This window comes from Neptunicoccus sediminis, assembly GCF_001719615.1.
In the GTDB taxonomy this organism is placed as follows: domain Bacteria; phylum Pseudomonadota; class Alphaproteobacteria; order Rhodobacterales; family Rhodobacteraceae; genus Amylibacter; species Amylibacter sediminis.
The window spans coordinates 173,015-230,107 of the sequence record NZ_MDVX01000002.1; the positions used below are offsets into that span (position 1 = coordinate 173,015).

The 57,093-nt window shown below is 57.6% G+C and carries 53 protein-coding genes and 1 tRNA gene (2 of these 54 only partly in view); 35 read left to right on the plus strand and 19 right to left on the minus strand.

All coding sequences use genetic code 11. The features are described 5' to 3' along the window. The 6 genes from BFV97_RS04800 to aroQ form a co-directional block, all read left to right on the plus strand. On the plus strand, window positions 1-573 hold the end of the coding sequence (locus BFV97_RS04800; protein WP_069299213.1) for a caspase family protein. It extends 1,035 nt beyond the left edge of the window; 573 of the gene's 1,608 nt are visible here — the last part of the coding sequence; the start codon falls outside the window, past its left edge; the stop codon is at window positions 571-573. After that, complete coding sequence (locus BFV97_RS04805) at window positions 543-1,253, plus strand: hypothetical protein (protein WP_069299214.1); 711 nt, start codon at window positions 543-545, stop codon at window positions 1,251-1,253. The genes BFV97_RS04800 and BFV97_RS04805 overlap by 31 nt, the downstream gene beginning before the upstream one ends. A 1-nt stretch (window position 1,254) precedes the next feature. After that, window positions 1,255-1,734, plus strand: coding sequence for a hypothetical protein (locus BFV97_RS04810; protein WP_069299215.1), 480 nt, complete (start codon window positions 1,255-1,257; stop codon window positions 1,732-1,734). A gap of 72 nt (window positions 1,735-1,806) precedes the next feature. After that, window positions 1,807-4,152: a serine/threonine-protein kinase gene (locus tag BFV97_RS04815; protein WP_069299216.1), complete on the plus strand. Its 2,346-nt coding sequence runs from the start codon at window positions 1,807-1,809 to the stop codon at window positions 4,150-4,152. A gap of 132 nt (window positions 4,153-4,284) precedes the next feature. After that, a complete protein-coding gene (locus BFV97_RS04820) occupies window positions 4,285-5,037 on the plus strand; it encodes an OmpA family protein (RefSeq protein WP_083225516.1) in 753 nt (250 codons plus the stop codon). Window positions 5,038-5,215: 178 nt separating this feature from the next. After that, the gene (gene aroQ / locus BFV97_RS04825; RefSeq protein WP_069299217.1) at window positions 5,216-5,656 is read left to right on the plus strand and encodes a type II 3-dehydroquinate dehydratase; all 441 of its coding nucleotides are present in this window, start codon (window positions 5,216-5,218) and stop codon (window positions 5,654-5,656) included. A 92-nt stretch (window positions 5,657-5,748) separates the two neighbouring features. On the opposite strand, the gene BFV97_RS04830 is transcribed toward aroQ, so the two are convergent. Then, window positions 5,749-5,835: transfer RNA gene (locus BFV97_RS04830), tRNA-Leu, on the minus strand. A 155-nt stretch (window positions 5,836-5,990) separates the two neighbouring features. Between BFV97_RS04830 and lipB the strand changes: the two genes are divergently transcribed. The 4 genes from lipB to BFV97_RS04850 all read left to right on the plus strand — a co-directional run bounded on the left by lipB (window position 5,991) and on the right by BFV97_RS04850 (window position 10,178). After that, window positions 5,991-6,641, plus strand: a complete 651-nt coding sequence (lipB, locus tag BFV97_RS04835; protein ID WP_069299218.1) for a lipoyl(octanoyl) transferase LipB — start codon at window positions 5,991-5,993, stop codon at window positions 6,639-6,641. A gap of 222 nt (window positions 6,642-6,863) precedes the next feature. Continuing rightward, on the plus strand, window positions 6,864-8,534 hold the full coding sequence (locus BFV97_RS04840; protein WP_069299219.1) for a cytochrome c oxidase subunit I: 1,671 nt from the start codon (window positions 6,864-6,866) through the stop codon (window positions 8,532-8,534). A 140-nt stretch (window positions 8,535-8,674) separates the two neighbouring features. After that, window positions 8,675-9,580: a bestrophin family protein gene (locus tag BFV97_RS04845; protein WP_069299220.1), complete on the plus strand. Its 906-nt coding sequence runs from the start codon at window positions 8,675-8,677 to the stop codon at window positions 9,578-9,580. An 82-nt stretch (window positions 9,581-9,662) separates the two neighbouring features. Beyond that, complete coding sequence (locus BFV97_RS04850; RefSeq protein WP_069299221.1) at window positions 9,663-10,178, plus strand: DUF2244 domain-containing protein; 516 nt, start codon at window positions 9,663-9,665, stop codon at window positions 10,176-10,178. A gap of 127 nt (window positions 10,179-10,305) precedes the next feature. Here BFV97_RS04850 and BFV97_RS04855 read toward each other — a convergent pair whose 3' ends face one another. Then, on the minus strand, window positions 10,306-10,761 hold the full coding sequence (locus BFV97_RS04855; RefSeq protein WP_425412260.1) for a GatB/YqeY domain-containing protein: 456 nt from the start codon (window positions 10,759-10,761) through the stop codon (window positions 10,306-10,308). Window positions 10,762-10,943: 182 nt separating this feature from the next. Here BFV97_RS04855 and carA point away from each other — a divergent pair, with 182 nt between their 5' ends. Together carA and BFV97_RS04865 are read left to right on the plus strand one after the other, a co-directional pair. Further along, window positions 10,944-12,113 (plus strand): glutamine-hydrolyzing carbamoyl-phosphate synthase small subunit, encoded by a 1,170-nt coding sequence (gene carA, locus BFV97_RS04860; protein WP_425412261.1) that lies wholly within the window; start codon window positions 10,944-10,946, stop codon window positions 12,111-12,113. Between the two features lie 128 nt (window positions 12,114-12,241). Beyond that, a complete protein-coding gene (locus BFV97_RS04865) occupies window positions 12,242-14,173 on the plus strand; it encodes a glycosyltransferase family 2 protein (RefSeq protein WP_083225517.1) in 1,932 nt (643 codons plus the stop codon). A 5-nt stretch (window positions 14,174-14,178) separates the two neighbouring features. On the opposite strand, the gene BFV97_RS04870 is transcribed toward BFV97_RS04865, so the two are convergent. Then, window positions 14,179-14,835, minus strand: coding sequence for a GntR family transcriptional regulator (locus BFV97_RS04870; protein WP_069299223.1), 657 nt, complete (start codon window positions 14,833-14,835; stop codon window positions 14,179-14,181). Next, window positions 14,832-15,617 carry an FkbM family methyltransferase gene (locus BFV97_RS04875; RefSeq protein WP_069299224.1) on the minus strand — a complete coding sequence of 262 codons (786 nt, stop codon included), beginning with the start codon at window positions 15,615-15,617 and terminating at the stop codon, window positions 14,832-14,834. The genes BFV97_RS04870 and BFV97_RS04875 overlap by 4 nt, the downstream gene beginning before the upstream one ends. A 150-nt stretch (window positions 15,618-15,767) precedes the next feature. Between BFV97_RS04875 and BFV97_RS04880 the strand changes: the two genes are divergently transcribed. Continuing rightward, window positions 15,768-16,409: a pyrimidine 5'-nucleotidase gene (locus BFV97_RS04880; RefSeq protein ID WP_069299225.1), complete on the plus strand. Its 642-nt coding sequence runs from the start codon at window positions 15,768-15,770 to the stop codon at window positions 16,407-16,409. 38 nt (window positions 16,410-16,447) lie between these two features. Then, entirely contained in the window at window positions 16,448-17,641 is a 1,194-nt protein-coding gene (locus tag BFV97_RS04885; RefSeq protein WP_069299226.1) for a UbiH/UbiF family hydroxylase, read from the plus strand. Between the two features lie 9 nt (window positions 17,642-17,650). On the opposite strand, the gene BFV97_RS04890 is transcribed toward BFV97_RS04885, so the two are convergent. After that, window positions 17,651-21,070, minus strand: a complete 3,420-nt coding sequence (locus BFV97_RS04890; protein ID WP_069299227.1) for an indolepyruvate ferredoxin oxidoreductase family protein — start codon at window positions 21,068-21,070, stop codon at window positions 17,651-17,653. 145 nt (window positions 21,071-21,215) lie between these two features. Between BFV97_RS04890 and BFV97_RS04895 the strand changes: the two genes are divergently transcribed. The 4 genes from BFV97_RS04895 (at window position 21,216) to grxD (ending at window position 25,386) form a co-directional block, all read left to right on the plus strand. Continuing rightward, window positions 21,216-22,109 carry a LysR family transcriptional regulator gene (locus tag BFV97_RS04895; protein ID WP_069299228.1) on the plus strand — a complete coding sequence of 298 codons (894 nt, stop codon included), beginning with the start codon at window positions 21,216-21,218 and terminating at the stop codon, window positions 22,107-22,109. Between the two features lie 349 nt (window positions 22,110-22,458). Beyond that, entirely contained in the window at window positions 22,459-24,618 is a 2,160-nt protein-coding gene (gene purL / locus BFV97_RS04900) for a phosphoribosylformylglycinamidine synthase subunit PurL (protein WP_069299229.1), read from the plus strand. Window positions 24,619-24,673: 55 nt separating this feature from the next. Beyond that, window positions 24,674-24,910, plus strand: a complete 237-nt coding sequence (locus BFV97_RS04905; protein ID WP_069299230.1) for a BolA/IbaG family iron-sulfur metabolism protein — start codon at window positions 24,674-24,676, stop codon at window positions 24,908-24,910. 113 nt (window positions 24,911-25,023) lie between these two features. Next, entirely contained in the window at window positions 25,024-25,386 is a 363-nt protein-coding gene (gene grxD, locus BFV97_RS04910; RefSeq protein ID WP_069299231.1) for a Grx4 family monothiol glutaredoxin, read from the plus strand. 104 nt (window positions 25,387-25,490) lie between these two features. Here the strand turns inward: grxD and BFV97_RS19200 are convergent, their stop codons facing one another. Beyond that, the gene (locus tag BFV97_RS19200; protein WP_069299232.1) at window positions 25,491-26,135 is read right to left on the minus strand and encodes a cell division protein ZapA; all 645 of its coding nucleotides are present in this window, start codon (window positions 26,133-26,135) and stop codon (window positions 25,491-25,493) included. 1 nt (window position 26,136) lies between these two features. Next, a complete protein-coding gene (locus BFV97_RS04920) occupies window positions 26,137-26,634 on the minus strand; it encodes a hypothetical protein (protein WP_157888265.1) in 498 nt (165 codons plus the stop codon). A gap of 208 nt (window positions 26,635-26,842) precedes the next feature. On the opposite strand from BFV97_RS04920, the gene tkt reads away from it, so the two are divergent. The 9 genes from tkt (at window position 26,843) to BFV97_RS04960 (ending at window position 36,724) form a co-directional block, all read left to right on the plus strand. Then, window positions 26,843-28,861 carry a transketolase gene (tkt, locus tag BFV97_RS04925; RefSeq protein ID WP_069299234.1) on the plus strand — a complete coding sequence of 673 codons (2,019 nt, stop codon included), beginning with the start codon at window positions 26,843-26,845 and terminating at the stop codon, window positions 28,859-28,861. A 144-nt stretch (window positions 28,862-29,005) separates the two neighbouring features. Then, on the plus strand, window positions 29,006-30,007 hold the full coding sequence (gap, locus tag BFV97_RS04930; RefSeq protein WP_069299235.1) for a type I glyceraldehyde-3-phosphate dehydrogenase: 1,002 nt from the start codon (window positions 29,006-29,008) through the stop codon (window positions 30,005-30,007). A 40-nt stretch (window positions 30,008-30,047) separates the two neighbouring features. Beyond that, entirely contained in the window at window positions 30,048-30,191 is a 144-nt protein-coding gene (locus BFV97_RS18695) for a hypothetical protein (protein WP_157888266.1), read from the plus strand. Window positions 30,192-30,199: 8 nt separating this feature from the next. Beyond that, on the plus strand, window positions 30,200-31,399 hold the full coding sequence (locus tag BFV97_RS04935) for a phosphoglycerate kinase (RefSeq protein WP_069299236.1): 1,200 nt from the start codon (window positions 30,200-30,202) through the stop codon (window positions 31,397-31,399). A 38-nt stretch (window positions 31,400-31,437) separates the two neighbouring features. Next, the gene (locus BFV97_RS04940; protein ID WP_069299237.1) at window positions 31,438-32,331 is read left to right on the plus strand and encodes a fructose bisphosphate aldolase; all 894 of its coding nucleotides are present in this window, start codon (window positions 31,438-31,440) and stop codon (window positions 32,329-32,331) included. 203 nt (window positions 32,332-32,534) lie between these two features. Next, window positions 32,535-32,798, plus strand: coding sequence for an FtsB family cell division protein (locus tag BFV97_RS04945; RefSeq protein WP_069299238.1), 264 nt, complete (start codon window positions 32,535-32,537; stop codon window positions 32,796-32,798). Between the two features lie 189 nt (window positions 32,799-32,987). Continuing rightward, window positions 32,988-33,977 (plus strand): pyruvate dehydrogenase (acetyl-transferring) E1 component subunit alpha, encoded by a 990-nt coding sequence (gene pdhA, locus BFV97_RS04950; protein WP_069299239.1) that lies wholly within the window; start codon window positions 32,988-32,990, stop codon window positions 33,975-33,977. Between the two features lie 11 nt (window positions 33,978-33,988). Continuing rightward, the gene (locus BFV97_RS04955) at window positions 33,989-35,401 is read left to right on the plus strand and encodes a pyruvate dehydrogenase complex E1 component subunit beta (RefSeq protein ID WP_069299240.1); all 1,413 of its coding nucleotides are present in this window, start codon (window positions 33,989-33,991) and stop codon (window positions 35,399-35,401) included. 12 nt (window positions 35,402-35,413) lie between these two features. Further along, window positions 35,414-36,724, plus strand: coding sequence for a pyruvate dehydrogenase complex dihydrolipoamide acetyltransferase (locus tag BFV97_RS04960; RefSeq protein ID WP_069299241.1), 1,311 nt, complete (start codon window positions 35,414-35,416; stop codon window positions 36,722-36,724). A 93-nt stretch (window positions 36,725-36,817) separates the two neighbouring features. On the opposite strand, the gene BFV97_RS04965 is transcribed toward BFV97_RS04960, so the two are convergent. The 6 genes from BFV97_RS04965 to rpiA form a co-directional block, all read right to left on the minus strand. Beyond that, entirely contained in the window at window positions 36,818-38,254 is a 1,437-nt protein-coding gene (locus BFV97_RS04965; RefSeq protein WP_069299514.1) for a DegQ family serine endoprotease, read from the minus strand. A gap of 298 nt (window positions 38,255-38,552) precedes the next feature. Next, window positions 38,553-38,741 (minus strand): DUF2065 domain-containing protein, encoded by a 189-nt coding sequence (locus tag BFV97_RS04970; RefSeq protein WP_069299242.1) that lies wholly within the window; start codon window positions 38,739-38,741, stop codon window positions 38,553-38,555. Next, the gene (hflC, locus tag BFV97_RS04975; RefSeq protein WP_069299243.1) at window positions 38,741-39,757 is read right to left on the minus strand and encodes a protease modulator HflC; all 1,017 of its coding nucleotides are present in this window, start codon (window positions 39,755-39,757) and stop codon (window positions 38,741-38,743) included. Before hflC ends, BFV97_RS04970 begins: the two co-directional genes overlap by 1 nt. Further along, window positions 39,754-40,923, minus strand: a complete 1,170-nt coding sequence (hflK, locus tag BFV97_RS04980; protein WP_069299244.1) for an FtsH protease activity modulator HflK — start codon at window positions 40,921-40,923, stop codon at window positions 39,754-39,756. Before hflK ends, hflC begins: the two co-directional genes overlap by 4 nt. Before the next feature lie 88 nt (window positions 40,924-41,011). Then, complete coding sequence (gor, locus tag BFV97_RS04985; RefSeq protein ID WP_069299245.1) at window positions 41,012-42,361, minus strand: glutathione-disulfide reductase; 1,350 nt, start codon at window positions 42,359-42,361, stop codon at window positions 41,012-41,014. Between the two features lie 10 nt (window positions 42,362-42,371). Next, window positions 42,372-43,160, minus strand: coding sequence for a ribose-5-phosphate isomerase RpiA (gene rpiA / locus BFV97_RS04990; RefSeq protein WP_069299246.1), 789 nt, complete (start codon window positions 43,158-43,160; stop codon window positions 42,372-42,374). Between the two features lie 204 nt (window positions 43,161-43,364). On the opposite strand from rpiA, the gene BFV97_RS04995 reads away from it, so the two are divergent. After that, window positions 43,365-44,744: an L-serine ammonia-lyase gene (locus BFV97_RS04995; protein WP_069299247.1), complete on the plus strand. Its 1,380-nt coding sequence runs from the start codon at window positions 43,365-43,367 to the stop codon at window positions 44,742-44,744. A gap of 10 nt (window positions 44,745-44,754) precedes the next feature. Here BFV97_RS04995 and BFV97_RS05000 read toward each other — a convergent pair whose 3' ends face one another. Further along, the gene (locus tag BFV97_RS05000) at window positions 44,755-45,441 is read right to left on the minus strand and encodes a thiamine diphosphokinase (protein WP_069299248.1); all 687 of its coding nucleotides are present in this window, start codon (window positions 45,439-45,441) and stop codon (window positions 44,755-44,757) included. 138 nt (window positions 45,442-45,579) lie between these two features. On the opposite strand from BFV97_RS05000, the gene BFV97_RS05005 reads away from it, so the two are divergent. Together BFV97_RS05005 and BFV97_RS05010 are read left to right on the plus strand one after the other, a co-directional pair. Continuing rightward, window positions 45,580-47,271 (plus strand): hypothetical protein, encoded by a 1,692-nt coding sequence (locus tag BFV97_RS05005; protein ID WP_069299249.1) that lies wholly within the window; start codon window positions 45,580-45,582, stop codon window positions 47,269-47,271. Window positions 47,272-47,370: 99 nt separating this feature from the next. Beyond that, window positions 47,371-48,999: a choline dehydrogenase gene (locus tag BFV97_RS05010; protein ID WP_069299250.1), complete on the plus strand. Its 1,629-nt coding sequence runs from the start codon at window positions 47,371-47,373 to the stop codon at window positions 48,997-48,999. Between the two features lie 13 nt (window positions 49,000-49,012). Here the strand turns inward: BFV97_RS05010 and prfB are convergent, their stop codons facing one another. Beyond that, window positions 49,013-50,140, minus strand: coding sequence for a peptide chain release factor 2 (prfB, locus tag BFV97_RS05015; RefSeq protein ID WP_069299251.1), 1,128 nt, complete (start codon window positions 50,138-50,140; stop codon window positions 49,013-49,015). 64 nt (window positions 50,141-50,204) lie between these two features. After that, the gene (locus BFV97_RS05020) at window positions 50,205-51,356 is read right to left on the minus strand and encodes a pyridoxal phosphate-dependent aminotransferase (protein ID WP_069299252.1); all 1,152 of its coding nucleotides are present in this window, start codon (window positions 51,354-51,356) and stop codon (window positions 50,205-50,207) included. A gap of 242 nt (window positions 51,357-51,598) precedes the next feature. Here BFV97_RS05020 and BFV97_RS05025 point away from each other — a divergent pair, with 242 nt between their 5' ends. The 4 genes from BFV97_RS05025 to aat all read left to right on the plus strand — a co-directional run bounded on the left by BFV97_RS05025 (window position 51,599) and on the right by aat (window position 54,976). Continuing rightward, entirely contained in the window at window positions 51,599-52,339 is a 741-nt protein-coding gene (locus BFV97_RS05025; protein ID WP_069299515.1) for a DsbA family protein, read from the plus strand. Between the two features lie 118 nt (window positions 52,340-52,457). Then, window positions 52,458-52,976 (plus strand): acetyl-CoA carboxylase biotin carboxyl carrier protein, encoded by a 519-nt coding sequence (accB, locus tag BFV97_RS05030; protein ID WP_069299253.1) that lies wholly within the window; start codon window positions 52,458-52,460, stop codon window positions 52,974-52,976. 16 nt (window positions 52,977-52,992) lie between these two features. After that, window positions 52,993-54,342 (plus strand): acetyl-CoA carboxylase biotin carboxylase subunit, encoded by a 1,350-nt coding sequence (gene accC / locus BFV97_RS05035; protein WP_069299254.1) that lies wholly within the window; start codon window positions 52,993-52,995, stop codon window positions 54,340-54,342. A 4-nt stretch (window positions 54,343-54,346) separates the two neighbouring features. Beyond that, on the plus strand, window positions 54,347-54,976 hold the full coding sequence (gene aat, locus BFV97_RS05040; RefSeq protein ID WP_069299255.1) for a leucyl/phenylalanyl-tRNA--protein transferase: 630 nt from the start codon (window positions 54,347-54,349) through the stop codon (window positions 54,974-54,976). Window positions 54,977-54,995: 19 nt separating this feature from the next. Here aat and BFV97_RS05045 read toward each other — a convergent pair whose 3' ends face one another. From BFV97_RS05045 to BFV97_RS05055, 3 genes are read right to left on the minus strand one after another with little or no spacing between them, the layout of a single operon-like run. Next, window positions 54,996-55,388 carry a DUF2155 domain-containing protein gene (locus BFV97_RS05045; RefSeq protein ID WP_069299256.1) on the minus strand — a complete coding sequence of 131 codons (393 nt, stop codon included), beginning with the start codon at window positions 55,386-55,388 and terminating at the stop codon, window positions 54,996-54,998. Then, window positions 55,385-55,831: an outer membrane lipid asymmetry maintenance protein MlaD gene (gene mlaD, locus BFV97_RS05050; protein ID WP_069299257.1), complete on the minus strand. Its 447-nt coding sequence runs from the start codon at window positions 55,829-55,831 to the stop codon at window positions 55,385-55,387. The genes BFV97_RS05045 and mlaD overlap by 4 nt, the downstream gene beginning before the upstream one ends. A 58-nt stretch (window positions 55,832-55,889) precedes the next feature. Then, complete coding sequence (locus BFV97_RS05055) at window positions 55,890-56,264, minus strand: NADH:ubiquinone oxidoreductase subunit NDUFA12 (RefSeq protein ID WP_069299258.1); 375 nt, start codon at window positions 56,262-56,264, stop codon at window positions 55,890-55,892. A gap of 207 nt (window positions 56,265-56,471) precedes the next feature. Here BFV97_RS05055 and BFV97_RS05060 point away from each other — a divergent pair, with 207 nt between their 5' ends. Continuing rightward, window positions 56,472-57,093, plus strand: partial view of a YdcF family protein gene (locus BFV97_RS05060; protein WP_069299259.1) — the 5' portion only. Its footprint extends 35 nt past the window's final position; only the first 622 of its 657 coding nucleotides appear in the window; its start codon is at window positions 56,472-56,474; the stop codon falls past the right edge of the window.

Below are 57,093 nucleotides of genomic sequence, written 5' to 3' on the forward strand. Positions count from 1 at the left end.
GGCTTCACCCCCCAAAGCCGCAGCGCACCCGACATAGAGGAACTGGAACTGGCCGCCGCCGCATATCGCGCCTCGCTTGGCGAAGACGCCGCCCTGACGCAAGACAATCTCTTTGCCGATGCCTCGCGCCTGCTGCTTTATCTTGGGGGCAATGTGGGCAAGCAGATTCAGGTGGATATTGCTGCCCTGTCCAGCATCGACCAGACGCTGATTGTGGCACGGGATGCCTATGCCGAACTGGAACAGGTCGCCGCCGGCGACGAGAGCGCCAAGCCCATTCTTGAACAGGCCCGCGCCGATATTGCCGCGATAGAGCGTGCCCAGACCGAAGTGCTGGCCCAATTGGATCAGGAACGGGCCTATTACGAAGAACTGATGGAACAGGCCAATGCGAATTTCCCTGATTATATGGTGGAGCGCACCATTGGCGTCGCGGTGACACGCTCTGCCCCTGTGGATGACGAAAAACTGGCAGGCCGCGCCAAATTGTTTCTGAAACATGTCAATCAGGCAGCCAATGCCGAAACCCGAGGATCCTATCAATGGCTTTCCGATTTCCTGCCACAAAGCTGATCGCAGGCGCTCTGGCTCCGCTGGCGCTGCTGGGCGTGTCCGCCTGCGCAGTTGCGCCCGACAATCCGGTTGCCGGACTGCGGGCCTTTAGCTGGCAGCCCGAAACCGCCGAGGAAAAAGCCCTGCGCCACAAGGCCGAAGCGCTGCAAGCCACCGTGGGCGAAGGTGGCATGGCGGGTTTTGCGGTGGGTGCGTTGATCGGCGGTCTGACGGGCGGGATGCAAGGCGCCTTTACCGGTGCGCGTCTGGGCCGGTTTATCGGTGCGGCGTCAGGTGTTTATGTGCGTGGCCTGCAAGAAGGCTTTGCCAACCGTGAGGCACAGCTCAACCAGCTTGCCGCCGATCTGGAAGCCAACAACCGCGATTTGGAAAGCGCCATCGCCACCATGCGTGCCGTGCTGGTCCAGCAACGGGCACGGCTGGCCGCAGCGCGGGCCTCGGGCAATGGCACGGCCCTGCGGCAGGCACAAGAACAGGCATCTGGCAATCTGGCGGTGATGAACAAGGCGATTGAGGCCGCCGTGCAGCGCCAGAATGTCTTTGGCGAGGCCCGCTCCCTTCTGGCTGTGGACAGCGTCCCAAGCGCGGCCACCGCCCCGGCCGCTGCACGCTATTCCGCGCTGGCGGATCGCATTTCGGCCATGCGCTCCATCGCAACAACGCTTGTTACGGAGATCTGATATGTCCCGATACACGCCTTTCAACCGACCAGCGGCACAGCGCAGCGCCCTTTTATGTGCCGTCCTGTTGCTAACCGCAGCCTGCGCCCAGCGGGGCAATCTGGACGATCCGGCCTATGGCGGCTTTTTCAACGGGATCGAGAATATTTCCGACGGCACCTATGACGCACGGATCGCAACCCGCGAGGAACGGGTCGCCGCCCTGCAACACCGCCAGCAACGGCTGCTGGCCGAACGCAACTCCCTGTCCCGTCAGGTTTCGGCGCATCAGAACGCGCTGGCCCGCTTGCAGCAGGATATTATCGTGTCAAAAATCCGCATCGGAGAGCAGAACATCCCCCAACAGACACAGGCGCGCATTTCCGCAGCCCTGAACCCGCCGCCGTCCGGCCAGACCGACGCAGAGCGGCTGGCCAACCTGCAAAAGACCATCGCGGACACCCGCAAACTGGCAGAATCTCTGGCAAAACTTGCAGGATGACGAAAAGCTGGGCTACTCTCTCCCTGACGGACTCGGTTTTTGCCGTGTCGCCCCCATAAAAAGGACCACCCATTGAGCGATCCTTCGGAAACCGGTATCCTGTCCACAGGCGACGTGCTGAACAATACCTATGTGATTGCGGAACTGGTAGCATCGGGGGGCACCGGAGAGGTCTACCGCGCCACAAACCGGGTCTCGGGGCGCGAAATCGCGGTGAAAATCCTCAAGGCGGAGTTTGCGCAGGACGAACAGTTCATCAATCTGATGAAGCGGGAAGCCTCGGTCCTGCACGAAGTCATCGACCCCTCGGTTGTGCGTTACTATGACCTGCTCGAAAGCGACAGCCACGGTGGTTTTCTGTTCATCGTGATGGAATTTATCGAAGGCCGGTCGCTGGCGGATGAGATGAAGGACAAGGGTCCGCTCACTGAATCCACCCTGCTGGAGGTGGCCGAACGGGTGCTTTGCGGGTTGCAGGCGGCCCATGAAAAGAACGCATTCCACCGAGATCTTTCGCCGGACAATATCCTGTTGCGCGGCGGGGATCCGAAACAGGCCACGCTGATTGATTTCGGCATTGCAAAGGATGTGAACGAAGGGGCAAAAACCGTTGTAGGCGGTGGGTTTGCGGGAAAATACCAATATGCCTCACCCGAACAGATGGAAGGGCGCAGCGATGCCCGTTCCGATCTCTACTCCCTCGGCATGACATTAATGGGGGCGTATCGCGGCCAGTCCCCGAATGCGGGGTCGTCGCTGATGCAGATCATCAGCGCCAAGGCGGTCAAACCGGATATATCCGATATGTCCGGCCCGCTGGCAGCATTGGTTTCGCAGCTGGTGGAACCCGATCCGGCGGACCGACTGCAAACCGCTGCGGCGGCGCTGGCGTTTTTGCGGGCCAGCACAGGGGCGGACGACGACAAAACCGTGATCCTGCCCGCCGGAGGACCTGCCGCACGGGCTGCACCTGCATCTGTCACACCGCAAACCACGGCCACCGGAACCCACGGCGGGCCAGCGGCAGGAGTGGAAAATCCGCCGCCTGCCAAGTCATCGCGCATGGGTCTTTATGCAGGTTCAGCCGTGGCCGTGATGCTTGCGCTGGGGGCGGCAGGCTGGTTCAGTGGACAGTTCAGCCCTGCCCCGCCCGAACCGGCTGTTACAGCCACTGCAACCGACAGCGGCACCCGTGAAACCACCGCTGCGGACTCTGTTGCGCCAGTTTCCGTGGCCAGCGAGAGCGCAGAGCCGGCCCCCGAATCCGACGCCCTTGGCCAAAGCACTCCGGAACCGGAGCCGCTGCCTCTTGCCGATCCTTTCGTGCTGACAATCGAGCGCAGTTCGCCCGATGATCCGCTGCGCCTGATCGGGAATCTGCCCTCGGAAGATGCGGTTCCGGCGGTGACAACCCAACTGGAACAACAACTTAACGCCTTTGCGGTGATGTCGGATGTGACACCCGCACGCGGCGAGCCGTTTGCAGGGTGGAGCGAACGGATTGTCAAAGTCGCCCTGCTGTTTCAGTCCATCGAAAGCTGGACCGTCTCGGCCAATGATATGGACGTGATCCTGATCGCCAAGGCACAGAACGAACTGGAAAAAACCGCGCTTCTGAACGGGGCGCGGGCCGCGATTGAGGGCACCAAACTGGCGCTTGTGGACCGGATCGAAGTGGAAATTCCGTCGATCCAGATGGATGATCTGGATTTTGGACTGCAGGATCTGGCCAGTTGCGGGCCGCTGACCCTGACGGGCGGGCGCGATGGTGTGATCCGCGCGGATGACACGCTGTCCGTATCGGGAAAACTGGCAATCGGTGCCGATAGAACCCGCGTACAGGCGTTTCTGTCGCAAATGGCACCCGGCCGCGAAGTTGCTGGCGATCTTGAGGTGCTGAACCCGAGCGTCTGCTCGGTCCTGCGCCTGATGCCAACTGAAACCACTGAAGCGCTGCAAATCGACTATAGCTATGGCACCAAAAACGATCCGGTGGAGGGGGACATTTTTCGCATCGGGGAAAATCCGGTGGTGGATATTGTCCTGCCCAAAGAACGGACCGGCTTTCTGAACGTAGTCTTTGTGGATCTGGCGGAACAGGTGTTCCACCTGCTGCCCCATCAGGCGCGTACAGAGAACGATTTGCAAAAGATCGGAACTGTAGACGGGAACTCTCGCAGGATCCGCGTTGCTTTTCCGGTGGATCAGGCGTCCATCGCGCAGCTTGGCTTTAAGGTGGTGGAACCTGTGGGCGCAAATATCCTGCTGGCGGTTGTGACCGATACGCCCCTGTTTGACCAGATCCGCCCCCGCGCCGAAAGCAGTGGCGCCTTTATCGAGGCGCTGGGCGGGCGTCTGGAAGACCTGCCCGATGAGGGCGCTTTGGTAAACTACCGCTTTATGATGACACTGGAATAAACCAGCGGCCTGTCATTGTGCCAAAGAGTGATATTTTCAACATTGTGTTTTCCCAAAAGCTGCTAGATCGGCTAAAACAGGGGAAACACCCCACAATTTCTTTTCCATTCACCCCTTTTCAGGAGCCGTGCAATGACATTTCTTAGAACAACCGCCACAAGCCTTACGCTCTTTGCCCTGCTGACCCCTCCGGCGCTGGCTGAGGAGATGACAGCAGAGGATATTCTTCAAAGGTTACAGGCACAACGCAGCCGCACACTCGGCTTTGTTGATGCGTCCAAACCCGCAGGACAGGCAAGCGAGGAAACCGCACTGACAATGGCGCCCGTCGACGATGCGGCAGGCAGCAGCGCCCCTTCGGTCAACACAACCGGACTGACCCTGCAAGCCAGCGATCAGGGCAGCGGCACGTCCGGCCTGCAACTGAGCGCGACGCAGGACACCACCGGTACACAGGCTGCACCTTCTGTGACGGCGGGCAACGGCTCGGAAACCCTGCCCACATTGGCGACCGCTCCGGCGAGCCTGCCTGAACAAAACGTTGAAACCGTGACCATCGACCTGACGATCTATTTCGATTTTGACAGCGCCCTGTTGCAACCCAAATCCAAAACCCAGCTCACAGCGCTCTGTGCCGCGATCAAGGCAGATACGGGGGATGGCACCTACCAGATAATCGGTCATACGGACGCCAAAGGCAAAGCCAGCTATAACAAACGCCTGTCACAAGCCCGCGCAGATGAGGTGGTCCGCTATATGACCACGAGCTGTGGCATCGAAAATTCCCGCCTGCAAGCGGTTGGCGCCGGCGAGGAACGCCTGAAAACCCCCGAAACCCCCGGTGCACCGGAAAACCGCCGTGTTGAGGTGCAGGTTCTCAGCTAACCGACCTGTGGTGAAACCACCAGCAGCCGCATCTTCCGCATGCGGCTGTCTTTGCATCGAAAACACACCCCGCCAATTTTCAAAGCTCCGGTCCGAACCGTGCTTTGCCTCTCTTACAAGAGCGGTTAAGACTGCGGGAGCCCCGATGCAGGGCAGATAACGAACGGACCAGATCGAAATGAGCAAACTTGTCACCGTGCTAAACGGCCCGAACCTGAACCTGTTGGGGCAGCGCCAGCCGGAAATTTACGGGTCGGACACGCTTGCTGATGTGGAAAAAGGGTGCAGCGAAGTCGCAGCGCGGTACGGTCTGCGCTCTGAACTGCTGCAATCCAACCACGAAGGCGTTTTGGTGGATATGATCCACACCTGCCGCGAGACTTCGGCAGGGATCATCATCAATCCGGCTGCTTATTCCCATACATCCGTGGCGATTCTCGACGCGCTGAACACTTTTGACGGCCCGGTGCTGGAGGTGCATATTTCCAACATCCACCACCGCGAATCCTTCCGGCATCACTCCTACATCAGTCACAGAGCCGATTCCGCGATTATCGGGATGGGGGTTGAAGGCTATTACCTGTGCATGCACCGTATGGGGAGTTTGCTGGGGGGCTGAGGCCCTGCCAATACAGCTTCCGGCAGCGCAAAGCAGTCTGTGAAGACTACGCATAACGCTTTGATACAGAGAACAATATGGGGAAAACCCTTTGGTGCGGCCGAGAAGACTCGAACTTCCACTCCGGTTAAGGAACAGCGACCTCAACGCTGCGCGTCTACCAATTCCGCCACGGCCGCACGCGAGGTAGGCAGCGTATAGCCAAGGCAATTCGTGATGTGAAGTGCAAAATGTTCCCTGATGCAATTAATTCCGCAAAACGTCCTGACACCCCTGCGCAGTGCGACGCAATAGCGGTTTGACACCCCTGCCAAGTTCCGGCACTTCCATAGCCATGGTAGACTGGATCACAGCTCAGGGGTTTGTCCCCTACCCCGATGCCGTTGCGCAGATGGAATCCCATGTGGAGTCCATGATCCGCAATGGCGCGGAGGAGCGTATCTGGCTTCTGGAGCATCCCCCCCTTTATACGGCTGGAACCTCGGCCGATATAAACGATCTGACCGATCCTGACAGGTTTCCGGTCTATACCTCCAAACGGGGCGGACAATATACCTATCACGGACCGGGACAGCGGGTGGCCTATGCCATGCTTGATCTGAACAAACGGGGCCGCGATGTGCGCAGGTTTGTCTGGACGCTTGAGGAATGGGTGATCCAGACGCTGGCAGAGTTCAACGTCAAGGGAGAGCGGCGCGAAGGCCGTGTCGGGGTTTGGGTGGTGCGCCATGACAAACCACTGACCGCCCTTGGAACACCGCCCGAAGACAAAATCGCCGCTATCGGGGTGCGTTTGCGCAAATGGACCAGCTTTCACGGAATCTGCATCAACGTAGAGCCGGACCTGTCCCATTACGACGGTATTGTGCCCTGTGGCATTGCCGAACACGGCGTGACATCTCTCGTAGATCTGGGACTGCCTGTAACAATGGGCGATCTGGATGTGGCTTTGCAGAACAGTTTTAACCAAGTATTTTCCGATTAATTAAATGTTTGTGCAGGAATTCCTGTCAATTTGTGGTAGAATATCGCGCAAATCGGCGGTCTGTGCAGCCCGGGCCGTCCTGCGACAGATGCTCCCGCCTGTAACCTGCGACTTTTAATCGGCTTGAGGCACCCCATGTGCTGGGGTATGTAGGCGGCGGGTATCTGCGGACCCCGGAAACGGGGATTCGCGGCAACAAAAGACGTGTCAGGAGAAACAAGCATGGCAGACGCAGCCACCCATGGTCACGACGACCACGCAAGACCCGGGTTCTTTACCCGTTGGTTTATGTCAACCAACCACAAAGATATCGGTGTGCTGTACCTGTTTACAGCCGGCCTACTGGGGTTCATCTCCGTATGTTTTACCGTTTTCATGCGGTTGGAACTTATGGAACCCGGTGTTCAGCACATGTGTATGGAGGGTGCGTCCCTCATGGCTGCTGCTGTTGAAAACTGTACGCCAAACGGCCACCTCTGGAACGTGTTGATCACGGGCCACGGCATCCTGATGATGTTCTTTGTGGTTATTCCCGCCCTGTTCGGCGGTTTTGGTAACTACTTTATGCCGCTGATGATCGGTGCGCCGGATATGGCGTTCCCGCGGATGAACAACCTGTCCTACTGGATGTATGTTGCCGGTTCGTCTCTGGCGGTTCTGTCGCTGCTGTCTCCGGGCGGTAACGGCCAGCTTGGGTCCGGTGTGGGTTGGGTGCTTTACGCGCCGCTCTCCACCAAAGAGGCCGGTTATTCGATGGATTTCGCAATCTTTGCGGTTCACGTTTCCGGTGCATCCTCGATCCTTGGTGCGATCAACATGATCACCACCTTCCTGAACATGCGTGCGCCGGGCATGACCCTGCACAAAACACCGCTGTTCGCGTGGTCGATCTTTGTCACAGCCTTCCTGATCCTTCTGTCCCTGCCTGTTCTGGCCGGCGCGATCACCATGCTGCTGACCGACCGTAACTTCGGCACGACCTTCTTTGATCCCTCCGGCGGCGGCGACCCGGTCCTGTACCAGCACCTGCTGTGGTTCTTTGGCCACCCCGAGGTGTATATGATCATCGTTCCGGGCTTTGGTATCATCTCGCACGTTATCGCAACCTTCTCCAAGAAGCCGATCTTTGGCTACCTGCCGATGGTTTACGCGATGGTTGGTATTGGTGCGCTTGGCTTTGTTGTCTGGGCACACCACATGTACACCGTGGGTATGTCCCTGACACAGCAGTCCTACTTCATGCTGGCGACAATGGTGATCGCGGTGCCGACAGGCATCAAGATCTTCTCATGGATCGCAACCATGTGGGGCGGCTCTATCGAGATGAAAACACCGATGTACTGGGCCTTCGGCTTCCTGTTCCTCTTCACCGTTGGCGGGGTTACAGGGATCGTATTGTCTCAGGCTGGTGTGGACCGTGCCTATCACGACACATACTATGTGGTTGCGCACTTCCACTACGTTATGTCTCTGGGCGCTGTGTTCTGTATCTTTGCAGGTATCTACTACTGGATCGGCAAAATGTCCGGTCGCCAGTACCCTGAATGGGCCGGCAAGCTGCACTTCTGGATGATGTTCATCGGTGCCAACATCACCTTCTTCCCACAGCACTTCCTGGGTCGCCAAGGTATGCCACGCCGCTACATCGACTACCCCGAGCAGTTCTCGCTCTGGAACGAAGTCTCCACATACGGTGCCTTTCTGTCCTTTGCATCCTTCGTGTTCTTCATCGGAGTGATCTTCTACACCCTGATGTGGGGTAAGAAAGTCACCGAGGACAACTACTGGGGTGAAGGCGCGGATACGCTGGAATGGACCATTCCGACACCTCCGCCAGAGCACACTTTTGAAACACTGCCCACACCGGATATGTGGGATCACCAGAAACACTAGGTGTTTTGAGAGACGAATAGTGAAAGGCCGGGGCATCTGCTCCGGCCTTTTTTATGTGCATCCGCCCTGCGGCGGATTTTCCTGTTGGCATTCCCGCCGGTTTGCCGCACCACTGAGCCAAGCAACCATCAGGCCCCTTTATGATCGTCAGAGACCCGCCCTCTTCGCTGAAACTCTTTTTCGTAATGCAAGGCTCTGTGGTGCCTGCAATCCTTGGCAAGATCACCGGCATCGCCCTGTTGTCCCTGCTGGTGCTGGTGATTGACCGGCATGTAATCACCCTGCCCCATATCAGTATCGCGGCTATGGGAATCTTCGGTGTCGCGCTCTCGCTGTTTCTGGGGTTCCGCAACAATGCCGCCTATGACCGCTGGTGGGAGGCGCGCAAGCTTTGGGGCGGGATGATTGCGGATGTGCGCAACCTGTGCCGCCAGAGCACCCTGTTCATTCGCGACAGCAATGCGCGGACAGACATCCTGAACCATACCGTCGCCTTTGCCCATCTACACCGCGGCTTTCTGCGGGACACGATCGTAGAGGCCGAGATCGCACCGCTGGTCGGGGCAGAACAGGCCAAACATCTGCAATCCTTCGCAAACAGTGCAGACGCGGCCCTGCGCACCATAACAGAGCGGCTCGCCACCCTGTCGGATCAGGACCAACTGGACGGTTTTGGCCGGATGACCCTGTCCAACACGCTGTCTTCGCTTGCCCTTGCCCAAGCGGGCTGTGAACGTATCCGCTCAACCCCGCTGCCCTTTGTCTATTCCCTGCTGGTGCGGCGCACGACGTATCTGTACTGCGGGCTGCTGCCCTTTGCGCTGATCGACTCTGCCGGATGGTTCGCGCCGGTCTTTGCCGCCGTGGTTGCCTATGTGTTCTTCGGCCTTCAGGCGGTGACGAATGAACTGGAGCGTCCGTTTCACAACCTACAGAACGGATTGCCGCTGGACGCCATGTGCCGGATTATCGAAACTTCGGTGGCGGAATCCCTTGGCCGACCCGCGCCAGAGCCTTTGCCGGTTGTAAACCACGTCCTAAGCTGACGGACCGCCCTTGCAACCTTGCCCCAGAAATATGCGCTGTGGCAAACTTGATCCCCGCCCCGTTCTGGGACAATTTTGAGCTATGGAAAACCCCGAGACCTACGACGCTTTTGTCACTGCCACCACCCGCGCCGATCCCCCCCTGTTCGATCGGCATCTCAAGGCGCACCGCTCGCTGAGCAATCAGGGTTTCGTGATAACCATCGCCTTCACAGCGGCTGCGCTGGCGCTGCCCCTGATGGCATTTCTCGGGACACTGGCGCTCTGGACCTTGCTGCCCTATCTGGCCGCTGCCCTGACCGCGCTGTGGTATTTCATCCGGCGCAACGATCACGACGGCACCTTGCAAGAGCATATTCGCATCTGGCCGGATCTGATTGCCGTCCATCGGCAGAACCCGCGCAGTGCGGACCAATACTGGATGGCGAACCCCTATTGGGTGACAACACGGCGGCGCAATACGAAAACGGTTGAGAACTATCTGACCCTCAAAGGACAGGGCCGCGAGATCGAACTCGGCGCCTTTCTGACCAGTGCCGAGCGGATCACCCTGGACGAAGAGATCACCGCGCAGTTGAACGCCTGCCGCCAGCCGTAAAGACGCGCCGCGCAAGACAAAAGGCACGGTCGCAACCGTGCCTTTTTAGCGAATCATTTCTAACCTGTGATTGCAAAGGCAGATGCGTCTAAATCCGCCCCTTGCACAGAGGCACAGGGCAAGACGCTTAGCAGCTCAGCATTTCTTTCACCGTGCCGCCTGCCTTGCCGAAATCCATCTGGCCGGTGTAGTTCGTCTTGAGAACCCCCATCACCCGCCCCATGTCGCGGATGCTCTCCGCGCCGGTTTCCGAAATCGCCTTTTTCACAGCGACCTGCAATTCCTCATCGGAAAGCTGTTTCGGCAGGAACTGCTCTATAATACTGATTTCGTTGATTTCTTTCTCAGCCAACTCCAGCCGCCCGCCTTCTTCATAGGCTTTGGCGCTTTCGCGGCGTTGCTTGATCATGCGGGCCAATACCTTGAGGATTTCCTCATCGGACACCCCGTCATGGTTGCCTTCGGACCGCGCAGCGATGTCACGGTCCTTGATTGCAGCATTGATCAGACGCAGGGTTCCCAGCTGTTCGCTGTCCTTATCGCGCATGGCCTGCTTGACCTTGGCATTAATTCGATCTCTCATTGCATCCAACTCCCGGCAGTTGCAAAATCCAAGACCCGTGTTTACCCCGAAAGCGGTTTGGAAACAACTGGGATCACATTTTTTAGACCACTGATCTTGCTGGATATTTCATTTTCGCACGGCCCTTGACCTTGCAGAACCTTGGGCGTAGTTTCGCGCAAATTTGGCCAAAGGAAGCTGTCATGTCCATGCCCAAAACCGCATCAGACCAACCCGATTTTCCCACTGCCTGCATTGTGCTTGCGGATGGAACCACGTTCTATGGAAACGGCTTCGGCGCCCCGGGCCGTATCCAGGCCGAGCTGTGTTTCAACACAGCCATGACCGGCTATCAGGAGATCATGACCGATCCCTCCTATGCCGGACAGGCGATCACCTTTACCTTCCCTCATATCGGTAACACCGGCGTGAATCTGGAAGACGATGAAACCGCCGATCCTGTCGCGCGGGCCATGATCGTGAAATGGGACCCGACCGAGCCGTCGAACTGGCGTTCCGAACAGACCCTGTCCCAATGGCTGTCCAAGCGCGGCCGCATCGGTGTCGGGGGGATCGACACCCGCCGCCTGACCCGTGCGATCCGTCAGCAAGGCGCGCCCCATGTGGCGATTGAATATCGTCCCGATGGGAAATTCGACATGCCCGCCCTGCTGGAACATGCCCGTGCCTTTGAAGGGCTTGAAGGGCTGGATCTGGCCAAGGATGTGACCTGCGGCCAGTCCTATCAGTGGGATGAGCAACGCTGGGCATGGCCGGACGGTTACAGCCGTCGCGAGGGTCCGGGAAAACGGGTTGTCGCCATTGACTACGGTGCAAAACGCAACATCCTGCGCTGTCTGGCCTCGGCCGGCTGCGAAGTCACCGTTCTGCCGGCGAGCGCCACAGCCGAAGAGGTTCTGGCCCACAATCCACAGGGCGTGTTCCTGTCCAACGGTCCGGGCGATCCGGCGGCGACGGGCGAATACGCCGTACCGATGATTAAAACCCTGCTGGAAAAGAAAGACCTGCCGATCTTTGGTATTTGCCTTGGCCACCAGATGCTCGCGCTCGCACTGGGTGCCAAGACCATGAAGATGAGCCACGGTCATCACGGTGCCAACCATCCGGTCAAGGATTACACCACCGGCAAGGTTGAGATTACCTCGATGAACCACGGTTTCGCTGTGGACGGCCAGAGCCTGCCAAACGGGGTCGAGGAAACCCATGTTTCCCTTTTTGACGGGTCCAATTGTGGTATCCGCATCACCGACCGTCCGGTGTTTTCGGTACAGCACCACCCCGAGGCAAGCCCCGGCCCGCAGGACAGCTATTATCTGTTTGAGCGGTTTGCGGAATCGATGCCCGCTGCCTGAGACTGAAAGTCCCAAAAACCCGCCGCGCAGTGATGCTCCGGCGGGTTTTTTGTCAGTTAATGCATCGTTAAGAGGGTCTTAACCTTCTGCCACCATGATGAAGCCCAGCTTTATGCAAGGTCTTTGTTATGTCGATTTCCCTACCAAAGAAGATGATTGACGGAATGAGTCCACCCGTCAGTACCTCCATTGGCCGCACCGGAAAAACAAACCGGAAAAACGCCCGTTGGCACGACAATCTGGTGCGCGACGGCACGGTTACGCCGGGGGATATGTTCAAGGCGCTGGCGCTGCAAAGTCATCAGGGCCAACCTCTTTCCGATCTGCTACAGGGGCTCAGGCTGGTGGATGAAACCACGCTGCTAAACGCGGCCGCCAAACATTCGCACCTGCCTGTCGTGGATTTACATCTCGATCCGCCCTCCCCGCTGCTGCGTGGACTGATTGATCCGGCCATCGGCGTCAAACACCGTTTCTTGCTGTGGCAGATGGCAGGGGGTACGCTGACGGTTGCTCTGACCGACCCGGACCGGATCGAAACGGTCCGGGCACTGCTTGGCGACATCGCGCCGGACTACCGTTTTGTTCTGGCGCGGCGCAGTGCCATTCTTCACCATTACGCCAGCCACCACCGGCAAGACCTCTCCAAAGCGGCCAATCTTTGCGCGCCCGAAGCGACCAGTTGTCGGGGTTGGTCAGGTCTGCGCCCCCGCCTGATCGGGGCCTCCTTGCTGGGCATCTTTACCATCGCTGCGCTTCTGGCACCAAAGATACTGCTGCTTATACTGGTGCTCTGGATATTTGGCGCGCTGATTGCCAACGGTCTGTTGAAAGGCGCGATGATGTTGTCGAAACAACCTGAAATTCCGCCACCCTCTGCCCCGAGACGGCATAAACTGCCGAAAATCTCGATCCTTCTCCCGCTGTTGCGGGAAGAAGATATCGTTGACCGGCTGATAGAACGCATGTCGGCACTCGTTTATCCCAAGCAATTGCTGGAAATCTGTCTGGTCTATGAGGAAAATGACAGCGCCACGAAAAACCATCTCGCCGCGCGGCGCTTGCCCTACTGGATGCGCAAGGTAGAGGTACCTGACGACACGTTGCAAACCAAACCAAGGGCGATGAACTATGCGCTCGACTTTTGCAGTGGCGATGTGATCGGCATTTACGATGCCGAAGACGCGCCGGAGCCGGACCAACTGCACAAAGTGGTCCGCATCTTTGATCAAGCCGACGAAAACGTCGCTTGCGTTCAGTGTCAGCTGGATTTTTACAACACCGCGACCAACTGGATTTCCAAGTGTTTTACCATCGAATACGCCATCCTGTTTCGGGTTATGCTGCCCGGTTTGCAGCGCTGGAACCTGCCCGTCCCCCTTGGCGGAACTTCGGTGTTTTTCAGGCGGGATATTCTTGAAAAACTCGGGCGTTGGGATGCCCATAATGTGACCGAGGATGCGGATCTGGGCATCAGGCTCTACCGCGCGGGGTTCCGCTGTCTGTGGTCCGATGCCACCACATATGAAGAGGCGAATTTTCGCGTGCTGCCCTGGGTGCGGCAGCGGTCACGCTGGCTAAAGGGGTTCCTGCAAACCTGGATCACCCATATGCGCCAGCCACGTGTGTTGTTGCGCCAGACCGGACCAGTGGGGTTTCTGGTCTTTCAAATCCAAATGATCGGCACGTTCACCTCTTTTGTTGCCGTACCATTGGTCCTGCCCATGTGGCTTTATACGTTCGGCGTCCCGTTGCCGGTTTACGATGCGGTTCCGGCGACCCTTTTCACGTTGCTGGTGATCGCTTTCATCGCAACAGAGTTCCTACTGCTGTTCCTTGGCGCGCTGGCAGTCAGGCGCAGGCAAACGCCAAATCTATACATCCGCTTGCCAAGTATGCTGCTCTACTGGCCTCTGGGCGCTTTTGCCGCCTACAAAGCCCTGTGGGAGCTGTTCGTCCGTCCGAACTATTGGGACAAGACCAGTCACGGCATCAATGATGTGGAATATCAGGAGGAAATTAACAGGTTAACGGCCAATGCGAACGAGACGCTACACTAGCCATTTCACACAGACTCGCCGGCTTTGACCTCACCCGCATCCGCCTTGAGCCGCGTTTCAAAAGCAAAGGACAAATGGTCCTTTAGCCGCTTCTCAGCCGAGGCCGCATCGCCTTTTTCAATCGCCTGAACGATTGCAAGATGCTCGGCCAGTGCCATCTCTCCGCGCCCGTCCGCTGCCAGCGATGTCTCTGCCAGCAAGGCCATAGATCTGTGAACCATTTCAAGCTGTTGCACCAGATACCTGTTGCGGCTGGCCAGATGGATCTGCCGATGGAACCTGCGGTTCGCGATGGACAGTTCGCGGGGCTGGTTCAAGTATTTCCGGTCCTCTTCGATCATCGCGTGCAGCACTTTTATCTCTTCCACAGAAGCATGTTTCGCCGCCAAACGCGCCGCCAGACCTTCCAGCTCGGCCCGCACCTCGTACAGTTCGGCCATCTGGTTGTGATCCAGCGAAGACACAATCAACGACCGCCCGTCCCGCGTCAGCATGGTTTGGGTTTCCAGCCGCTGCAAGGCTTCGCGCACGGGGGTGCGTGACACGCCAAAACGCTCTGCAAGTTCGCTTTCCACCAGACGGTCGCCGGGACGATAGATGCCGATGTCGATCGCGTTCAGGATCAGTTCATAGGCGTCTTTTGGTTCATTCGGGCGTGTCATTCTACGGGTCCTGCCGCTGGTTTTCTTTTGCGAAACAGATCATCTACCCCGGCAAATTCAATTAAATCATAGCCGTGATCCCGCATCAGTTCAGGGATCAGGGAGTCCTGCGTATTATTTTCGATCGTCCAGAGGTCCACGTCGAACCCTTCAAAGTCAAAATTGCGTAGGATGTCCAACTCTCCGCCTTCCACATCAAGTGAAAGGAAATCAATCTTTTGCAAATCCTGTTCGCGCAGGATGTCGTTCAAGGGTTTCGTGTCCAGCCGGTGCACGACCTCGGCATGGCGTGCATCGCTGCGCACCCGCGCAAGAAGGTCGGGGTCGTAACTGTCGAGAAACCCGCTCATCTGGGTGTAGCCGCGGGTCACTTCCATAAAGTCGAGCGTTCCGGTCTCCCCCGCTACGGCATAGCCGAGACAGGGACAGCGCCGCACGGTCTGGGCCTTGCGCAACTGGGTCGGAGCGGGTTCCACCAGAATACCCGTCCAATTGCGAAATATTTCAAAAAACAAAGAATTAGAGCCGGTCACACCGTCATAGCCGCCCACATCCACGAAAACTCCGCCGGTTTTCTGGCCGAGAATATTGTCAACGATCCGGTCTTGCCCCGCCTGCGAAAAATAGTGGTCGCTCTCGCCGGTCATCCGCCCCAGAGTGTGCAGCTCGCGCAGCATCGCGCCGCGCGCACGGCTGCGGTTTTTCTGCAAAAGTTCGGTCAGTTCCTGTCCGGCTTCGTGCAGCAGCTTACGCGCCTGAACAATTTTTTCGCTCGGTGTCATGATCCCGCACCCCTTCTCAGGCCCCGTCAGCGGGGCGTGTGGGCAAGTGATAACCCCTTTGACCGCCAAGGGAAAGTTTTTCGCAATCCCTTCGACAATTTGCCGCCTTGCAGCTTTCCTTACCCGTTCATCCGGCCTAATCATGGCGCCATGAAACAGCATTTTTCCCATGTGAACTGTTGGGTCTTTGATCTCGACAATACGCTCTACCCGCCCGAATGCCGCTTGTTCGACCAGATTGAGGTGCGCATGACCAGCTATGTCATGGATGCGCTCGGGGTGGATCAGGTGAAGGCGGATTATCTGCGCAACCACTACTGGCAGACCTATGGCACCACGCTGGCCGGACTGATGCAGGAGCATGATCTCGACCCGCTGCCCTATTTGGATGCAGTGCACGAAATCTCGCTCGATCATGTGCCGCAGGATGCTGCCCTCTGCGCCCATATCTCGGACCTGCCCGGACGCAAGATCGTTTATACCAACGGCTCGGAAAACCACGCCATTCGCGTGCTGGCCGCCCGCGGGTTAACCGGCGTTTTTGATGCGATTTACGGGATTGAGCATTCGGACTTCCTGCCCAAACCGGGGGCCGAAGCCTATGCCGCGATCCAGCAACGGGACGGGTTTGATCCAACGAAGGCCACGATGTTTGAGGACGATCCGCGCAATCTGGAAATTCCCCACAGCCTTGGCATGCGCACAGTTCTGGTTGGCCCCAAGGTAGAGCGCCCCTACATCCACCACCAGACCGAGGATCTGACGGGTTTTCTGTCGCAGATCGTCGCCTGACGCTTTCCTTTGCGGTGCGGCCGCTCTAAATCATTGTCATGGAACGGGAAAACTTTGAAATTTTCATAAGCGGTGGCGGTCTTGCGGGACTGGTTGCTGCCTGTGCCTTCGGGCGTTTGGGGCTGTCTGTCCTTTGCGTGGACCCGCAGCCTGCTGCTACGACGCAAAGCGATCCCAAGGCAGACCGGCGCAGCACGGCGTTTTTGCAGCCTGCCAAGGCCACGCTGGAACAGGCCGGGTTATGGCAGCGGTTCGCCCCTTATGCCGCACCGCTTCAGATCATGCGGCTTGCAGATGCTGGCGGGGAAGCGGGTGAAATCCGCTATCTGGCGGATTTTGACGCGGGAGAGCTGTCCGACCAGCCCTTTGGCTGGAACCTGCCCAACTGGTTGTTGCGACGCGAACTGCTGGCGCAGATTGAACAGACCGACAATGTCACCCTGCGCATGGGGGTGAAAACCGACCGGATCACCGCCCGCGCCGCCCATGCGCTGGTGTCCTTGTCTGACGGCACACAGTTTATTACACCGCTTGTAATCGCAGCAGACGGGCGCAACTCTGCGATCCGCGAGACGCTGGATATTGGCGTTAAAACATGGCGTTACGGGCAGAAGGCAATCGTCTTTACGGTTTCCCATCCGCGCCCGCATAACAATATTTCAACGGAAATTCACCGCAGCGGCGGTCCCTTTACACTGGTGCCGCTGCCCGATCTGGACGGTGTGCCACAGTCGGCCGTTGTCTGGATGGAAACCGGCCCGAAGGCTGCGGCACTCATGGAGTTGGACGAAGTCGCGTTTACCGCCAAAGCCAACCTGCGGTCCTGTGATATTCTCGGCCCCCTTACCGTGAACAGCCCGCGCAACATCTGGCCGATTATCTCGCAAAAAGCCGAGCGTCTGACCGGACCCCGTACAGCATTGATTGCAGAGGCGGCCCATGTGGTGCCGCCAATCGGGGCGCAGGGCCTGAATATGAGCCTTGGGGATGTGCAGGCGCTGGTGGACCTGCTGGAAAGCGGCCACAGCGCTGGCAGTCATGATATGTTGACCGCTTATGAGCGGAAGCGCATGGCTGGCATCACCGCCCGTGTGTCCGGTGTGGATATGCTGAACCGTGCTGCACTGGCGCAAAGCCCTGACTTGCGGGCCCTGCGCCTGAAGGGATTGCAACTGTTGAACGAAACCACCCCGCTGCGCCGCGCGGCAATGCGCGCGGGGCTTGGGGCGTAAGGTTTCGGCCTATTCCGCTGCGGCAGAGTGGCTGGTGCCGCCCGCGCGGATCATCGCAAGCAACTCCTCGCGCCGCTTGCCAACAGTCGTCACATTCTGCTGCTTCACCGGACCAAAGCCCCGGATCTGCATCGGCAGTTCCGCAAGCGCCTTGATCAGATCATGGGTGGAAGGCCCGTCCAGCGGCAACACTTCTTCCATGTCCCGCTCATACTCGGCAATCAGCGCCCGTTCCATCTTGCGTTCGGCAGAGTATCCGAAGGGATCAAACGGTGTCCCGCGCAGAACCTTGCCTTTTTTCAACAGGTTAAAGGCGGGCAGTATCCACGCCCCGAACTTGCGCTTCTTCGGGCGCCCGTCCGCAGTCCTGCCTGGCAGGATTGGCGGCGCAAGGTGAAATTCGAGGAATTTGACGTTGTCAAAACTCTCGGCAACCATGGACTCCACATGGTCCGCATGCAGCCGCGCCACTTCGTATTCATCCTTATACGCCAACAGCTTGTAGTAGGATTTGGCCACAACTTCCCGCAGGTCGGCATTGTCTACCTTAGCGACAAAATCGCGGTATTTCTGCGCCAGCGCCGCGTTCTGATAGGCTTTCAACAGATCGGCGCGATAGTTGATCCGCTCATCGAGTGATTTTGGCAGTTCAACGACCGTGCTGACCAGCGACTTTGCCGCTTCTGCCGGATGGCTGACCGCCCAGCGACCCACAGCAAAGGCCCGTTTATTGCCTTCAACGCCCGCTCCGTTCAATTCAATCGCTTTCATGATGGAGTCTTCGGACAGCGGAATCAGACCGTTTTGCCACGCAGCACCCACCATCAGCATATTGGCATAGATGCTGTCGCCTAGATGCACGCGCGCCAGTTCGGTGGCATCAAAGAAGCTGACCGCCTCTTCCCCCAGACGCCCTGTCAGGGACAGTTGCAGACGATCGCTCGGCAAGGAGAATTCCGCATTGCGGGTGAAATCCCCGGTGACGATTTCATGACTGTTGCAAACGACCTTGGTGCGGCCGCGCCCCATCAGACCCAGCGTTTTTGCACCAGCCGTAACCACCAGATCACCGCCAATCACCCCGTCCGCTTCGCCAATCGCGACCCGTACCGCGCTAATATCAGAGGGTTTTTCGGCCAGACGACAGTGGATATGCACTGCACCGCCTTTTTGCGCCAGTCCGGCCATTTCCATCATACCAGCACCCTTGCCTTCCACATGGGCGGCCATTGCCAGAACAGCGCCAACTGTCACAACGCCAGTCCCGCCAACACCTGTAATCACAAGGTTATGGGTGCCGTCGATGGTGGGCAGCACCGGATCGGCCAGCGCAGGCAGTTCCATACCGCTGGCCGCCTGTTTCTTCGGCGTGCCCCCTTTGACAGTCACAAAGCTGGGGCAAAAGCCGTTGACGCAGGAAAAGTCCTTGTTGCAGCTTGACTGGTCAATTGCGCGTTTCCGGCCCAGTTCGGTTTCCAGCGGCACCACCGAAACACAGTTGGATTGCACACCGCAATCGCCGCAGCCTTCACAGACCGCAGGGTTGATGAACACCCGCTGGTCCGGATCAGGAAACAATCCGCGCTTGCGGCGGCGGCGTTTTTCGGCGGCACAGGTTTGCACATAAACAATGGCCGACACACCCTTGATCTTGGTGCATTTTTCCTGAACCAATGGCAGGTCCGCCCGTTCAAATTTTTCTATACCGGAGGGGAATTCGGAAAAGTCGATTTCTTCCTTTTCATCGTAGACAAGGAAGATGTTTTTCAGCCCCATCGACTGGATTTCCGCGCAGATACGCGCCGCCGACAGGTCGCCTTCGTTATGCTGGCCACCCGTCATGGCAACCGCATCGTTGAACAAGATTTTATAGGTGATGTTGGTATTGGCCGCCAAAGCAGCACGGATCGCCTGCACACCGGAGTGGTTATAGGTGCCATCGCCAAGGTTCTGGAACACATGATCCCGCGTGGAAAACAGCGACTCGCCAATCCAGTTCGCCCCTTCCGCCCCCATATGGGTGAACCCCATAGTATCGCGGTCCATCCATTTGGCCATATAGTGACAGCCGATCCCCGCATAGGCGCGTGATCCGTCCGGCACTTTGGTAGAAGAGTTATGCGGACAGCCTGAACAGAACCACGGCGTACGGGCCGCGATTTCTTCTGCATTGTCCCCTGCTGTGGCTTCGTCCAGACGCATCAGCGCCTGTTTGATCCCGTCGGTGGACCGCCCTTCTTCGCCCAGCAGCATTCCGATCTTGCGGGCGACTGTAATAGGTTCCAGCGCGCCTTTCACGGTGAAGATCACTTCATCCTTGCGAATGTCGTGCTTCCAGCCGATCACACGGCGGGCGTTGCGATCGTCAAAAATGGCTTCCTTGATCTGCACTTCGATCAGCTTGCGCTTTTCCTCGACCACGATAATCATGTCGAGCCCTTCGGCCCATTCATGAAAGCTGGTCATATCCAGCGGCCAGACCATCGCAACCTTGTAGGTGGTGATGCCCAAACGCTCCAGCTCCGCATCGTCCAGCCCCAGCAGGTCCAGCGCGTGTTGGGTATCCAGCCAGTTCTTGCCGCTTGAAACGATCCCGATCTTCGCGCCCGGCTTACCCGCCATACGCTTGTCAAGATTATTGGCACGGGCAAACGCCTCTGCTGCGAAACGTTTGTAATCGTGCAGACGGGCTTCCTGTGCGACAGGGCTATCGTCGGCGCGGATGTTGATACCGTCTGCGGGCATGGCGAAATCGGTCGGAATATTGATTGAAACGCGGGACGGGTCGCCGTCCACTACAGCGGTTGCCTCAATCGTGTCCTTGACGCATTTCAACCCGACCCAGCAACCGGAATAGCGGCTGAGCGCATAACCATAAGCGCCGTAATCCAGCACCTCCTGCACCCCTGCCGGAGACAGGATCGGCATCATCGCATCCACCAGCGCAAATTCGGATTGATGCAAAACGGTAGAGCTTTCGCCCGTGTGGTCATCGCCCATACAGACCAGTACACCGCCATTTTCAGAGGTTCCGGCCATGTTTGCGTGGCGGAACACATCGCCCGAACGGTCCACGCCCGGCCCCTTGCCGTACCACAGTCCGTAAACCCCGTCGAATTTCCCTTCACCGAACATCTCTGCCTGCTGCGCGCCCCAAAGTGCCGTCGCAGCGAGGTCTTCGTTCAACCCTGCCTGAAACACCACATCGCTGGCGGCGAGGTGTTTTGAGGCCCGCTCCATCTGCAAGTCAACCGCGCCAAGCGGCGATCCGCGATAGCCCGTGACATATCCTGCTGTATTCAGACCTGCCGCGCGATCCCGTTCCTTTTGGGCCAGAACCAGACGCACCAGCGCCTGCGTTCCGTTCAACAGAACAGTATCTTTCGTCAGGTCAAAACGGTCGGTGAGTGAAATTTCCTGTTTGGTCATCGGGCATCCTCCACAGTGCTTGCCGCGATAATAGGTCATAAAATCTGACCTATCAAGTCAAATTACATCTGGCCGTGGTCATTGCTTTTGAACCCGTGGACGCCTATTTAATTTGCAACGATAAAAAACACGGGAGGAACAGGCGATGGATTGGGATAAACTGCGTATTTTTCATGCTGTAGCAGACGCGGGAAGCCTCACCCACGCGGGGGATGCCCTGCACCTGTCCCAATCAGCAGTCAGCCGCCAGATCCGCGGGCTGGAAGAAATGCTTGGCGTCACCCTGTTCCACCGCCACGCCCGCGGCCTGATCCTGACAGAGCAAGGCGAACTGATGTTCGATGCGACATCCGCCATGAGCAAAAAGCTTGAATCCACCGAGGCCCGTCTGCGGGATTCCGAAGATGAGGTGTTTGGAGAGTTGAAGGTCACGACCTCTGTCGGTTTTGGCTCTTTGTGGCTGTCACCGCGTATGGGCCGGCTTTACGATGCCTACCCCGATCTGAAAATTGACCTTATGCTGGAGGAACGTGTTCTAGACCTGCCCATGCGAGAGGCCGATGTAGCGATCCGTATGAAGGAACCCAGTCAGGCCGATCTGGTGCGCCGCCGTCTGATGGACGTAAACATGCGGTTCTACGCAACCGCACCCTACCTTGAGAAATTCGGCAGCCCCGAAACCTTTGAAGAACTGCGCAACCACCGGATCGTCAGCCAGAACCTGACCTCCCAGCAGGTAACGGCCAGTCTGAACTGGATTCGCCCGATTCTTGCGGGGGATCATCTGTCCCATCTGACGGTGAACAATTACTTTGGCGTCCTGCAAGCGGTGCTCTACGGTGTGGGGATCGGATTGCTGCCAAGCTATGTCACCGTGGACTTCCCCCAGCTGATCCGCATCCTGCCCGATGACCAAAGTCATCAAGTTCCGGTCTATCTGGCCTACCCCGAAGAGCTGAGACATTCCAAAAAAGTGGCAATCTTCAGAGATTTCGTTCTGGAAGAGATCAAGGCCGACAAGAAATTGTCACAAATTTAAGGTTGTCTATCAAGGAGCTACGCTATAAACGCCCTGTTTTGGGAACAGCTATGCGTAAAACGCATGACGGATATGCAACGTCTGTGGCCTTTTTACACTTGTCGCTAACACCTTCGGTTTATATCTTACTCATGAAGGCGGACGGTTGAGCAACTGCTCTCGTTCTTCTTCACCTCCCTGTTGGACTAAAGGCCGAGCATCTGCTCGGCCTCTTTTTTTGTCCGTCAGGTTTTTCCGCTTTTAGGGTAAAATCGTCGCAATATCCCCTGCGCAACAGTTTCGGGCCTTCCCCAATGGGGCGGCTTCCAGTAATACACCCGCAAATCCACGCGCATTGGGACAGCACATCATGACCGATCCGGCAATCACCGAAAAACTCATCAAAGATCACGGGCTCAATGCGGAAGAATACCAGCGTATTCTCGACCTGATCGGGCGTGAACCGACTTTTACCGAACTCGGCATCTTTTCGGCCATGTGGAACGAGCATTGTTCCTACAAGTCGTCAAAAAAATGGCTGCGCACCCTGCCAACCGAAGGCCCGCAGGTAATCTGCGGTCCGGGTGAAAACGCCGGTATCGTCGATATTGGCGACGGGCAATGTGTGGTGTTCAAAATGGAAAGCCACAACCACCCTTCCTACATCGAACCCTATCAGGGCGCGGCCACAGGCGTAGGCGGCATTCTGCGCGATGTGTTCACCATGGGCGCCCGCCCGATTGCGGCAATGAACTCCCTGTCCTTCGGAGAGATCACCCACCCGAAAACCAGATCGCTGGTGTCCGGCGTGGTTGAAGGTGTCGGCGGCTATGGCAACTGTTTCGGCGTGCCGACTGTGGGCGGCGAGTTGCGCTTTCACAAAGCCTATAACGGCAACTGTCTGGTCAACGCTTTTGCCGCAGGTCTGGCCGATACGGATGCGATTTTCTACTCTGCCGCGTCAGGTGTAGGGATGCCTGTTGTCTATCTGGGCGCAAAAACCGGCCGTGACGGTGTGGGCGGCGCAACAATGGCCAGTGCGGAATTTGACGACACCATCGACGAAAAACGCCCCACGGTTCAGGTTGGCGACCCGTTCACCGAAAAGCGCCTGATGGAAGCAACGCTGGAGCTGATGCAGACCGGCGCCGTGATCTCCATTCAGGATATGGGCGCTGCGGGGCTGACCTGTTCGGCGGTTGAAATGGGCGACAAGGGCAATCTGGGTGTGCGTCTGAACCTTGAAGACGTGCCGATCCGCGAAGACAATATGACCGCCTATGAAATGATGCTGTCGGAATCTCAGGAACGCATGCTGATGGTTCTGAAACCCGAACTGGAAGCCGAGGCCAAGGCCGTATTCGACAAATGGGATCTGGATTTTGCCATTGTGGGCGAAACCATCGCAGAAGACCGCTTCCTGATCATGCACAACGGCGAGATCAAAGCCGACCTGCCGCTGAAGGCCCTGTCCGGCACAGCGCCGGAATATGACCGCCCTTGGGTGGAAACTCCGGCGGCGGCGGCAGTGGAAGAGATTCCCGCAGTCAATCCGATCGAAGCGCTGATGACGCTGGTATCCTCGCCCAACTACGCCTCCCGTGCGTGGGTGTATGAACAATACGACACGATGGTAATGGCCGACACGGTAAAACGCCCCGGATCGGATGCGGGTGTTGTGCGGGTTCACGGCACAGCAAAGGCGCTGGCCTTCACGTCTGATGTGACACCGCGCTATTGCAAGGCCAACCCCCATGAGGGCGGTAAACAGGCCGTGGCCGAAGCCTATCGCAACCTCTGTGCGACAGGGGCCAAGCCATTGGCCACAACCGATAACATGAACTTCGGCAACCCTGAAAAACCAGAGATCATGGGCCAGTTTGTCGGCTGTATCCACGGAATTGGCGAGGCCTGTAGCGCCCTTGATATGCCCATCGTTTCGGGCAACGTCAGCCTGTATAACGAGACCGATGGCGTTGGCATCCTGCCGACACCGACCATTGGCGCTGTGGGTCTGCTGTCCTCTCTGGATGAACTGATCGGCACGCAGGCAGAGGACGGCGATGCGCTGGTCCTGATCGGTGATACCGAAGGCCATCTGGGACAATCCGCACTGTTGAAAGAGGTGTTTGACCGTGAAGACGGCGATGCGCCCCATGTGGATCTGGACAAGGAACGGGCCGCTGGTGAATTTATCCGTGCCCTGCAATCCAAGGGTCTGATCACAGCGGCACACGACCTGTCTGATGGCGGTCTGGCGCTGGCCGTGGCGGATATGGCCTTTGCCTCTGATTGTGGCGTAACGGTAAGAGACGGCGACACCGGCTGGTTCTTTGGCGAAGATCAGGCCCGCTATCTGGTTGCAACAGGCAACGCAGATGCGGTGCTTGAGGCAGCCCGCGACGCCGGCGTGCCCGCCGAAACCATCGGCAGCTTCGGGGGCAATGACATAACTCTCGGGGACGGGTCCCTGCCCCTTTCCACCGCACGGGCCGCATTTGCCGAGTGCTTGCCAAAGGTGTTCAGCTGATCCACAAAGACGCCAAACCCTGTTAAACGGTAGAACGACACAAGAGGAACACGCCATGCCCATGTCCGCCCCAGAAATCGAAAGCCTGCTGCGCGAAGCCTTTCCAACCGCCGACATCACTGTTCAGGGTGATGACGGTGTGCATATGGCTGCCAGTATTGTGGCCGAGGAATTCGCCGGTAAAAACCGTGTAGCACAGCAGCGCATGGTCTATGCCGCGCTGAAGGGCAAGATGGACGGCCCTTCCGGTGAATTGCACGCGCTGGCGTTGACCACCAAAGCCAAAGAATAAGCGCGCCTGCGCCCTTATGTGGCACAGTTGTGAACCGCCCGTGCCATTGTAATTCGCCAATCCACTGATATATGGTCTGGCAAACGCGGCACTCCGCAGCAAGGATACTTAGAATGACCGACACCAACGCACAAATTCAGGAAACCGTGGACAACAACGACGTGGTTCTGTTCATGAAGGGCACGGCCTCTATGCCACAATGCGGGTTTTCCTCGCGCGTGGCTGGCGTGCTGAACTACATGGGCGTCAAATTTGCCGATGTGAACGTATTGGCTGACGATGCAATCCGTCAGGGCATCAAGGATTTCTCCGACTGGCCAACGATCCCCCAACTTTACGTCAAGGGAGAGTTCGTGGGCGGCTGTGACATCATCACTGAAATGACCCTTTCCGGAGAGCTGGACACGTTGTTCGATGAAAACGGCGTGGCCTATGACAAAGACGCAGCCGCCAAGATCCGCGAAGCCAACGGCTGATCCGGCTGGCGCTGCGCACGGCCACCAGATACAAAAAAAACGCCGGAAGAGTTTTCTTCCGGCGTTTTTTTTATTTTTGTAATAGTGCGTAATGAGTCTGCGGATCAGTCCTGCTTTTGCAGACGTTCCGCCGCTTCTTCCATGCGTTTCACCATCGCCTGCATTACAGACACGGCAGAGTCTTTGGCGGCGCGGGCCTCTTCTACTTTGGCTTCGGCGTCATCGGCACGTTTGCCAGCGTCATCCGCCTTGGACTGAAGCTCCTCCAGTTTCGCTTCGGCCTCTTTCGCGCGTTCCTCTGCGGCATCCCGCGCGGCTTTCAGTTCCACAAGCACAGCTTCGGCCGCTTCCCGTTCCGCCTTGGCGTTCTCGGCTTCGGACCCCGCAGAATGGGTCTTGGACTGTAGCTCTGCCACGGCTGCGCGCATTTCCGCCAGTTCGGCCTGCGCCGCACTCAGCTGTGCTTCGGTTTTGCGGGCCCGCTTCAGAACCGCTTCGTCCTCGGCAGAAAGCTGCACTTGCGCGGCGGGTGCCTGTTTAAGCTGGTCCTCAAGGCTGGCGGTCTTATCCGCGAGCATCAGCCCCGACATCAGCAGCATCCGTGTTTCGGGCATCCGGCCAAGCGCTTCATTCAAGGCGCTGGCTTCATTGTCCAGCAGCAGAGCGGCGGATTGCAGGAAATGCTCCTCTCCGTCGCGACAGGCAACTTCAAATTCCCGTCCGCCGATGGATATTCTTACTTCAGCCATATTAATTGCCCTCCACGAGAGGCGTCATACGGGCAAGGATCCCGTTTACTTCTTCAAGGTCCACGTCGCGCTGTTCCTTGATCTGGTTGATCTCTGCCTCAAGCGAGGCATTGATCAGATCCACATCGCCAACATGCGCTTCGTTCTGTTTGCGCAAGCCGCTGTTCAGCTTTTTGAGGTGTTTGTTATACTGGCGCGCCTTGGTGAGATTGTTCTCATTTGTGGCCCGCGCCTTGTCGAGCGTGTCGATCTGTTTGACCAGCGCGACACGCTGGTTCTCGGCCTTTTCAAGTGCGGCTTTGCGTTCCGCTTCGACCTCGTCGATCCGCGCCTTGGCCTCATCAAGCGCATCCTGCGCGGTGGTAAGTTCTTCTTTCAGACGTTCGATCGTGGCAGCCTGTTCTTCAAGCTTTCCCGCATCTGCGCTGTTATCGGCGGCATCCTCGAAAACCGCCAGCGCCGCATCAAAACGCGCCTGAATCTTAGGAAATTGTGTCATCATTTCACCTACTGCTCGTGTCTGACAGCCTATCAACTGCTCGCGAATCATTTTTATGGGGCCATTATGACCATTTTCCTAGTGGAAAAACAATTCGCTGCGCAAGAAAGCTGATGTAAACACCTTTCAATCGCTTGACCAACCATACGGAGTTGCTATCACAGGGCAACAATTCCCCAAGCGCATCCCCCCGAAGAAAGGGCCTTTCGTGGACATTTCAGAGCTTAAAACCAACCATCCTGACCATTGGAAAAAAGCCGCAGCCTTGCGCATTCTGGCCGCCGACGCTGTGCATGCCGCCGCCTCGGGGCATCAGGGCATGCCAATCGGTATGGCCGATGTGGCCACTGTGCTTTTTGAGAAACACCTGAAGTTTGATGCCGCCAATCCTGACTGGCCGGATCGGGACCGTTTCATCCTTTCTGCCGGTCACGGTTCCATGCTGCTGTACGGTCTGCTGCATCTGACAGGTTATGAAGACATGACGATGGACCAGATCCGCAACTTCCGCCAATGGGGTGCGAAAACGGCGGGGCATCCGGAATACGGCCACGCCAAAGGGATCGAAACCACCACAGGGCCGCTGGGTCAGGGTATTGCCACGGCTGTTGGTATGGCCATGGCCGAACAATCCATGGTGGCGCGGTTCAACAAATCCGTTGTGGACCATTACACCTATGTCATCGCAGGCGACGGCTGCCTGATGGAAGGCGTCAGCCACGAAGCTATCGGCCTTGCGGGGAAACAGAAGCTCGGCAAGCTGATTGTGCTGTGGGATGACAACAATATCTCTATCGACGGCAAGATCGAACTTTCCGACCTGACCGACCAGAAGAAGCGGTTCAAGGCTGCGGGTTGGTCGGTCTATGAATGTGACGGCCACAATCCCGATGAAATCGATGCGGCCCTGACTGCGGCGAAGAAATCCAACACGCCGTCCATGATCGCCTGCAAAACCACCATCGCTGTTGGCGTTGAGGGCGTTCAGGACACGAACAAGGGCCACGGCTATGCCATCAAGGACGCGCAACTGGAACAGATGCGTGAATTCTATGACTGGCCCTACCCTGCCTTTGAAATCCCCGCCGACATCAAATCTGCATGGGAAGCCATCGGTTCGCGCGGCAGCGAAGAATTTAGCGCCTGGAACGAACGTCTGACAGAAATGTCCGACAACCGTCAGGCCGAATTCAACCGCGTGATCAGCGGCACACCGCACAAGCGTCTGTCTGCCGTCATCAAACAGCTGAAACGTCAGGTGTCCGAAGAGCAGCCGAAAAAGGCGACACGGGCCTCCAGCCAGATGGCTCTGGAAGTGATCAACCCGATCATGAAAGAAACCATTGGTGGCTCTGCCGATCTGACCGGATCGAACAACACCCTGACCGACGGGCTTGGCTGGTTTGAGCCGGGCAACCGCAAGGGCCGCCACGTGGCCTATGGTATCCGCGAACACGGAATGGCGGCTGCGATGAACGGCATGGCGCTGCACGGTGGTGTACGCCCCTACGGTGGTACATTCATGTGCTTTACCGACTATGCCCGCCCTGCCATGCGCCTTGCCGCACTGATGGGTGTGCCCACGGTCTTTGTGATGACCCATGACAGTATCGGTCTGGGCGAAGATGGCCCGACCCACCAGCCGATCGAGCATCTGGCGATTTCTCGTGCGACCCCGAACACATGGGTGTTCCGCCCTGCGGATACGGTGGAAACGGCCGAAGCTTGGGAACTGGCGATGTCCTCCCAGTCCACCCCGTCCGTTCTGTCGCTGACCCGTCAGGGCGTGCGCACGGTGCGCACCAAACACACCAACAAGAACATGACCGCCCAAGGCGCCTATGTTCTGGCCGAAGCCAAGGGCAAGCGTCAGGCAATCCTGCTCGCCACAGGTTCAGAGGTAGAGATCGCACTGGACGCCCGCGACAAACTTCAGGCCGTTGGGATTGGCACACGGGTTGTGTCCATGCCTTGCTGGGAACTGTTTGAGGCACAGGATGAATCCTACCGCCGCAAGGTTCTGCCAGCCGGTCCTGTACGTGTCGGGATCGAGGCCGCCGCCCGCTTTGGCTGGGACAAATGGCTGACCGGCGAACGGGGTAAGGCGAATAAGGCGGATTTTGTCGGGATGGAGGGCTTTGGTGCCTCTGCCCCCGCAGAAGAGCTTTACGCCAACTTCGGCATCACCGCCGATGCGTTGGCCGAGAAGGTCAAGAACCTGCTTTAACGTTAACATCGGACTTTAACGTTAACATAGCTCCTAACTGTGACGCCCGAAGGTTCCCTTTCGGGCGTCAAGCGTTTACGCGGTTCGTAATGAGTGGTGGGCCATTCCGCACACCGCATCTTTTTCGCACTTTAGGAGAATACCATGGCTGTCAAAGTTGCCATCAACGGATTTGGCCGTATCGGTCGTTGCACATTGGCCCATATCATTGAAAGCGGACGGGACGACATCGAGGTTGTTGCCATCAACGCAACCGGACCTCTGGAAACCACGGCGCATCTTTTGAAATATGACAGCATCCACGGCCGTTTCCCCGGTGACATCACATTGGGCGAAGGCACGATGAACGTGGGCCGCGGCGACATGCGGATGTTCTCGACCTATGACCCTGAAGAGCTGGACTGGTCCGGTGTTGATGTTGTTCTGGAATGCACCGGCAAATTCAACAACAAAGGTGCCTCCGAAGTGCATCTGAAACAGGGTGCGAAACGGGTTCTGAACTCTGCCCCTGCGAAAATGGCCGACAAGACCATCGTTTACGGTGTGAACCATAACGAACTGACATCACAGGATCTGATCGTGTCTAATGCGTCCTGTACCACCAACTGTCTGGCCCCGATTGCCAAAGTCCTGAATGATGCGATTGGTATCGACAAAGGCTTTATGACCACAATCCACAGCTACACCGGCGACCAGCCGACACTGGACCGCCGCCACAAGGATCTCTACCGCGCCCGTGCTGCGGCCATGTCCCTGATCCCAACCACCACAGGTGCTGCCAAAGCGGTGGGTCTGGTGCTGCCGGAACTGGAAGGAAAACTGGACGGTTCCGCGATCCGCGTGCCGACTCCGAATGTCTCTGCTGTGGATTTGAAATTCATCCCCGTCCGCGACACCTCGGTAGAAGAAGTTAACGCCGCGATGAAGGCCGCTGCCGAAGGTCCGATGAAGGGCATTTTGGAGTATGGCGACGAACCGACTGTTTCCATTGACTATAACCACAACACCCATTCCTCTAACTTTGCGTCGCTGCAAACCACTGTGATGGGCGGAAATCTTGTGCGCGTGCTGTCCTGGTACGATAACGAGTGGGGTTTCTCTTGCCGTATGGCCGACACGGCTGTAGCAATGGGCAAACTTATTTGACGGGCCGCGCTGCCCGTTTTCCCAACGGGCGGCCGCAACCATGAATAACACTGTAGCGATGACTTTGGGCCTGTGCCTCGTGGCACTGGTGGTGATAGATATCCAGTTCAACGATGCCGAGTATCTCATCCTTTGGGGGCGGGAATTGCTGCGGCTCATCGACTGGATAGCTTTTTGGCGATAGGAAACCGTATGACCTGGAAAACGCTCGACGCATTTGATCTTACCGGAAAGCGGGTGCTGACCCGTGTGGACATCAACGTCCCTATGGCAGACGGCAAAGTCACTGATGCCACCCGGATCGAACGTATCGTCCCGACGGTCAAGGAAATCAGCGAAAAAGGCGGGCGTGTGGTGCTGCTGGCCCATTTCGGTCGTCCCAAGGGCCAGACTGTGCCGGAAATGTCGCTGGTGCATCTGATCCCTGCCCTGTCAGAGCATTTCGGCCAGACCGTGCAGTTCACCCATGACGACACCTATGAGAGCGTTGTGGCCCAGACCAAGACCCTGAACAACGGCGATATTCTTCTGGTGGAAAACACCCGTTTCTATCCCGGTGAAACCGCCAATGATCCCGAATTTGCCGCGAAAATGGCGGCGTTCGGGGATATTTACTGTAATGACGCGTTTTCAGCGGCCCACCGTGCCCATGCTTCAACCGCAGGGGTTGTGGCCCATCTGCCTGCCTGTGCGGGCCGTTTGATGCAGGCCGAACTGGAAGCGCTGGAAAAAGCACTTTCCACCCCGACCCATCCGGTTGTGGCGGTCGTCGGCGGCGCGAAGGTTTCCACTAAACTGGACCTTTTGGGCAATCTCATCCCGAAAGTGGACCAGATCATTATCGGCGGCGGCATGGCGAATACGTTTCTGGCAGCCCAAGGCGTGAACGTGGGTAAATCCCTGTGCGAGCATGATCTGCTGGACACGGCGCGCAAGATCATGACCAAAGCCAAAGACGGCAACTGCGAGCTGGTTCTGCCCGTGGACGCTGTTACCGCATCAGAGTTCAAAGCCGGTGCTGATGCCCATACCTGCGATGCGGATGCCTGTCCTGCGGACCAGATGATCCTTGACGCCGGACCGAAATCCATTGCGCGGATCAAATCCGTGCTGGACGCTGCCAAAACGCTGGTCTGGAACGGACCGCTTGGCGCGTTTGAAATCCCGCCATTCAACACCGGAACCGATGCCGCTGCGCTGCATGCCGCAAGCCTGTCCAAAGCCGGACGGCTTGTTTCGGTTGCAGGGGGCGGTGACACGGTGGCCGCGCTGAACACCAGTGGTGCTGCGGATGATTTCAGCTATATTTCCACCGCCGGTGGCGCCTTCCTTGAATGGCTCGAAGGCAAAACCCTGCCCGGCGTAGCGGCACTTGAATCCGCGAACGATTGATACAAAACAACAAAACGACCAACAGAACGGACCCAGACATGCCAAACTCTGCAATGACCGAAAAAATGCAATCCGGCGCAGGCTTTATCGCGGCCCTTGACCAAAGCGGCGGCTCCACCCCCAAAGCGCTGGGGCTTTATGGTGTGAAGGAAGACGCCTATTCCAACGACGACGAAATGTTCGACCTGATCCACGGCATGCGCGCCCGTATTGCACAAGCCCCTGCCTTTACAGGCGACAAGGTGATCGGTGCGATCCTGTTTGAAATGACGATGGACCGTGAAATCGCGGGCAAACCCACCGCGACCTATCTGTGGGAAGAGCGGGGCGTTGTGCCGTTTCTAAAGATTGATAAAGGTCTTGAAGACGAAGCGGACGGCGTGAAGCTAATGAAGCCGATTGGCGGTCTGGACGCCACCTTGTCCCGCGCGGTGGATGCAGGGATTTTCGGCACGAAAATGCGCTCTGTCATTGATGCGGCCTCTGAAAGCGGCGTTGAAGCAGTGGTTGCGCAACAGTTTGAGGTTGCAGCGCAGGTTTACGGCCACGGGTTGATGCCGATCATTGAACCGGAAGTCACTATTTCCATCAGCGACAAGGCGCAAGCCGAAGACCTGCTGCTGGCTTCTATCATCCGTCATCTGGAAAACCTGCCGGAAGGCCAGCAGGTCATGTTGAAACTGACTCTGCCGGAAACAGCGAACCACTATCAACCGCTGGTGGACCACCCTGCGGTGATGCGCGTCGTGGCCCTGTCCGGCGGGTATTCGCGGGACGAGGCAAACGCCCGTCTGTCCAAGAACAACGGCATGATCGCCAGCTTTTCGCGCGCATTGACCGAAGGCTTGTCCGCCGACCAGTCCGACGAAGACTTCAACAAAACCATCGCAGCGACGATCGACAGCATCTGCGAAGCCTCTAACGCCTGTTGATCCGCTGAACAGGGCGGCGGCGCCACAACCGCCTGCCCTGTTTACCCCTGCTCTGCGAAAAAAAGCCCCCTGTGATTCCTTTTGGGATTCACATCTTGATTCTCTTGACCTATAGTTGTGGAATAATCCGTCATAAGAACGGGTCACGAGGTGGTTCAGTTTTGATACAGCAAGGTAAAACAGGGGCGGCGATTGGCACGGTGATGCTTTTCATCACGGCATTCCTTTTGTCTGCTTATTTCGTCTTTGCTGCTGTGCAAGGTGACTATGGCCACTTCCGCCGGGTGCAGATCGAAGCGGATGAGGCCGCTTTGAAACAGCAACTGGCACAACTCCATGCAGAACGCGAGATCCTACAAAACAAGACCCGTCGTCTTTCAGACAGTTACCTCGATTTGGATCTGTTGGACGAACGGGCCCGCAAGGTGCTCGGCATGGCAAGAGGGGATGAAATTATCATCCAATAACACCCGACATTTCCCCAAGGTGCAAAACGAATTGACCGCTGTTCCCAAGACAGCGGTCTTTTTTTGTGCAGGCTTGGGGAAGGCTGGCACGATCCTGCGCCTTCTTTTTGGGGGCGAAAATAACGCGTGTAATTCCAGCGGACTTCGATTATAATATAGTTTAATATTAAACCATTTCGGAGACTCCTCATGGCCGCAGCCAAGAAATCATCCAAATCCAATGTTTCGGCAGAAGAGCTTATGAGCCACTACCGCGAAATGTTGATGATACGAAGGTTTGAGGAAAAGGCGGGACAGCTTTACGGTATGGGGCTGATCGGCGGGTTCTGTCACCTTTACATCGGACAGGAAGCGGTTGTCGTCGGTTTGGAATATGCTGCCAAGGAAGGCGACCAGCGGGTGACGTCCTATCGGGATCACGGTCATATGCTGGCCTGTGGCATGGACCCCAAAGGGGTGATGGCCGAACTAACGGGGCGTGAGGGCGGATACTCCAAGGGTAAAGGCGGCTCCATGCACATGTTCTCGGCCGAGAAACGGTTTTACGGCGGACATGGTATCGTCGGTGCGCAGGTGCCAATTGGAGCAGGGCTTGCTTTTGCCAATAAATACAGGGGCACGGATGATGTGTCCTTTGCCTATTTCGGGGATGGTGCGGCGAACCAGGGGCAGGTTTACGAAACCTTCAACATGGCAAGCCTTTGGAAACTGCCCTGTATCTTTGTGATTGAGAACAACCAGTACGCGATGGGGACATCCTTGCAACGGGGTTCCTCTACGCCCGAACTATACACCCGCGGCGAGGCTTTCGGCATTCCGGGCGAAGCGGTTGACGGAATGGATGTGCTGGCGGTGAAAGAGGCTGGCGAACGCGCACTGGCCCATTGCCGCGCCGGTGAAGGCCCATACATCCTTGAAATGAAAACCTATCGGTATCGCGGGCATTCCATGTCCGATCCGGCGAAATACCGCACCCGCGAAGAAGTGCAGAAGATCAAATCGGAAAAAGACCCGATTGATCACGTGCGCGACCTTCTGGTGACCGGCAAGCACGCCACCGAGGACGAGCTCAAGGCGATTGACAAAGAGGTCAAAAAGATCGTGTCCGAAGCCGCCGATTTCGCCACCGAGAGCCCTGAACCCGCGCTCGACGAACTTTATACAGACATCTACGCTTAAGGAATCCAATCATGGCAACCAAAATACTTATGCCCGCCCTTTCGCCAACGATGGAAGAAGGTACTCTGGCCAAATGGATGGTTAAGGAAGGCGACACAGTCGCATCCGGTGACATCATGGCGGAAATCGAAACCGACAAGGCCACGATGGAATTTGAAGCTGTGGACGAAGGGGTGATCGGCAAGATCCTCATCGAAGAAGGCACCGAAGGCGTCAAAGTGAACACCCCGATTGCGGTTCTTTTGGAAGAAGGTGAAGACGCCTCCGCCGCAGAGGATGCGGCCAGCAGCGCACAAGACGACCGCGCAGACGAAGACAGCGGTGACAGCGAAGCCGACAGCAGCGACGGGGATGACAGCGCAGAGGTCAGCACCAAACCCGCAGCACAGGCCGCCGGCGACATGCCCGAAATTCCGATGGAAAACATTCCCGAAGGCACAAAATTTAAGAAACAGACCGTGCGCGAAGCCATCCGCGATGCGATGGCCGAAGAAATGCGCCGCACGGAGGAAGTTTTCCTGATGGGCGAGGAAGTGGGCGAATATCAAGGCGCCTACAAGATCAGTCAGGGCTTGCTTGAAGAATTCGGCGCACGCCGGGTCATCGACACGCCCATCACCGAACACGGCTTTACCGGCATCGCAGTTGGCGCCGCCTTCGCCGGTCTGCGCCCTATCGTGGAGTTCATGACCTTCAACTTTGCCATGCAGGCGATTGACCAGATCATCAACTCTGCGGCCAAGACGCTGTATATGTCCGGCGGGCAGATGGGCGCACCGATGGTGTTTCGCGGTCCAAACGGCGCTGCGGCCCGTGTGGGGGCGCAGCACAGTCAGGATTACGCCGCATGGTATGCGCAAATTCCCGGTCTGAAGGTTGTGATGCCCTATACCGCTGCGGATTATAAGGGCCTGATGAAATCCGCCATCCGCGACCCCAATCCGGTGATCTTCCTTGAGAATGAAATCCTCTACGGGCAGTCTTTTGATGTGCCGGAGATGGATGATTTCACTGTTCCCATCGGCAAGGCAAAAATCGCCCGCGAAGGGGATGACGTGACCATCGTGTCCTTTGGCATCGGCATGAAATACGCACTTGAAGCAGCCGACGCGCTGGCCGAGGAAGGCATCAACGCCGAGGTGTTGGACCTGCGGTCCCTGCGGCCAATGGATACCGATGCGATCATCAAATCGGTAAAGAAAACCAACCGTTGCGTTACCGTAGAGGAAGGCTTCCCGGTTGCCTCTATCGGTAACTATATCAGCTCGGTTCTGATGCAGCAGGCGTTTGATTACCTCGATGCGCCTGTCATCAACTGCACCGGCAAGGATGTCCCCATGCCCTATGCCGCCAATCTGGAAAAACTCGCCCTGATCACCACACCCGAGGTGATCGAGGCCGTTAAATCCGTAACCTACCGCTAAGGAGACAGACACATGGCTATAGAAATTCTCATGCCCGCTTTGTCCCCCACGATGGAGGAAGGCACGCTGGCCAAATGGCTGGTCAAGGAAGGCGACACGGTTGAAAGCGGTGATCTTCTGGCGGAAATTGAAACCGACAAGGCTACGATGGAATTTGAAGCGGTGGACGACGGTGTCATCGGCAAAATTCTGATCGAGGAAGGCACCGAGGGCGTCAAAGTGAACACGCCGATTGCCACCCTGCTGGAAGACGGCGAAGACGCGGATGCGGCCCCTGCCCCCAAAGCAGATGCGAAACCACAGGAAGCGGAAAAAACCGAAAAGGCGGAAACTGCAAAGCCAAAGGATGCACCGGCGGCAAAAACGCCAAGCGGCTCGGCCCCTGCTGCCCCGAAAAAGGACGGCGAACGGATCTTTGCCTCCCCTCTGGCGCGGCGGATTGCGGCGGATAAAGGGTTGGACCTGACGACGCTCAAAGGCTCCGGCCCGCGGGGGCGTATCGTCAAAGCCGATGTGGAGGCCGCCAGGAAAACGGACGCTCCGTCCAAGGCGGAGGCGGCTGGCACACCGGCTGCGGCGACACTTGCCAGCTCTGCGGACAGTGAAACCGTCAAGAAGATGTATGCCGAGCGGGAGTATGAGGAAATCACCCTCAACGGTATGCGCAAAACGATTGCGGCCCGTCTGACCGAGGCGAAGCAGACGATCCCCCATTTCTACCTGCGTCGCTCCATCAATCTGGACGCGCTGCTGAAAACCCGCAGCGAGATTAACGCAGGGCTGGCAGACAGCGGTGTGAAACTGTCGGTTAATGACTTCATCATCAAGGCCGGCGCCAAGGCGTTGCAGGATGTGCCGGATTGTAACGCAGTTTGGGCCGGTGATCGCATCCTCAAGATGAAGGCAAGCGATGTGGCGGTGGCCGTGGCGATTGAAGGCGGGTTGTTCACCCCTGTGATTCAGGATGCAGAGGCCAAGACGCTTGGCGTGATTTCCGAGCAGATGAAAGACCTTGCGACCCGTGCCAAGGAACGCAAACTTGCGCCCCACGAATATCAGGGCGGCAGCTTTGCCATTTCCAATCTGGGGATGTTCGGGATTGAGAATTTCGACGCGGTGATCAATCCGCCCCATGGTTCTATCCTTGCAGTCGGGGCGGGGCAAAAGATGCCCATCGTCGGCGCGGATGGCGAACTGACAGTGGCAACGATGATGTCTGTGACCCTGTCGGTGGACCACCGTGTGATTGACGGGGCCCTTGGCGCGCAATTCCTAGCAGCCTTTGCAGGCTATATCGAAAAGCCGATGTCGATGCTGGTCTGACGACCTACGTAAATATTATAAAACTTAAAGAAAAAGGGCGCTGGAAAAATCCGGCGCCCTTTTTGCTGTTAGGGATAGTTTAACGGGTTGGCCCTAATCTGTCAGCGAGAGAGCCACAAAACGGGGTTCGCCGTCGCGGTGGACCAGCAGCAGGATGGACTTTCGCCCCGCATCATTAGCCGCTTTCAGCGCATCTGTCACATCCTTGGGGGTGTTCACCGGCTTCTGCCCCACTTCGGAGATCAGATCACCGGCCCGCAGACCCTTGGTAAACGCATCGGAGGATTCATCTACAGACAGAACTGCAACGCCTTTGGCGGAATCATCCAGACCCAACTGGCTGCGCAATTCTCCGGTCAGGGCGGTAAAGCGCATGCCCATAGCTTCTTTCTCGCCGTCTGCTTCGCCTTTTTCTACAACCGGAACGGTGGGATCGCGCTCTGCGTCTTCACGACGGCCCAGTGTCACCTTTAACGTCATGGTCTTGCCATCGCGGAACACCACAACGCGCACGGCTTTGCCGACCTCCGCATTGCCGACCGCACGGACCAGACTGCGGGTGTCCGCAACCTCTGTGCCGTCGAAATTCAGCAGCACATCACCCGGTTGCAGGCCGGCTTCTTCTGCCGGACCGTCAGGTACAACATTGCTGATCAAGGCCCCCTTCACGGAGTCCAGACCGACCGCGCTTGCAATGTCTTCGTCCATGTCCTGCAGCAGAACGCCAAGCCAGCCGCGGCGGGTTTCGCCGTATTCTTTCAATTGCTCGACAACTTTGGTCACAACATTAGAAGACATGGCAAAGCCAAGGCCAATGGACCCGCCAGTCGGAGAGATAATCGCAGTGTTCACGCCGATGACATTGCCGTCCATATCGAACAACGGACCACCGGAGTTGCCTTTGTTGATCGCCGCATCGGTCTGGATGTAATCGTCATACGTGCCGCGCAACGAACGATTGCGGGCGGAAATAATCCCGGCCGACACAGAGAACCCCTGCCCCAGTGGATTGCCGATGGCCAGCACCCAGTCGCCCACCCGTGACACGTTGCTGTCCCCGAAGGCCACAAAAGGCAGCGGGGCGTCGGCTTCGACTTTCAGCAGTGCGATGTCGGTTTTTGCATCGGTGCCGATAAGTTTCGCGTCGAGCAAAGGACCACCGTCGAACAGTTCGATCTGGATCTCATCCGCCCCGTCAATAACGTGATTGTTGGTGACGATAAACCCGTCAGCAGAGATGATAAAGCCGGAGCCAAGCGCCGAAGCGCGGCGCTGGCGTTCATTGCCGTCCCCTTGCGGGCCGAAAAGATCCGGAAACAATTCTTCCAGCGGCGAGCCACGGGGCGCACGGGGCATGGCGGGCAGATTGCGACCCGCGACCATTGTGCTGGTGGTGATATTGACCACCGCCGGGCTCAGTCGTTCGGCCAGTTCTGCAAAGCTGTCCGGCGCACCACGCGCGGCGGCGCCAAGCGTCTGCACGATCAGAAAGGCCAGCGTCACCAAGGCTCCGGCGGCATAGGCCAGCATGGAGTTTCGGGTGCGCGCAGGCTGTGCTGCAATTGCTTTCATTGTGTTCTCCTCAATTCACTATGCGCTCGGAACGACTGCTCGATGCCGGCGTTTTCCTGTTTCAGTGTTCCCAGCTTCGCCCAACAATGCAACGGCAGGGACTGCAACAAAAGGTGAAACTTCCGTGAGCCGTTTGTGCTCCACTTAATGCCGATCACGGGGATTTCACCCTTTTTGCGCGGGATACATCTAAAATTTTATGAAACAGCCGCCCGAGCGGGCCGTCAGGCAGGATGCGTCAGGGGCGTGCCAATGTTTAAAAGCCGCGGGCGAGCCAGACTAGCGCAACACCGAAAGCCAGCATGGACAGGCCGATGGCCCGCTTCTGGTTGCGGCTAAGACTTGCGAGGAGCTTTACCAGTTCCTCCAAACGTAAAGGGGCCAGTGCAAGCACCAGCCCCTCTATTGCGGCCATCAGGCCGAGTGCCATAAGCAGGTCGCGCATTACTGCCCGACTGCCGGTGTTTCTTCTGCCACAGCCGGCTCTGCGGATGTCTGATCCGCAGGGGCTTCCACCGCAGGCGCATCCTCTTCAGAGGTCGGCTCTGTGGATGCCTGATCCCCAGTAGCTGGCGCCGCAGGGTTTTGTGCTGCTGTGCCCGCATCGCTTTTCAGATAGTTGAAAAACTCGCTGTTCGGAGACATCACCATAGAGGTTGTATTGCCCCCAAGGGATTTCTCATAAGCGGTCAGAGAGCGGTAGAAAGCAAAAAACTCCTGATCGCGCCCGAAAGCTTCGGCAAAGATCGCGTTACGCGCGGCGTCCGCTTCACCACGGATGATGTCAGAGTTCTTCTGGGCTTCAGAGACGGTTTCAACAACGGTCCGGTCTGCCTGTGCGCGAACCCGCTGTGCGGCTTCGTTACCACGGGCGATTTCATCGGCTGCTTCCCGTTCCCGTTCTGCGCGCATCCGCTCGAATGTGGCTTCAAGGTTTTGCGTTGGCAGGTCGGCCCGTTTGATCCGAACGTCAACAATCTGTACCCCAAGGGAGGCCGCTTCGCTGCGGGACTGGTCGCGGATCCGGTTCATCAGGGAAACGCGGTCGGCTGAGAGCACTGCACCGGAGGTTACACTCCCGAGCACTTCGCGCAGCTCTGCATTCAAAATACGCTCCAGTCGCGGACGCGCACTTTCAACGCCACCAACGCCCACCGCACGACGGAAGGTTTTGGCATCGCTGATCCGCCAGCGGGCGAAAGCATCAACCACCAGACGACGGTCATCCAGAGGGGTTACCTCAAGAGGCTGCGTGTCCATTGCAAGAATACGGTCATCGTATTTGATGATCTCGTGGAACAGCGGGATCTTGAAATAGAGACCGGGATCGGTGATTTCGGCTGTGACCTCACCGAACCACAGGCGCAGCGCCTTTTCCCGTTCGTCCACGATGTAAACCGCGCTCGACAGGATGATCAGGATAACCGCAAGGACCGGCACAAGAAATTGCAAACGTTTCATTGATTTGCTCCCCCACGTGTTTTGTTAAGTTCATTGAGCGGCAGGTAAGGCACAACGCCCTGACCACCGGCGGCATTATCATCAAGGATGACTTTGTCCACATCGCCCAGAACCCGTTCCATCGTCTCAAGATAAAGACGCTTGCGGGTCACTTCAGGGGCTTTGGCGTATTCGTCGTATACAGCGACAAAGCGTGCCGCCTCACCTTCAGCCTGATTGACCTGCTGCGCGCGGTAGCCTTCGGCTTGTTCCAGCAGCTGAGCTGCTTTACCCCGGGCTTCCGCCACAACGCGGTTTGCGTATGCGTCTGCCTGTTTTTCCAGCGTGTCGCGGGTCTGTTCGGCGGCTTGCACTTCGCGGAAAGCGTCGATCACTTCTTGTGGCGGGTCGGCCTTGTCAAAGTTGATCCGCACGATGTTCATACCACTTTCATAGCTGTCGAGCGTTGCCTGAATCAGTTCCTGCAATTCCTGCGCAATCGCACCACGGTCCCGGTTCAGGATCGGCGCAAGGTTCGAACGGGCGATAATCTCGCGCATGGCGGATTCAGATACCGCGCGAATGGTGTTTTCCGGATCGCCGAGGTTGAACAGGTATTTGCGCAGATCGTTGATGTTCCAGACCACCTGAAAATCAATATCCACGATGTTTTCGTCACCTGTCAGCATCAAGCCACTATCGGCACGATTGCCACGCCCGACACCGATGTCTTCGGTGTTTTCGCGGGTCACGGCGCGAATTTCCTTGGTTACGAAAGGCCAGGGCGCAAAGTTCAGACCCTCTTCGCCGGTTTCGACATATTTGCCGAACAGAAGTTCTACGGATTGTTCGGATGTGTCCACACGGTAGAAACTGGCAAACGTCCAAAGCGCCAGCGCCACCAGCAGGACAATCCCGATGGTGCCACGACCGATGCCTCCACCGGGCATTCCACCACCGCTGTTGCGGCCGGAACCGCCACCGCTGCCGGATTTGCCCCCCATCAGTACGCGAAGCTGTTCCTGCCCCTTACGCACAATTTCATCAATTTCGGGCATTTGCGGCTGGTTGCCACCGGTGGGCCTACGGCCCTTGTCTCCGCCGCGATCCGGCCCCTTGTTGTCGTCTCCGCCGCCGCGACTTCCGCCGCCGCCGCCCCAGGGACCCCCTGAATTGTTTCCTGCCATGTTACCTAGCGTCCTTTCGTCAGGTGTTCAGCTACCAGCCCTCTAAGTGGCTATTAATTCCGAAATATCAACCATGTCCGCCCCCCGCTTAGCGCGTTGGCGTGGACATGGTGACAAGCTCCTCCGCAGCCGTGGGATGAACCGCAACCGTCCGGTCGAAATCTTCCTTGGTTGCGCCCATTTTCACGGCGATTCCTGCCAATTGTATCATCTCGCCCGCCCCATGGCCCACAATATGGCACCCGAGCACCTTGCGGGAGGCTTTGGAGACGATGAGTTTCATCAGCATCCGCTCCGAGCGGTCCGCGAGAACGTGCATCATCGGACGGAACGCGGCGCTGTAGATGTCCACCTCGCCCTCTTCGCGGGCCTCTTCTTCGGTTTGGCCCACAGTGCCGATTTCCGGCTGTGTAAACACGGCTGTAGGGATCAACCCGTGATCGGGGCTTGTGGGGTTGTTCTTGAATACGGTTTCCACAAAGGCCATGCCTTCGCGGATCGCAACCGGCGTCAGCGCCACGCGGTCCGTCACATCGCCCACCGCATAGATCGACGGCACGGAGGTGCAGGAATAGGCGTCTACGATGATTTCGCCCTTGTCACCAAGCTTTACGCCGGCATCTTCCAGTCCCATATTGGCAGAATGCGGGTTGCGTCCGGTGGCATAAAGCACCTGATCCACCGTGTAGGTCTGACCGTTATCCGCGGTAACAAGAATGCCGTCGCCGGTTTTTTCCATTTTGGAAACATCCGCCTCCACAACCACATTCACGCCCTTGTTGCGCATTTCATCCGCAACGAAATTCTGAACCTCATTGTCAAAGCCGCGCAGGATTTGTTCGCCGCGATAAAGCAACGTCACTTCGCTGCCCATTCCGTTCAGGATGCAGGCAAATTCACAGGCGATATAGCCGCCGCCTACCACGACAACGCGCTTGGGCTGTTCTTTCAGCTCGAATATCTCGTTCGAGGTGATGGCAAGGTCTTTGCCTTCCACATCCGGCACAAATGGCGTGCCGCCTGTTGCGACAAGAATGGTCTTTGCGGTGATCACTTCGTCACTGGCTAAAGTTACCTCATGGGGGCCGGTCACAATCGCGCGGCTGTCATAAAGGTTCACACCGGCGGCTTGCAGGTTTTTGCTGTAAATGCCTTCAAGCCGGTCGATTTCCTTATCCTTGGCCGCAATGAAGGTGCCCCAGTCAAAAGAAGTCTCCCCCACGGTCCAGCCAAACCCTTTGGCATCTTCAAACGCTTCGGAAAACTGCGAGGCATAGACCATCAGTTTCTTGGGCACACAGCCGCGGATCACACACGTGCCGCCATAGCGGTATTCTTCGGCCAGTCCGACAGAAGCGCCGGTTTGTGCCGCAACCCGTGCCGCGCGCACGCCACCCGAACCGCCGCCAATGACGAACAGGTCATAATCAAAAGACATAGTAGCTTCCTTAATCTTCGATGTCAGCGAACAGGTTCTCGTTCAGGAGAATATCAATCTGCTCTTTCTCGACAGTTCCGTTGTTAATATCACGGACTTCGACACGACCATCCCCGTGGCCGATCACTATGGCGTCAGCGATATCAAGGAACAGACCGTTTTCTACCACACCGGGCACCTGATTGAGGATCAGGGACAATTCCCGTGCGTTTTCAATCCGCTTGAGGTGAAGGTCCAGAATGTAATGGCCTTCATCGGTCAGCATGGGTGCATCGTTTTGCAAACGCAAGGACACAGCGCTGCCAAGCACATTCACATTGGACAGACATTCCTCGATCAGTTCCTTTGTGGTTTGCCAGCCGAACTTCACCACTTCCACAGGCAGCGGGAAGGCCCCCAATGTCTCAACAGATTTGCTGGCATCCGAGATCACAACCATCTGGTCGCTGGCGGTTGCAACGATTTTCTCTTGCAACAATGCCCCGCCGCCGCCTTTGATCAGGTTCAGGTCCGGATCAAATTCATCCGCGCCGTCAATGGTAAGGTCCAGCCATTTCACCTCATCCAGCGTGAAAACGTCGATCCCCACATCCCGCGCCAATTGGGCGGTGCGGTTGGATGTGGGCACGGCCTTGATCTTTAGCCCTTCATCCCGCACCAGTTCGCCCAGCATCTTGACCATCCATGCCGCGGTGGAGCCTGTCCCCAGCCCGACGCGCATACCGTCATCCACGTAATCCACCGCACGTTTGGCAGCTACGAATTTCGCTTTGTCGATGGGAGAGAACTCACTGCTCATGACAGGCCCTTTGGTTGTTGTGTCTGGCAATTGTATAGGTCTTTATGGCGTCTGCTGCGAGGGTGAATTAGCCGCACTCCACAGTTTTTCCCGCCGTTATTCCGATCCCGCGGCCATTTGTGGGGTCAGAATGTCGGATATGGTGCAGCAACGGGACGGGCGGTGCGCGAAAGAAGACGAAACACTCAATAGAGCGGGGCTAAAATGTTTCTGAGCATCTTCGAAATTTTCAAGGTCGGCGTCGGGCCGTCGTCTTCCCATACGATGGGGCCGATGACGGCTGCGGGACTGTTTCTCGCTAGGCTCAAATCCGAAGGTATCACGGCAGCAGGACTTGGCGCGTCGTTGCACGGCTCTCTGGCCTTCACCGGAAAAGGCCACCGCAGCGATCAGGCGATTATTCTGGGGCTCGACGGGTTCACGCCGGATGACTTTGATCCCGATGCGGCGAAAATGGCCCAAGAACGCATTGCGCTTCACAAGACGGTCAAACCGCAAGGCCATCCCGAATACACATTCGCTCCAGAACAAGACCTTGTTTTTGATTATGAAACCGTCCTGACAGGCCATGCCAACGGGATGAAATTCTGGGCCAAGGACGAACATGGCGCAATTCTGGTAGAGCAGATTTATTACTCTATCGGCGGTGGATTTGTCGCCTCGGCTGAGGAAATGGAACAGGTAGAGGCCGAACTCGGCGCTGTGCCCCAAGAGGTGCCCTACCCGTTCCGCAACGCCGATCACATGCTGGCGCTGGCCAAGGAAAGCGGTAAATCTGTGGCCCAGATGAAATGGGAGAACGAACTGATCCGGTCCGGTCCGGAAAACCTGCACGAACGGGTGATGCGCATCTGGGAGGTGATGGAACGCTGTATCGACAAGGGGCTGGAAACCGGGGGCATCCTGCCCGGCGGGTTGAACGTAAAGCGCCGCGCTATGGGGATTCACAGCCAGTTGCAGGCCGAACAGGGCAAGAACCTGACCCCGCCCCATGTGATCAACGACTGGATCGCAGCCTATGCGATGGCGGTCAACGAAGAGAACGCCGCCGGTGGTCAGGTGGTGACAGCCCCCACCAACGGCGCAGCCGGCGTGGTGCCTGCCACCATCCGCTACTATCTGGATCACGTGCCAACCGCCAAGCGCGAGGACGTTGTGGATTTCCTGCTGACCGCGGCGGCCATTGGCGGGATCATCAAGAACAACGCCTCTATTTCCGGCGCCGAAGTGGGCTGTCAGGGCGAGGTCGGATCCGCCTCTGCTATGGCAGCAGCGGGGCTTTGCGCCGTTCTGGGCGGCACACCCTTACAGGTTGAAAACGCAGCAGAAATCGCGCTGGAACATCATCTCGGGATGACCTGTGATCCGATCAAAGGGCTGGTGCAGGCCCCCTGTATCGAGCGTAACGGTCTGGGCGCGATCAAGGCTGTCAGCGCCGCCTCCCTGTCCTTGCGCGGCGACGGGCTGCATCTGGTGTCACTGGATGCCTGCGTGGAAACAATGCGCCAGACCGGACAGGATATGTCGGATAAATATAAGGAAACATCCCTTGGCGGATTGGCGGTAAATCTGCCGGCCTGTTAAGGCAAAAACCCTAAACCTGCGGCTGTAAGGCCGTGACCACCGCGCCAAGAAACCGGCGCGGTAGCATCACCAGAAGATGGCCGCCGGTGGTCTCAAGCCGCATCTCGCCGCCCGTCGCGGCGTTGGAGCTACCGATCCGGCCATCGGGCTGGAAATCCAGCCCTTCCACCGGCCAGCGCAGCCCTTCGCTGCGGGCCGTCGCGCCGGTCCAAGGGTGCAGCGACACACGGGTGCCCGCAGGTAAATTCACAGTAAAAACAGGGGGCGCACGGAAGACCACATCCTGCGCCCCAACCAGAACCACAGACCGCTGCGGGTGTTTGCACAGCCCGTTCAAAGCGGCAAGCTGGTGGTCCAGACGCTTGCCCAGAAATCCCACGCCAATGACCAAAGAGGCCCGAACCACCGACAGGCATTTTTCAAAATCGGTGGTATTTTGATCCGCCACCTCCATCACCGGAACACCGGCCAGAGGCGCGTCGGTTCCAGACAGCAAATCTTGCGACAGACTGTCCATGTCACCGATAATCCCGGCTGGCCTGATACCCCATGTCGCAGCATGGTTTGCACCACCATCCGCGCAGACAAGAACTGGTGCAAAATCAAGGGATTCTCTGAGATCCGATTCTCTTGCCGATCCGCCACCAAGCAGGGTGACAGAAGGAGATGTGTGAACAATGCGGCTTAAGTCTTCCAAATTGGTTCCTAATCGGGTTCAATCCGGTAAGTAACCCGGCGATTCACGAAGCTTTTAGACTTTTTTCCTAGGGTGAGCCATCGCAAGGTAGTAAATTAACCATAGTATCAGAGTAGTAACGAGTAGTAGGGTTTTATCATGGAATCGCATCCGAAAATAATGACGGTGTCCTACGGCACTTTCTCCTGTACGCTGGAGGGGTTCGACGATCCCTTCACAACAATGCAACTGGTTGCTGAGTATTTTCGCAAGCTGGCCCAGAAGGACCGCTATTTCGGTGGCGAACCGCTCAAGCCGGATCACGATGCGCTGCACCAGATCGCAAAAGACGCGAACCCCTATAAGGTTGATGCAGAGGTGACGGACACTGGCATCACACTGCGCAAGGCAGATGTGCTTGACAGTGACGAAGCCGCACGCCCCGTCCCCCAAGACGCTACCCCCAAACAGGCAGAGCCGAACCCCGCACCGTTCCAGACCGATCCGGCGGTTGAAACGCCCGCGACCGACCCTGCCGATCCGACACCCTTGTTTGCCTCGACCCGCTCGATCTCTGCCAAACGTCAGGAACAGGCGGCCAAAGCCCCGGCGAAACCGGCAACACGGACCAAAGAGGACTCTCCCTTTGTAGAAGCGGCTGTATTCTCGTCCCGTCGCGGTGTTCTGGCGCCAGCGAAATCCGAACCCGCCCTGCCCGCATCGGCCCTGCTGGATGCAGAGGATGAGGGCGAGGAAGAACCATTCGCATTTGACGATACCGAACTGAACACTTTCGACGACGAAGCCAAAGACAACGCATCCGAACAGGATGACGACGGGCAGGACCAGCTTGCTGCGGAATTGCAGGCGCTGGCCGAAGAAGAGGCGCTGGCTGCGGAAGAAGAGGCCGAAGCCGCCCGCCTGCGCGAGGACTCAGAGGCTGCTGCCCAAGCTGTAACCAGCATTCTGGCCGTTGAAAACGCCGATGAAATCGCCCGCGATGCCATTAAACGGGAAGAAGCTGCGCTGGAGCGTCTGTTAGAGACAACAAACTCCAAGCTGGAAACACCGGCCCATTCGCGCAAATCCAACGCGTTGAAACGCTTGAAAGCCGCTGTTGCTGCCACCGAAGCAGAGCGCCGCCTGCGCACGTCTCCGGCACAAACACGCACCGAACGGCCCACGGTTCAGGATTTGAAGGTGGACCCCGGCGAATTTAAGAACCGGATCAGCAAGGCGCAAAAGGATCACGACGACGCTGTCCAACTGACCCGTCCGGTTGCCAAATCCGGCACACCCCGCGCCCGCAACCCAATCGCGACGCTTATTCTCGGCAAAGACCAGCGTGTCGCGTCAGACGAAGCTGCGGAGGCAGCCGATCGCGTAAAAAAGCCGGCGGCTGATGGCCAAAGCCAGGCCGCTGAGTTTATAACCCGCGCAGCCCGCTCTGACACTTGGGCCGAACCGAAAGCGGACTTGAAGCCCGAGCTGAAAATCGTCCGTCCAAGCATAGCAGACGAACCGGAGGCCGAAAGTGCTGCGCCTGACGCGCCCCGCAGTGAAGACGGGTTTGAAGAGTTTGCCCGTAAGATCGGCGCCAATACCCTGCACGAACTTCTCGAAGCCTCTGCTGCCTATCTCAGCATCGTGGAGAACGAGCCGCGTTTCAGTCAGGAACGCATTATCGAAACCATCGGCGGCTATATGGAAGAGAATAACATCTCCGAGGATGCCGCCAGCCGGTCCCTGAACCGTCTGATGCGCGATGGTCGTATCCTGCGCGTCAAACAGGACAGCTACACCATCTCCAAATCCGCCCGCCACGGGTTCAAGGATCGAATGGCCGGTTAAGCACGACCACCCGAATACCCTCACAAGGCCGCCAGTTTCCGCTGGCGGCCTTGTGAGTCTTTGTGTTGAAGTTACACCCAACACAGCGGGAGGCGTGGCATGGACAGTTTTGATTACATTATCGTCGGCGCCGGTTCTGCCGGCTGTGTTCTGGCGAATAAACTGGGGGCCGATCCTGCCAAATCCATTCTGGTGCTAGAGGCAGGCCCGGCGGATCGCGATCTGATGATCCACATTCCCGCCGGTGTTTACCGCACATGGCGCGACCCCAAGATCAACTGGAACTATGTGGCAGAAGCCGACTCAGGCGTAGACAATCGCGGCATCGACTGTCCGCGTGGCCGTGTTGTCGGCGGGTCTTCATCAATCAATTCAATGGTTTATATGCGAGGTCATCCGCGCGACTATGACCAATGGGCGACAGAACACGGGCTGTCGAATTGGTCCTACGCCCATTGCCTGCCCTATTTCAAGGCAGGCGAGGCTTCGGATCGGGGTGCGGATACCTGGCGCGGCGGATCAGGGCCTTTGGGCGTGAGCCAAGGCAGTTATGACAACCCGCTGTATGATGCGTTTCTGGACGCGGGGGAGCAAGCCGGACAGGGGCGCTCGGACGATTTGAACGGATTTAACCCTGAAGGGGTGGCGCGGTTTGACGCGACACGCAAAAACGGGCGGCGCTGCTCTGCGGCGGTGGCCTATTTGCGCCCTGCGCTGGCACGGGGGAATGTGTCGCTGATCACCCGCGCACAGGTGGCAGGGATCGTGTTCGACGGATTGCGGGCAAAGGGCGTAACCTATTGGCACAAAGGTATAAAACACACGGTTGAAGCTGGCGAGGTGATCCTTTCAGGTGGTGCGATAAACTCTCCCCAACTGCTGATGCTGGCGGGGATCGGACCCGCTGATGATCTTGCCCGACTGGGTATCAAATGCCGCGTGGATTTGCCCGGCGTGGGGCAGAACCTGATGGATCACCCTACGATTATCCTGCAATTCGAGAGCCTGAAACGCTATCCGATCCACCGCATCAACCATCCGTTGCGCAAAGGTCTGGCCGGTGCGTGGTGGGTGTTCACCCGCAAAGGCGCAGCCGCAAGCAATATCTGGGAGGCCGGAGGGCTGATCCGCTCGAACGCAAAAGCGGCCTACCCTAATCTGCAATATCATTTCGGCCCGATGGGGTTTACCTATCAGGGCAGCGAGATTTCGGTCACGCAGGCGTTTTCCTTCCATGTTGATCTACTGCGCCCCCGATCCCGTGGTGCGGTCACTCTGGCGAGCGCTAATCCGCTGGACAAGCCGTTGATCAAGTTCAATTATTTTGGACGACAGGCGGATTTGTACGAATTGTCAGAGGGCGTTGGCATGGTGCGTGATCTCGTTTCGCAAAAGGCGTTTGACGGGTTGGCGGGGGCCGAGCTTTTGAGCAGCGGCGCCGCGCAAACCTCTGATGAGATCGCAAATTGGGTGCGTCAGAACAGCGAGACGGATTTCCACCCCTGCGGCACCTGCAAGATGGGCACTGATCCGGATGCCGTGACCGACGACGAAGGCCGCGTTCACGGGGTTGAGGGGCTGCGGGTGGTCGATGCCTCCTTGATGCCGATGATCCCGAGCGGAAATCTCAACGCGCCGACCCAGATGATCGCCAGCCGCATCGCGGACCGGATCACCGGAACGCCCGCGCTTGCGCCGGTTCACGCCCGTTTTGCGTTTCAAACCTGACGTATCAGGGGTATCAGCCGTCGTTTTGGGCATCCGCGCGGGACATGCCCGCCACATCCTGCGCCAGAACCGCCTCCATAAACGGGGTCAGGTCCCCGTCGAGAACACCCTTGGTGTCGGAGGTCTCATAATTTGTGCGCAGATCTTTAACCATCTGATAAGGTTGCAGAACATAAGAGCGGATTTGGTTGCCCCACCCTGCATCGCCCTTGTTTTCATGGGCTTCGTTGATGCTGGCCGAACGGCGGTCCAGTTCCATCTGGTAAAGACGCGATTTCAGCGCCTTCATGGCAATGTCGCGGTTCTGGTGCTGGGATTTCTCGGAGCTTGTCACAACGATGCCGGTCGGGTGGTGGGTGATCCGGACGGCCGAATCCGTGGTGTTCACGTGCTGACCACCCGCACCGGAGGAGCGATAGGTATCAATGCGGATGTCCGCCGGATTCACCTCGATTTCAATATTGTCGTCCACCACAGGATAGACCCAGACCGACGTAAACGACGTGTGCCGTTTCGCAGCGGAATCAAACGGAGAAATCCGCACCAGACGGTGCACACCGCTTTCGGATTTCAGCCAGCCATAGGCATTGTGACCGGAGATTTTATAGGAAACCGATTTGATCCCTGCCTCATCCCCTGCCTGTTCGGACTGCACTTCGACCTTATAGCCCTGTTTTTCCGCCCAACGCACGTACATCCGCGCCAGCATAGAGGCCCAGTCACAGCTTTCCGTGCCCCCTGCCCCTGCGTTAATTTCAAGGAAGGTGTCATTGGCATCCGCCTCGCCGTCCAGCAGCGCTTCGAGTTCCTTTTGCGCCGCAACCTTGGCCAGCTTGCGAATGGCGTCTTCGGCTTCGGCCACCACATCGGCGTCGTCTTCCATCTCGCCCAGTTCGATCAGGTCGAGATTATCCGCAAGCTCTTGTTTCAACGAGGTATACGTCCCCATCGCATCCACCAGCGCCTGACGTTCGCGCATCAGTTTTTGTGCCTTGTCCGGATCGTTCCAAAGGTCGGGGTCTTCGGACATGGCGTTAAATTCTTCCAGCCGGTGTTCGGCCGTGTCCCAATCCATGCGTTGCTTCAGCAATTCCAGCGAATTACCGATATTGGCCGCGATGTTCTCAATTTCTGCACGCATAGCTTGGATGTCCTTGATCTGTCAGGCCGCTAGATACATCTGCACAGGCCATTGGTAAAGTCTGCTATTCGCCCCGTTTCGCCATAAACGCAGCAAGCCGGTCCAGACCTTCGCGAATATCGGCGGCAGAGCGGGCGTAGGAAAACCGGATCGTCTGGTGGCCGCGTTTGGGGTCAAAATCCAGCCCCGGCGTAACGGACACGCCGGCATCCCGCAGGATTTCGGCGCAAAACGCGGCGCTGTCATCGCTCCAGCGGGTAATATCGGCATAAACATAGAACGCCCCGTCCGGTGGTGCGATCCGGTCGAACCCCATCTTGGGCAGTTCCTCCAGCATCAAACGGCGGTTTTCGGCGTAAACGGCAAAGTTCTCGGTCAGTTCGGCTTCTGCGTCCATCGCCCCGAGCGCGGCAATCTGGGCGGCATGGGGGGCGCAGATGAACATATTCTGCGCCAAACGTTCTACCGCACGCACATGGGTTTCCGGCACCACCATCCAGCCGATCCGCCATCCTGTCATGGAGAAATATTTCGAGAAAGAGTTGATCACGAACACATCGTCGCTGATTTCCAGCGCGGAAACGGCACGGCCTTCATACTGGATACCGTGGTAAATCTCGTCGGAGATAAAGGCGATATTCTGCGCGGCGCAGTGGTCCATCAGCTCTTTCAATGCGGGTTTGTCTAGCATGGTGCCCGACGGATTGGCCGGACTCGCCACCAGCAAGCCTGCAAGATCAGACTCGGCTTTGATGTCCTCAAGGCTCGGCTGATAGCGGTTTTCTGCTTGGGTCTGGATGCCCACAGGCTCCAGCGAAAGAGCTTTGAGAATGTTGCGATAGCTCGGGTAGCCGGGTTCCCCTATGGCCACACGTTCGTTCGCATCAAACAAGGTGGTAAAGGCCAGCGTGAAGGCAGCGGACGATCCGGCGGTGACGATAATACGGTCCGGCGACAGGGTCACACCGTACCAGTCCTTATAAAGCCGTGCGATACGGGCGCGCAGATCCGGACGCCCCAATGCCACAGTATAGCCCATAGGATCTTTGGCCATTTCCGCGCTTAGCAGATCCAGCGCGGTTTGCGGTGCGGCGGTTCCGGGTTGGCCTACTTCCATATGGATAATAGAGCGTCCCTTTGATTCTTCTTTGTGGGCGGCGTCCATCACGTCCATCACAATAAAGGGATCAACTGCACCTCTGCTTGAAATCCGCATCCTGTCGCTCCTACACTGCGTCTTGTTGAGCGCAGGTTGTTTCAGGCGGCGGGTGTGCCGTCAATAGGGCCAAGAGCAGCGAGTGTCCCCTTCCGGCTTTCGCCGCGCGCTGTGTGGAATCGAACTTTCACCAGCCCCTGATTTGTGGCAAACGGGCGTCAACATATCGGGGCGGCGCGCAGAAAATGCGCGTCAACCCGCCCCGAATGAATGAAAACGGACTAGGAATGATCGGACTTTCCATGAAATCTTTGAAAATCGCCGCGCTGATCAGCGCCCTTGCGGTTCCCGCTGTGGCCAGTGATCTGGACAACCTGACGTCCGCTGAACGGGCCAGCTTTGGTGAAGAGGTCCGCGCCTATCTTCTGGACAATCCCGAAGTGCTGCTGGAAGCGATGCAAGTGCTGCGGGACCGCGAGCAACAAGCCGAATCACATGCAGATGCGCAAATGCTGTCGCAGAATGCGGATGAGATTTTCAATGACGGCATTTCCTATGTGGGCGGCAACCCCGACGGCGACATCACCATTGTAGAATTCCTCGACTATCGCTGCGGTTACTGCCGCAAGGCCCATGCGGATATGGCGAAACTGCTGGAAAAAGACGGCAATATTCGCTGGGTCGTCAAGGAATTTCCGATCCTCGGGGATGACAGCGACGCCTCTTCGCGCATGGCCATCGCCACATTGCGTCACTACGGCAATGACGCCTACCTGAAGCTTCATGACATCCTGATGACCTTTCAGGGGCCGGTGAATGCGCAGACCATGCCCACCCTCGCAGAGCAGGCAGGCATCGACTACGAACCGCTGGTCGAGATCATGGAAAGCCCCGAAGTATCAGAGCATATTGCACGGGTTCGCGCGCTTGGATCAAAGCTGCAAGTCACCGGCACGCCGTCTTTTGTGATTGAAGATACGATCCTGCGCGGGTATCTGCCCCTTCGGGATATGCAAACCATCGTCGCAGAGGTGCGCGGCTAAACCCCGCCCCGCTGCTTCAAACCCGACCACACTCTGTGCTTTTAACGCACAGAGAAACCCCCTATATAGACGGATACGTCTGCAACGAGACAGACGCCCACAGGTTAAGGACCCCTTGATGTCAAAAAAACACCAGGACGCCGACGTCGCCTTTATCGAAGCGCTTTCAGATCTTGTCAGTGCCAAAGACCTTGCTGAAATTCAGGTCAAACGGGACTATGACGACAATTCGAGCCTGAACGTGCGCGTGACACGCTACGCGGCCACAACAACAGTTTCAGCCCCGCAACAGGCTTATTCGGCTCCGGCGGCACCTGCTGCTCCGGCTGCACCGGCAGCGGCACCGGCGGCACCGACGGCTGCTCCGGCCGCAGCGGTAGAATCCAACGATCCCGCCGAAGATCCCGGTGCAGTGTCTTCCCCGATGGTCGGGACGATCTACCTGCAACCCGAACCGGGTGCCCAGCCGTTTGTTTCAGTCGGCACACAGGTCAGCGAAGGCCAGACCCTGATGATCGTGGAAGCCATGAAAACCATGAACCAGATCCCGGCGCCACGCTCCGGCACGGTCAAACGGATCCTCGTAGAAGATGGCAGCGCTGTCGAATTCGGCTCGCCGCTCGTCATTCTCGAATAATCAAAGGTCGTCGCTTATGTTCTCTAAAGTCCTCATCGCCAACCGGGGTGAAATCGCGCTGCGCGTTATTCGCGCCTGTCAAGAACTTGGTATCCAGACGGTTGCCGTGCATTCCACAGCCGATAGCGATGCCATGCACGTGCGCATGGCAGACGAGAGCATCTGCATCGGCCCGCCCTCCGGTGCGCTCTCTTATCTGAACATTCCTGCGATCATTTCCGCCTGTGAAATTACCGGCGCAGAGGCCGTCCATCCGGGCTATGGTTTCCTGTCGGAAAACGCCCAGTTTGTTCAGGTTCTGGAAGATCACGACATCAAGTTCATCGGACCGACTGCTGAACACATCCGGATCATGGGCGACAAGATCACCGCCAAGGAGACCATGCGCAAGCTTGGTGTGCCCTGTGTACCGGGTTCCGAAGGCGGCGTTGATACTTTGGAAGAGGCTTTCAAAGTGTCCGACGACATGGGCTTTCCGGTTATCGTCAAAGCCACTGCCGGTGGTGGCGGGCGCGGTATGAAGCTTGCCAAGACGCGGGACGAGCTGGAAAATGCGTTTCTCAGCGCCCGTGCCGAGGCAAAAGCCGTCTTTGGCAACGATGAAGTCTACATCGAGAAATACCTTACCCTGCCCCGCCACATCGAGGTTCAGGTGTTTGGCGATGGCAAGGGCCGTGCGGTCCATCTGGGGGAACGGGACTGTTCCTTGCAGCGCCGTCACCAAAAGGTTTTCGAAGAAGGCCCCGGACCCTGCATTTCCCATGAAATGCGCGACCGTATCGGCAAAACATGCGCCGATGCGGCGGCCAGTATCAACTATGCCGGTGCCGGCACGGTTGAGTTCCTTTATGAAAACGACGAGTTCTATTTCATCGAAATGAACACCCGTTTGCAGGTGGAACACCCTGTCACCGAAGCGATTTTCGGTGTGGATCTGGTAAAGCAGCAAATCCGCGTTGCCGCTGGCGAGGAAATGACTTTCGTTCAGGACGAGCTGAGCATTAAGGGCCACGCCATCGAGGTGCGGATCAACGCCGAGAAACTGCCCAATTTCAGCCCCTGCCCCGGAACGATCACCCATTTCCATGCACCGGGCGGTCTGGGGGTGCGGATGGATAGCGCGCTTTATGCCGGCTATAAAATCCCGCCCTATTACGACAGTCTGATTGCCAAGCTGATCGTCACCGGCACCACCCGGGAAGCCACGCTGGCACGGTTGCACCGCGCTTTGGGTGAGCTGATCATCGACGGTGTGGATACCACCGTTCCGCTGTTCCACGAGTTGTTGCAGGAACCGGACATCCAAGCCGGCGACTATGACATTCACTGGTTGGAAAAATGGCTGGAAAAAAAGAACTTCGCCTGATCCCGTGTCAGACGTAACACCAGAGCTGCTGGTGCGGGCCTATGCCAGCGGGGTTTTCCCGATGGCAGACACCGCCGCCAGCACCGAGATTTACTGGGTAGACCCGACCGATCGGGGCGTTGTGCCTCTGGACGGGTTCCACATCTCGCGCTCTCTGGCCAAAGCGATCCGCAGGGAAGATTATTCCGTGCGGATCAACAGCGACTTTGCCCTGACGCTGCAACTCTGTGCCGACCGGCCCGAGACATGGATCAACGGCGAAATCTTCCAACTTTACTGTACGTTGCACGACTTGGGACTGGCCCATTCGCTCGAAATCTGGCGGGACGATCAGATGATCGGCGGCGTTTACGGGGTCACGCTGGGCGGCGCGTTTTTCGGGGAAAGCATGTTCTCCAAGGCCACCAACGGATCGAAAATCGCGCTGGCCTATCTGGTGCACCGTCTGCGTGCTGGCGGGTTCAGCCTGTTTGACACCCAGTTCATCACCAGCCATCTGCAAAGCCTCGGGGCGGTAGAAATTCCGCGGGCGACCTATCATCTACAGTTGGGTAAAGCTTTGGAGATACGGGCAGAATTCGGCGCGGCGGCCACGCCCGACGCCACGCAGTTGCTGGCGGATCTGAAACCTTAGGCTTCTGATCAAAGCGGGATTAATCGCTACCCTGCTCTGCCGCGTCTGCCAGTTTGCACCGCACAACCCATACGTCATAACGGGGATGTTCCAGCGCGGAGAGTGCCGGACTGGAGGCGATCATCCATCCCTCAAACGCGGGGCGGTTTTCCCGTACATCGCGGATCACCAGATAGGCAAAAGCATCTGCGGAAATATTCCCCGCCGGATACCGGCAATCCTGCACAGACACCATCAGACGTTCGTAAACGGTGGTGTCCCCCACGGGCAAATCAATGTCTTCGACCTCGCCGGTGATGGTATCAAGGGCGCGCAATTGCACAATGTCACCGTGCTTGGTCTTGACCGAGCTTTGACCCAAGGCCACAACCGGCACCATCACAGCAGCACATAAGAGCGACAGCAGCTTCATTCAGAAGAGCCGCTCACAAACTTCAGCAGCAGCGAGATCAGGCTGACCGCGCCCTGTGTGTCCAGCAGCTCTCCGCCGTCTTCGAGATTGAACTCCGAACCGCCGGGGACGATTTCAACATAGTTTCCACCGAGCAAACCCTCAGAGGCAATCACCACCGAGGAATCATCGGGCAGCACAATATCCTTGCCCACTGCCAGCGCCGTTTCCGCACGGAAGGTCTGCGGGTTCAGGTCCAGCCCTGTGACAGTGCCGATTTTCACGCCCGCCAACCGCACATCGGTGCCAAGGGAAATCCCCTCAACCGAACGGAAAGAGGCGTTCACCGTGTAGCTGTCGCCGGTGCCCGACACGCCAACCGCATTGGCGGCGTAATACAAAAATCCGGTTGCCGCGATCAGAACGACGGCGCCGATTGCTGTTTCTGCTGCACTGTTTGCCATTATGACCCCCTATCCCAGCGGATGCTGACTGTAAAAACCTGTGATAAACCGCGCGGGCTTATTCAGGTTGCCATGCCTCGTAATCCGCGCGGTGGGGCGGTGTCGGAGAGCGCAGGCTGCCACTTGGGACATAGGCCAATGGCGTGCCGGTCAAGTTCTCCAGATGCTCTTTTTCCCATTTTTTGCGGGGCAGAGGGGCTTCGGTCGGAGGCGTTTGATAGGTCTGGTGCAGCCAGCCGTGCCATTCGGGGGAAATGCGGCTGGCCTCGGCCTCGCCGTTGTAAATCACCCAGCGTCGTGACCCGTCCTTGTTCTCGTAGAACTGGTTGCCTTCATCGTCTGCGCCGACTTTGACACCATTGCGCCACGTCCAGAACTGTGTGTTCAGGGTCTGGCCGTTCCACCATGTAAACAATCGCAGGATAGACTTCATCACGTTACTCTTTTGCTGCTACCGGATCAGGCGGGACCGTCAGCCCTGCCTTTGCCAGCCATTCATCTGCCGGATCGTCATGTGTTGCCTGCCCTGTCAGCTTCTGGTCGGGTGGCAGCTTACACTTGTCTAGCTGGGCCTTATATGGCCTATTCCGCGCCACGCGTCCAGTCTTGGAGGTGTGTTTTCAGTCGCAAAGGGAAGGCTATGGCGCTTCTTGCAATCTTTCGCCGTGTGCTGGCGGTTCTTCTGTCGATTTACCTGCTGACAGTGGTTTTTGTGACAGGCTTTGCGACGCTGCAACCCCTGTGGGAACCCGCGATGCCAGAGGCGGATATGATCGTGGTTTTGGGGGGTGGCATGTCAGCGGAGGGGCGATTGCACCGCTCGACCACGGTGCGGGTGGATCGGGGGGTGGCGCTTTATCAGGCAGGGGCAGCGCCGCAAATCCTGTTTACAGGCGGCGCATTGGTTGCAGGGGCACCGGCAGCAGGCCGTCAGATGGCGCAGCGGGCAAGGGAGCAGGGCGTGCCGCAAGCCGCCATCCTGACGGAAACCCGATCCCATTCCACCCTGCAAAACGCCCTGTTCAGCCGCGCAGACTGGCAGGCGGCTGCGCATATCATTCTTGTAACAGAAGGGTTTCACCTGCCCCGAAGTTGGGCCAGTTTCAAAGCTTTCGGCGCAAAACAGATAACGCTGGTCCACGCCCGCAGGTTCAGAGGCGACAGTGTGATTGGCGGCGTCAAAATGGTGCTGCGGGAATCACTGGCTTACTGGTTCAACGGGGCGCGGTATCTGATATGGCAGGCGGCGGGACTGTCCGGTC

What these genes read in the sequence shown, in the direction of transcription:
- BFV97_RS04855 (WP_425412260.1), bottom strand. Translation starts at nt 10,761, where the DNA reads ATGAGAGATCGAATTAATGCCAAGGTCAAGCAGGCCATGCGCGATAAG.
- gap (WP_069299235.1), top strand. Translation starts at nt 29,006, where the DNA reads ATGGCTGTCAAAGTTGCCATCAACGGATTTGGCCGTATCGGTCGTTGC.
- BFV97_RS04810 (WP_069299215.1), top strand. Translation starts at nt 1,255, where the DNA reads ATGTCCCGATACACGCCTTTCAACCGACCAGCGGCACAGCGCAGCGCC.
- purL (WP_069299229.1), top strand. Translation starts at nt 22,459, where the DNA reads ATGACCGATCCGGCAATCACCGAAAAACTCATCAAAGATCACGGGCTC.
- hflC (WP_069299243.1), bottom strand. Translation starts at nt 39,757, where the DNA reads ATGAAACGTTTGCAATTTCTTGTGCCGGTCCTTGCGGTTATCCTGATC.
- aroQ (WP_069299217.1), top strand. Translation starts at nt 5,216, where the DNA reads ATGAGCAAACTTGTCACCGTGCTAAACGGCCCGAACCTGAACCTGTTG.
- BFV97_RS04885 (WP_069299226.1), top strand. Translation starts at nt 16,448, where the DNA reads ATGGAACGGGAAAACTTTGAAATTTTCATAAGCGGTGGCGGTCTTGCG.
- BFV97_RS05025 (WP_069299515.1), top strand. Translation starts at nt 51,599, where the DNA reads ATGAAATCTTTGAAAATCGCCGCGCTGATCAGCGCCCTTGCGGTTCCC.
- BFV97_RS04995 (WP_069299247.1), top strand. Translation starts at nt 43,365, where the DNA reads ATGTTTCTGAGCATCTTCGAAATTTTCAAGGTCGGCGTCGGGCCGTCG.
- BFV97_RS04940 (WP_069299237.1), top strand. Translation starts at nt 31,438, where the DNA reads ATGCCAAACTCTGCAATGACCGAAAAAATGCAATCCGGCGCAGGCTTT.
- BFV97_RS04905 (WP_069299230.1), top strand. Translation starts at nt 24,674, where the DNA reads ATGCCCATGTCCGCCCCAGAAATCGAAAGCCTGCTGCGCGAAGCCTTT.
- BFV97_RS05055 (WP_069299258.1), bottom strand. Translation starts at nt 56,264, where the DNA reads ATGAAGTCTATCCTGCGATTGTTTACATGGTGGAACGGCCAGACCCTG.
- rpiA (WP_069299246.1), bottom strand. Translation starts at nt 43,160, where the DNA reads ATGAGCAGTGAGTTCTCTCCCATCGACAAAGCGAAATTCGTAGCTGCC.
- BFV97_RS04845 (WP_069299220.1), top strand. Translation starts at nt 8,675, where the DNA reads ATGATCGTCAGAGACCCGCCCTCTTCGCTGAAACTCTTTTTCGTAATG.
- BFV97_RS05010 (WP_069299250.1), top strand. Translation starts at nt 47,371, where the DNA reads ATGGACAGTTTTGATTACATTATCGTCGGCGCCGGTTCTGCCGGCTGT.
- hflK (WP_069299244.1), bottom strand. Translation starts at nt 40,923, where the DNA reads ATGGCAGGAAACAATTCAGGGGGTCCCTGGGGCGGCGGCGGCGGAAGT.
- mlaD (WP_069299257.1), bottom strand. Translation starts at nt 55,831, where the DNA reads ATGGCAAACAGTGCAGCAGAAACAGCAATCGGCGCCGTCGTTCTGATC.
- carA (WP_425412261.1), top strand. Translation starts at nt 10,944, where the DNA reads ATGTCCATGCCCAAAACCGCATCAGACCAACCCGATTTTCCCACTGCC.
- grxD (WP_069299231.1), top strand. Translation starts at nt 25,024, where the DNA reads ATGACCGACACCAACGCACAAATTCAGGAAACCGTGGACAACAACGAC.
- BFV97_RS04840 (WP_069299219.1), top strand. Translation starts at nt 6,864, where the DNA reads ATGGCAGACGCAGCCACCCATGGTCACGACGACCACGCAAGACCCGGG.
- BFV97_RS04805 (WP_069299214.1), top strand. Translation starts at nt 543, where the DNA reads ATGGCTTTCCGATTTCCTGCCACAAAGCTGATCGCAGGCGCTCTGGCT.
- prfB (WP_069299251.1), bottom strand. Translation starts at nt 50,140, where the DNA reads ATGCGTGCAGAAATTGAGAACATCGCGGCCAATATCGGTAATTCGCTG.
- BFV97_RS04970 (WP_069299242.1), bottom strand. Translation starts at nt 38,741, where the DNA reads ATGCGCGACCTGCTTATGGCACTCGGCCTGATGGCCGCAATAGAGGGG.
- BFV97_RS05020 (WP_069299252.1), bottom strand. Translation starts at nt 51,356, where the DNA reads ATGCGGATTTCAAGCAGAGGTGCAGTTGATCCCTTTATTGTGATGGAC.
- BFV97_RS04850 (WP_069299221.1), top strand. Translation starts at nt 9,663, where the DNA reads ATGGAAAACCCCGAGACCTACGACGCTTTTGTCACTGCCACCACCCGC.
- BFV97_RS05005 (WP_069299249.1), top strand. Translation starts at nt 45,580, where the DNA reads ATGGAATCGCATCCGAAAATAATGACGGTGTCCTACGGCACTTTCTCC.
- accB (WP_069299253.1), top strand. Translation starts at nt 52,458, where the DNA reads ATGTCAAAAAAACACCAGGACGCCGACGTCGCCTTTATCGAAGCGCTT.
- BFV97_RS04960 (WP_069299241.1), top strand. Translation starts at nt 35,414, where the DNA reads ATGGCTATAGAAATTCTCATGCCCGCTTTGTCCCCCACGATGGAGGAA.
- BFV97_RS04935 (WP_069299236.1), top strand. Translation starts at nt 30,200, where the DNA reads ATGACCTGGAAAACGCTCGACGCATTTGATCTTACCGGAAAGCGGGTG.
- BFV97_RS04820 (WP_083225516.1), top strand. Translation starts at nt 4,285, where the DNA reads ATGACATTTCTTAGAACAACCGCCACAAGCCTTACGCTCTTTGCCCTG.
- BFV97_RS04875 (WP_069299224.1), bottom strand. Translation starts at nt 15,617, where the DNA reads ATGACACCGAGCGAAAAAATTGTTCAGGCGCGTAAGCTGCTGCACGAA.
- BFV97_RS04965 (WP_069299514.1), bottom strand. Translation starts at nt 38,254, where the DNA reads ATGCTGGCCTATGCCGCCGGAGCCTTGGTGACGCTGGCCTTTCTGATC.
- BFV97_RS04890 (WP_069299227.1), bottom strand. Translation starts at nt 21,070, where the DNA reads ATGACCAAACAGGAAATTTCACTCACCGACCGTTTTGACCTGACGAAA.
- lipB (WP_069299218.1), top strand. Translation starts at nt 5,991, where the DNA reads ATGGTAGACTGGATCACAGCTCAGGGGTTTGTCCCCTACCCCGATGCC.
- BFV97_RS19200 (WP_069299232.1), bottom strand. Translation starts at nt 26,135, where the DNA reads ATGGCTGAAGTAAGAATATCCATCGGCGGACGGGAATTTGAAGTTGCC.
- BFV97_RS05045 (WP_069299256.1), bottom strand. Translation starts at nt 55,388, where the DNA reads ATGAAGCTGCTGTCGCTCTTATGTGCTGCTGTGATGGTGCCGGTTGTG.
- BFV97_RS04945 (WP_069299238.1), top strand. Translation starts at nt 32,535, where the DNA reads ATGCTTTTCATCACGGCATTCCTTTTGTCTGCTTATTTCGTCTTTGCT.
- BFV97_RS04870 (WP_069299223.1), bottom strand. Translation starts at nt 14,835, where the DNA reads ATGACACGCCCGAATGAACCAAAAGACGCCTATGAACTGATCCTGAAC.
- accC (WP_069299254.1), top strand. Translation starts at nt 52,993, where the DNA reads ATGTTCTCTAAAGTCCTCATCGCCAACCGGGGTGAAATCGCGCTGCGC.
- BFV97_RS04880 (WP_069299225.1), top strand. Translation starts at nt 15,768, where the DNA reads ATGAAACAGCATTTTTCCCATGTGAACTGTTGGGTCTTTGATCTCGAC.
- gor (WP_069299245.1), bottom strand. Translation starts at nt 42,361, where the DNA reads ATGTCTTTTGATTATGACCTGTTCGTCATTGGCGGCGGTTCGGGTGGC.
- BFV97_RS04865 (WP_083225517.1), top strand. Translation starts at nt 12,242, where the DNA reads ATGTCGATTTCCCTACCAAAGAAGATGATTGACGGAATGAGTCCACCC.
- BFV97_RS04895 (WP_069299228.1), top strand. Translation starts at nt 21,216, where the DNA reads ATGGATTGGGATAAACTGCGTATTTTTCATGCTGTAGCAGACGCGGGA.
- pdhA (WP_069299239.1), top strand. Translation starts at nt 32,988, where the DNA reads ATGGCCGCAGCCAAGAAATCATCCAAATCCAATGTTTCGGCAGAAGAG.
- BFV97_RS04920 (WP_157888265.1), bottom strand. Translation starts at nt 26,634, where the DNA reads ATGACACAATTTCCTAAGATTCAGGCGCGTTTTGATGCGGCGCTGGCG.
- BFV97_RS18695 (WP_157888266.1), top strand. Translation starts at nt 30,048, where the DNA reads ATGAATAACACTGTAGCGATGACTTTGGGCCTGTGCCTCGTGGCACTG.
- BFV97_RS04955 (WP_069299240.1), top strand. Translation starts at nt 33,989, where the DNA reads ATGGCAACCAAAATACTTATGCCCGCCCTTTCGCCAACGATGGAAGAA.